Here is a 55,740-nt window from a genome sequence, read left to right on the forward strand (position 1 = left end):
GCTACCGGACGAAGTTGACGGGCCTCACCGAGCAGGAGGCGGCAGCCCTCTTCATGGTCGGCATGCCCGGACCGGCCGCCGCGCTCGGACTGACCGAGCAGACCAGCGGAGCAGAGCTAAAACTTCTAGCTGCGCTAGCACCCGACCAACGTGACCGCGCGGGCCGGCTGAAGAACCGCTTCTACCTCGACGTCCCCGCCTGGTACCGAGATGCGGAGGACTCGCCGCATCTCGCCGCGATCGCCGAGGCGGTCCTGCACGACCGGAAGATCAAGGTGCTCTACCGTCGCTGGGAAGCACCCCGTGAAGTCGAGCGCACCCTGTCGCCGTACGGGCTCGTGCTCAAGAACGGCAGCTGGTACGTCGCGGCTTCGGCGACCGGGAACTCGATCAGGACCTACCGGGTCTCCAACATCCTCGAACTCACCAGCACCGGCGAGACCTTCACCCGGGCCGCGGCCTTCGACCTCGCGAAGTACTGGCAGGACCATCTCGACCAGTTCGAGCAACGCCGGTTCACCGGCCACGCACACGTCCGGATCGCCCCCGCGCTGGTGCGGCGACTGGTCGATCTCTCCGCAACCCTGTTGCTCAAGGCAATCACTGACACAGGCGCGGAGCCGGCCGAGGACGGCAGCGTCACGGTCTCCGTCCCGATCGAGTCGATCCCGAACGCCGCCACCCAGCTGATCCGCTTCGCCGCCGACCTCGAAGTACTGGAGCCGGCTGAACTACGCGCTGAGCTGACCCGGCTCGCGCACGACATCATCCAGCTCTACGAGTCCTGACCCAGTTTCTCCACGGAGGCGCGGCCGGCGTCGGCGCTGCGCTGAAGGAAGCCGGTGATCAGCTCGAGTTCCGCCGGTGTGTAGTCGGCGCACACCTCGTTCAGGGCGCTGTTCATGCCGCTGTAGAGGCTGTAGACCTCACGGTTGCGGTCGGGCAGCACCCGGATGCTGACGCTGCGCCGATCGGTGGAAGCGCGGTCCCGCGCGATCCAGCCACCACGCTCGAGCCGATCGAGGATCCCGGTCAGCGTGGCCGGGTGCAGTCCGACCTGCCGCGCGAGGGCGCTCGGGGTGAGCGGACCGTTCTGGGCGAGCACGTCCAGGCAGTCGAGGTCGATGTCCTTGAGCGCCAGCCGCCCGCCGACCTGGTGGTTCAGCAGCGCCAGCTCGACGCGCAGGTCGCGCAGGGCGGCCTTGATTGCCGCCCCGGCCCGGCGCCGGAGACGTAGCTCACTATTTTCTCTCGGTTCCATATATTATGATTCCCGTATTATATGAGTTGCAGCCGACATGAAGGACGGTACCCGATGAAGATCACGGTTTTCGGCGCGACCGGCGGGATCGGTGGCCACGTGGTGGAGCAGGCGCTGACCGCCGGCCACAAGGTCGTCGCGGTGGTGCGCGAGTCGTCGACGTACGACGTCAGGCATCCCTCGCTGGAGGTGTTGCGCGTGCCCGGCCTCGAAGAGGCGGAGTTGCTCCGGCCCGCTCTCGACGGCAGCGCGGCGGTCGTCTCCGGCGTCGGTGCGCGCAGTCGCAAGGCCGGCCCGGTCGCGAGCACCAGCACCCGCTCGATCCTCGCGGCGATGGCCGCGGCCGGCGTGGACCGGTTCGTCGCGGTGAGCGCGATCCCGCTCGGCCCCGTGCCGCCGGACGAGAGCTTCCTCAACCGTCGCGTGGTGCTGCCGATGATCAACGCGTTCGCGGCGGACGTGTACGCCGACCTCCGGGTGATGGAGGCCGACATCATGAGCAGTTCGACCGAGTGGACCATCGTCCGGCCACCCAAACTCACCAACAAGCCCCTGACCGGCAAGTACCGCGTGTCGGTCGGCGACACCGTTCCGCGGACCTACAGCATCTCCAGAGCCGACGTCGCCCACCTGATGCTCGCCGCTATCGACGACCCCGCGATGATCAACCAGCCCGTCAGTGCCGGCTACTGAAATGACCCTGACAACCGTCGACCAACCCCGTACGACGTCTCGTCCGGCAGCCGTCGTCCTTGGTGGCGTGGGCCTGCTCTTCACCGGGCTCTTCTCCGGCTTCCTTCTCTGCGTGCTCGTCCTCGAGAACTCCCTGCGCGCGGGCAATGCTTCCGTCTACACGCAAGTCCGGCTGATCGAGCTGGATTCCCTCGACAAGCTGGCCTCGGCCACCTTGATCCCGGCGTTGGTCAGCACCGCCGTGGTCGCCATCCTTGCTCGCGGCAACAATCGGTGGCTGCTGGTGGCGTTGGCCTTGCTGGTCGTCGTTTTCGCGGTGACACTCGCCGTCAACCTTCCGATCAACGGCGATCAGGCAGATTGGTCGGTGCAGAGCCCACCGTCGGACTGGGCAACAGTTCGTGATCACTGGCAGATCGCACATGTGGTCCGGACAGTGGCAGCGATCGCCGCGTTCGGTTCCTTGATCGTGGCCGGCCTCACCCGGAAGCGAGCTTGACGAGGTCGAGCGGTACGGCGTACCGGGTGTTTCCGCGGAAGCCGGTGACGGTGTGGGCCATCGTGAGCGAGTTCAGCAGGGCCTCTTCGGTCGCCTCCATCGTTGCCTGGAAGACCTCGCGGAGTCCGGTCTCCGCGAAGGACCCTGAGCGCTGAGCCGCCGTACTGAAGGCGATCGCGTAGTCGCCGCTGCCTGGCGCGTAGTCGGAACCGACCCGGCCCATCGCGAAGACGGCCCGCCGGGCGACCCTGCCGAGTTGGCGGGCATCCAGCGCGAGATCCGTGGCGACCACGATCATGCAGGAGTTGCCTCCCGGCGTACCGACTGCTTTCGCCGCGGGCACCGGCGTACCGAGGACGGTGAGCGTGCCGGAGAAGTTGCTCTGGACCAGCACGCCGACGGTCCCGTCCCCGACTGATCGGGACGAGGTGCCGATGCCGGCTTTGAAACCGAGTGCGGCCGTACCGGTGCCGGCGCCGACGCAGCCCTCGGCGGGCAGGTCGGCCGAAGCGTTGTCGAGGGCGGCGAAGACGTGCGAGGCGGTGATCGGGCGGCGGCGGATGTCGGAGAGGAAGCCGTCGTTCGTCTCTCCGACGACCGGATTCAAGCTGGTCGCCTCAGGATCGCGCTCGAGCAACCAGCTCACCAGTGCATCCGCAACGCGGAACACGGACAGCGTCCCGGTCAACAGAATCGGCGTCTCCAGAACCCCGAGCTCATCCACCTGGGTCGACCCGACCAGCTTCCCGTACCCGTTCCCCACCGCGATCGCCGCGGGCAGCGCGCCGAGGGCGGCCGAGCCGCCGCGGGACCCGGCCGTTCCGCCGCCGAACCCGGGCGGGACGATCGCGGTGACGCCTGTGTGCAGGTCAGCACCGTCGTCGATCGTCGTGTGACCGACCAGCACCCCCGCAACATCGGTGATGGCGTTCAACGGACCGGTCTCCAAGCTGCCGGGCACAATCCCCAGCGAGCGAACTCTTGTCGGCATGGCAGCTATCGTCTGCCAAATGGTCGAGAAGTTGCAGCAGGTCAACGGCCGGGTGTGGCTCTACCCCCACGATCCCGACCCCGCCGCCGTCCGCGCGTCGGTCGCCCTGATCACCGGGGGCGACGGCAGCATCCTGGTCGACGCGGGCAACAGCCCGGCGCACGCCCGCGAGATCCAGCAGGCGATCACCGAAGCCGGCCTGCCGTACCCGACGACCCTCGTCCACACCCATCACCACTGGGACCACACCTGGGGCGCCTGCGCCTGGGAGGACGTCGAGATCATCGCCCACGCGTCGGCCACTGACCTGCTCAGCGCCGAGGCGAAACGACCCTGGAGCCACCAATACCTCCGCGACCAGGTCGCCAAGAACCCCAGACTCGGCCCGAGCTTCCGCGCCCGCGCGCTGGCGATGCCCGAGTGGGACGGATTCAGAATCGTCCTGCCGCACCGCACGTTCGAGGACACGCTCGAGCTCGCGTACGGCGTACAGGTGCGGCACGTCGGCGGGAATCACGCGCCGGATTCGACCGTCGTCACCGTTCCGGATGCCGGGGTGATGCTGCTCGGCGACTGCTATTTCCCGCCGCCGTTCCACCTGCGCACCGAGGAGGACGGGCTGGATCACGCCATGGCGCGCAGGCTGCTGCGGGAGCGCCATACGTGGTACGTCGACGCCCACTCGCCGCCTCGATCCCTGGCCGCCGCGAGTGCGGCCGGTCCGGTAGACGAGACCTGACCGCAGCCCCGGGGCGGGTGACCTCTAGGCTGGTCCAGCGATGAAGACCTTTGACGAACTCTTCGCCGAGCTGGGCGAGAAAGCGCTGACCCGTCCGGAGGGCTCCGGCACGGTGGCAGCGCTGGATGCCGGTGTGCACACGATCGGCAAGAAGCTGGTCGAGGAGGCCGCCGAGTCCTGGATGGCCGCCGAGCACGAGGGCAAGGAGCGGGCCGCGGAGGAGCTGAGCCAGCTGCTCTACCACGCGCAGGTGATGATGCACGCGCTCGGCCTGAGCCTCGACGACGTGTACCGACATCTGTAGGAGCGGCTACAGATCACCGGTTCACCTCTCACAGATTGGCTAGTGCCATGCTGCGCGTCGCAGTACCGAACAAGGGCTCGCTGAGCGAAGCCGCCATCGACATCCTGACCGAGGCGGGCTACCGCCAGCGCCGGAGCACCAAGGACCTGTCCCTGACCGACCCGGACAACGGCGTCGAGTTCTACTACCTGCGCCCCCGCGACATCGCCGTGTACGTCGGCGAAGGCACCCTCGACGTCGGCATCTCCGGGCGGGACCTGGTGCTCGACTCGCACGCCGACGCCGACATCATCATGGAACTCGGCTTCGGCGGCTCGACCTTCCGGTTCGCCGGCCGGGCCGGGGTCGCGGAGTCGGTCAAGGACCTCGAGGGCAAGCGGATCGCCACCTCGTTCGCCGGCATCCTCGCCGACCACCTGGCCGAGAACGGCGTCCAGGCGTCCGTCGTACGGCTGGACGGCGCGGTCGAGTCCGCGGTCCAGCTCGGTGTCGCGGACGTGATCGCCGACGTGGTCGAAACCGGTACGACGCTGCGCCAGGCCGGCCTGGAGGTTTTCGGCGAGCCGATCCTCAAGTCCCAGGCGGTCCTGATCCGGCGGCACGGGGTACAGCAGCCGGCCGCGATGGAGCAGTTGGTCCGCCGGCTCGAAGGTGTCCTGGTCGCGCGCAACTACGTGATGATGGACTACGACATCCGTGCCGAGGCCGTGGAGGCCGCGAACGCGGTCGCGCCGGGGCTCGAGTCGCCGACGGTGTCACCCCTTCATCGGGAAGGCTGGGTCGCCGTCCGCGTGATGGTGCCCCGGGCCGAAGCACAGCGGATCATGGACCAGCTCTGGGAGCTCGGCGCCCGCGCGATCCTCACCACCGACATCCACGCCTGCCGGATCTGAGGCCATGACCCCGAAGCCGTCGCTGTGGACCTTCCACCCGTGGATCATCGCGATGATGGCGGCGGTGATGGGGGTCTGCATGGTCGCCGTCTTCGGGGTGATCTGGTTCCGGCTGGACGACGAGTCCCGGGCCACCTTCAGCTGGTTCCAGCGGCTCACGCTGCTGGTGTTCTTCGGCGTGATCTTGTGGCTGCTCTACCGGATGGGCACCGTCCGCGTCACGGCGTACGAGGACCGGGTCGAGGTGCGGAACGTGTTCAAGTCGTACCGGTTCGCCTGGACCGACGTGAAGGCGCTGCGGTTCAACCCGGGCGACCCGTGGCTCCAGCTGTTCGATGCCGACGGCAACCGACTCGGCGTACTGGCCGTGCAGGCGTCCGAAGGCGGCCGGGCGAGCGCGGCCGCGAAGCAACTGGCCTCGGTCGCCCGCGCGCACGGGGCGGGCGCTAGCAGCTGACCGTGAAGGTCGTGCTGTGCTCGTCGCCCGGCACCAGCACGATCAGGTCGTCCCCGCTGACGAAGGCATCCGGGGGACAGGTCATCGGCTCGACCGCCAGCGCGGCCCGGCCGATCGCACTCCCGGTGTAGAGCTGCATCCACTTCGTGTCGCTGGTCAGGACCGCCCGGTTCCCGCTGTCGGGATCGGTCAGCGTCACCGACCAGACCGGCGGCAACCCGGTGAACGCGTTGTCGATCTCCAGATCCTGCAGCAGCCGTGGTTTGCCGAAGTCGTACTGCGACCCGGCGACCGGCGCCGTACCGATCGGGCTCAACCGGTCGGGCGTCACCTCGAGCCACTTCTCGGCGCTGAACTCCAGCTCGCACTCGTCGATCTTCCGCCCGACGCTGAGGTAGGGATGGGTCCCGTACCCGTACGGCGCGTCGCTCGCGCCGATGTTCGCCGCCTTCGCGGTGACCGTCAGCCCTTCGTCGCCGAGGCGGTAGGTGATCGCGAGATCCAGCTGATGCGGGTAGCCGGGGAGGCCGTGCAGCCGGTGCGCCACCTCGACGACGGACTCGTCGATGCCGTCGTCGACGCGCTCCCAGTTCGCCCACCGGGTCAGCCCGTGGATCGCGTTCGAACGAGCCGGCTCGCTCAGGTAGAGCTGCTGGTCCGCGCCGCGGAAGGTGTACTTCCCGTCGGTGATCCGGTTCGGCCAGGGGAACATGTGTTGCCCGATCCCGGCATGCGCGGCCTGGTCCTCGGGATACCCGAGCAGCAACTCGCGTCCCTCGTAGGCGAGCCCGCGAAGACCGCCTCCGACACTCACCACCGTCCCGGTGTATCCACCGGCCCGGATGGTCCACTGCTCGCCCGACGGCAAAACGCTCATGGACCCATCCTTACCCACAGCGACCGCCGCTGTCCGCCCCGGCCACGTGCCGGACACGACGAGTTCAGGAGGCGGCGGAGTCGTGCGGGAGGTTGATCACCTTGGCGATCAGCTCCAGTTCGGGGTCGTGCGGTGTCTCGGGGGACCCGTCGACGACCACGTTGGCCCGGGCGCGGGTGTTCTCGGCCGCGAAGTGGTCGCGCTCCCAGCGCATCCAGTCCAGCCAGCGGTCGCGCAGCGCCTCGCCGTCGCGGGCGATGCCGCGGTCCAGCCGGACCTCGTTGCTGGTCTCGATCCACACCCGCAGTGACTGCCAGGGGTCGGCGTCGCGATCGGCCGCGGTGACGCCCTCGACGATCAGCAGATCGAGGGTCGCCGGGACGATGTGCAGTTCGGCGTACGCGCCGAGGTTCCAGTCGTAGCGCCGGTAGCGTCCTTCGCGGCCGTCCGCGAGCCGCTTGAGCACGTGGTCGCGGAGCAGCCCGAAGCCACGGACGGCACCGTCCCACCCGTCGTACAGGTCGTCCATGTGCACGACCAGGGTGTGCAGGTCGCGGGCCTCGGCCCGGGCGGCGATCCGGCCGGCGAGGGTGCTCTTGCCTGAGCCGGCCGGGCCGTCCACGCTGATCAGCCGGGTCCGGCCGAGCCGGGCGGGAGCGGCCTGGACGTGGTCGAGCAGGCTGTCAAAGGTCAGGGGAGTGTTGGCGACTGGTTCGCTGGTCAGGCGGTCAGTTGATTCCATGGCGCTTCAGGATGTCCTCGATCTCGTCGAACTCCGACGACTCCTGCTTCGAAGCCTTGGCCTTGGGGGCTTTGGCGGGCTTGCCGGCAGGGGCGGAGGCCGAGGCGGGGGCAGGCCCGGTGGAGGTCAGCTCACCGGCGGTGGCTGAGGCGGGCTTGCTCTTGGGCGCCTTCTCCCCGCCGCGTCCGCGGGCGACGCCGGACACGACGTACAGGACCACCGAGACGCCGAACAGCGCGACCCCGGCCCAGACGGTGGGGGAGAAGATCAGGTGCGTCACCCAGGTGACGGCGGACTTCACGATGTCCCACAGCAGCTTCAGCAGGCCGGTCATGTAGAGCGAGACCGGCAGCAGCGACCAGGCCACCCCGCGGGTCCCGGCAGCCAAGCCGCGCCGTCGCCAGGCGATCCACGAGCCGATCAGGCCGAGCAGCGTCAGGCCCGCGCACAGCGGCAGCAGCGTCACATCGTTGAAGTCAGGCACATACCCAGGCTCGCACAGGAAGGGCAGGAACCAAGAGGGGAACAGCCCTGACGCCACCCTGAAACCACGCTCCGGGGACAATGGGCCGGTGCAACCAGAACGCCGCTTGGCCTTTACCGGGTTCGACAACGACGACGGGTCGGCTGACCCCGCGCTCGGTCAGGCGCTGGTGGAGCGCGATCAGGGAGCGATTCTGCTCGCGCTGACCAAGGCGCGGCTGCTGGTGCCGGTGGTGGCGATGCTGGGCGAGGTCGAGTACGACGAGCAGGGGCTCGCGCACGACAAGACCTCCGACATGGCCGTCGCGCTGCTCCAGGGCCAGGACGGGCGGAACGCGTTGCTGGCGTTCAGCGGCACCGAGAGCCTCGCCCGGTGGAGTCCGGAGGCCCGGCCGATGCCGGCTCAGGCGCAGTTGGTGGCGACCGCCGCGATCCAGGAGGGCGCCGCCGCGATCGTGCTCGACGTGGCGGGCCCGGCGCCCGCCGTACTGGAAACCGATGACGTACGCCGACTGGCCGCCGGCCTCCAGGTCGTTCGTCTGGAGGACGGCGGCTACGGCTGGATCACCCCGGCCTGAGCTGGCCGCAGCTGACCTCGCGGCCGGATCACCCGGCTGACCTCGCCTTCGTCGGGGTCGGGATCACCCGGCTGACCTCACCTTCGTCGGGGTCGGGATCACCCGGCTGACCTTGCCTTCGTCGGGGTCGGGATCACCCGGCGGGGGAGTTGACGGCGTCCATCGGCTTCGGGCGCATGGCCAGGCGGCCGGCGATCGCCGTCACGGGGAGCACGAGGAGCAGGACCAGGGCGACCCAGGCGAGGAGCAGCCAGACCGGGCCGGACGGGATCGGCCAGCCCCGGGTGGCGATGGCGATCGGGAAGATGCTGAAGCAGGCGGCGACCACGCCGAGGACGAGACCCATCGCCGCGACGACCAGATTCTCCAGGTACAGCATCTTCGAGATCTGCCTGCGGGTGGACCCGCTCAGCCGCTGCAGCCCGAACTCCCGCCGCCGGTCCAGGACCGCGACCGCGATCGTGTTGATCGATGCGATCGCGGTGTACGCGATGGCGATGGCCGCGAGCAGATAGCTGATCCAGGCGTCCACACCCAGCCCGGCGTCGAAGTCGGTCGACAGCAGTTCGCGGTCACCGATCGTTGCTCCCGGCCACTTCTGCAGGTCGGTCTGCCGCACCTTCTCCTCGTCCTTCGTCCGAACCAGGAGCTGGCTGGGCAGTCCGGTCGTCGTGTGCTGCGCGAGCAGTTCGCTCGGCAGCACGAGCGACTCGTACCCCGAACTGCCGTCGACCAGCGCCACGATCCGCACCTTCACCAGCGCGTCGTCGCCGAGCCGTACGCCGAGCTGATCGCCTATGCCCACCTTCAGCTTCTTCGCCGCGGCAGGCGGGATCGCGATGGTGGATCCCTTCAGCTCATCCAGGGACCCGGCCCGCACCTTCCCCTTGTAGACAGGCCCGTCGAGCCCGAGCAGCGGCCACGGATCGCTCGTGTGGCCGGTGTCGTACGGCTCCTCGATCCACCCCTTGCTCCGAACCAATGTCGAGGCAGCCGAGACACCTTCCGTACTGCGAACCTGCTCGGCCAGGTCGGCCGGGATGCCGCCGGACGAACTGGTCACCACGACATCGGCGTACAGGTTGTCCGTGTACGCCTCGACGGCCGCCTTCTGCTGGGTGGTCTGCGAGTAGATATTGCCCAGAGCAATCGCGGAGGCCAGCATGATCGGCACCAGGATCGCGGCGAACTGGACGGATCGGACCCGGAGGTTGATCACGGCAAGGATCCCGCTGACACCCCTGCCCTCGAGGAACTTGGTGATCCTGGTCCCGAGCAGCGCACGGATCACGACCGGGCCGAGCACGGCCACGGCGATGGAGCCGGTCAGTACAGCGGGTCCACCGATGGCGGCAGCGTTGGTGGGGCTCATGAAGATCGTGGAGACGCCGATTCCGACCGTGGCGGCCGCGAAGACGGCGCCGATGATCAACCGGATCCGGCTGACCGTGACGGGCGGTACGGCGGCCTCGCTGAGTGCCTGGATCGGCCGAATCGCGGCGGCCCGGCCGGCGGCGAACCCGACCGTCAGACGGAGGAGCACCAGGGTGAGGATCGCTGCCCCGGCGAAGGGGAGGATGCTCTGGTCGAAGCGGAGAGCGCTCGGGACGATCCCGTTGCCGGTGAGCATTCCGAAGATCCACCGGCCCATGGTCCGGCCGAGCAGCAGTCCGGCGCCCAGCGCGATCACGACGACCAGCATCGTCTCGGCGACGACCAGTTTGCGCACCTGGCCCGGGGTGGCACCGCTTGCCCGGAGCAGCGCCAGTTCGCGTCGCCGCTGGCGCACCGACAGGCCGATCGTCGCCGAAACCACGAGTGCCATCACCACGGCGACCATGCCACCGAACACGCCCGACAAGATGATCAACGGCAAACTGGTCGCGATCCCCGCGAACTCCGCCGCGCCGCGGTCGTCACCGGTCAGCGCGGACACGCCCGCCGGCAACTCCAGTCGCTTCGCCAGGTCCTTCGCGGAGGTTCCCTTGCCCGGAAAGATGCCGAGGGCATCTACCCTCGCTTCGGCGAACTGACGGGTGTCGCCGGCCGAGAAGAAGATCGACGGTACGTCGACCCGCCGGGCCGGCGTCGCGATCCCAGCGAGGGTGAACTCCCGCGGCTGCCCCGAGACGATGACCCGCACCTTGTCGCCCACCCGCGCTGTCCGGCGGTTGCCCGAGACCGGTTGAGCTGTGTCCAGCAGGCGAGCGTCCAGCACGACCTGCCCCACTTCGGGCGCTTGCCCACTGGTCAGCCGGTACGGCGTGAGCGCAGCGGAGGTCCACGGGTGGCCCGCCAGGACATCCTTGCCTGGAGCAACCATCGCTGCGAACGACAGGTCGACGACCACCTCGGCGACGCCCGCAGTACGGGACAGTTTGCCGGCGAGTGCGGGGTCGACGCCGTGGCGCTCGGGGTAGGCGACCGAGCCCGAGCCGTTCGGCGGGTGGTACGCCGGGCGGCCGGTCACCACGATCGGCGCGGCGGCCAGTCGCTGCGGCTCGGCGTTGAGGCGGAGGCCGGTCTCCAGCAACCCGCCGGCGGCTGCCAGCAGTGAGCTGCCGAGCAGGACGGCGACGAAGATCGCCAGGAAGGCGGCCGTCCGGAACCGCAGACTGGAAAGAGCGAGGCTGATCATGTCGGCACCTTCGTTCGGGACAACTTGGCGAGCACGGCGGCCACGCCTTCGCCGGTGGGGGCAGGCGTCTCGTGGACGATCCGGCCGTCGACCAGGAAGACCACCTGGTCGGCGTACGACGCGGCGACCGGATCGTGCGTCACCATCACGATCGTCTGGCCGGCGGCTCGCGACTGGTCGCGCAGCAACGCCAGCACCTCGGTCGCCGTCTGGGTGTCGAGCGCGCCGGTCGGCTCGTCCGCGAAGGTGATGGCGGCCCGGCCGGCCAGGGCCCGGGCGATGGCCACCCGCTGCTGCTGGCCGCCGGACAGTTCGCTCGGGCGGTGCTTGGTGCGCTCGCCGAGCCCGACCCGCCCGATGACGTCGGTCACCCAGGCGGCATCGGGTTCGCGGCCGGCGAGCGTGAGCGGCAGGACCACGTTCTGCCGAACGGTCAGCGCGGGCATCAGGTTGAACGCCTGGAACACGAAGGCGACGTGCTCGCGCCGCAACTCGGTCAGCGCGGTCTCGTCGAGTCCGCGCAACGGCGTACCGGCCAGGGACACCTCGCCGGAGGTGGGTTCGTCGAGCCCGGCAGCACAGTGCAACAACGTGCTCTTGCCCGACCCGGACGGGCCCATCACCGCGGTGAACGTGCCCTCGGCGAAGCCGTAGCTGACCCCGTCGAGAGCGGTCACGGCGCTGGGGCCGCCGCCGTAGATCTTCCGTACGCCGGTCAGCTGCACCGGATGCTGCTGGCGGGGGCTCATCGGGTCGCCACCAGCTGGGACTTGCGGTGGTACGACTCGTGGGTCCACCACAGGATCGCGACGGGTACGGCGAGGCCGAGGTCGGACCACAGCCACCACGGCCAGTGGAAGTGCCCGAACCCAAGCAGGACCAGCCAGATCACGAACTGGACCACGCAGACGGTGAGCCAGGCGGCGGACACGATCTGCAGCGCTCGGGTCAGGCCCTTGGAGGGCAGGGCGTCGGGAAGGCCGTCGAACACCTGGCGCAGGTCGCCCCGGGTGCGGGCGGCATCGAGCAGGTCGTGCCGGTCGATCGACTGGGCGACGTGCAGTGTGCCCTGCCGGGCGGCGGCGTCGAGCTTGCCCACGGCGGTGCGCTTGTCGTCGCCGGTCAGGCGTACGTCGTCGGGAGAGAGCAGCGGGCCGAGGGTGTCGAGGAGCGTGTTCATCGCAGTCTTCCTTCAGTGGAGGAGGGGTGGTGCCGATGAAAAAAGCGTAGGGGTTACACAGTTTGCCGGTGGAGGAGTTCAGCACCCGTTTCGGAGGTGGTGCTAGCTCCCCTCTTTGCCCTCGGATTCCGCCTCGGGCGCTGAAATGGGTCAGGATGAATGACATGAGCAAGGCACCGAAGGGACCAGGCCGCGAACCCCGGCCCGCTCAGCTGCCGCCGGGGCTGGCGTTGTCCTGGGGCGTGCACCCGGTCCAGCGGCGGGGGCCGAAGCCGGCGCTGACCGTCGAGCAGATCGTTGCTACCGGCATCGAGTTCGGCGACGGCCAGGGCTTCGACGCGATCTCGTTGCAGAAGATCGCCGCCCACCTCGGCGTCAGCACCAACGCGATGTACCGCTACGTGAGCTCCAAGGACGAACTCATCGTCCTCGTCGCGGACAAGGCCTGGGGCCGCGCGCCCGCACACATCCTGCAGACCAGCGGCTGGCGGGAGGGCTCACGCGCCTGGGTCAAGGCGCAGATAGACCGGTACGCCGAACGCCCGTGGTTGCTGGAGGTGCCCATCCGCGGCGCCCCCGTCACCCCGAACCTCCTGCACTGGCTGGAGACGCTGCTGCGCGTCCTGGACGACACCGGCCTGAGCCAGCACGACATGCTCGGCTGTGCCGTCCTCTTCGACGGCCACGTCCGCAGCTACGCCAACCTCTTCCGTCAGTTGGCCGCGAGCGACTCCACCCCGGTCGAATCCCAGGCAGTAGGGGCGTTCCTCGTCCCCCGCCTGAGCTCAGCCGGCTACGACAAGATCCTGTCTCTCTACACCAACCACGAATACGAGGACACCGTCGACGACGACCTCGACTTCGGCCTGGCCACGATCCTCGACGGCATCCAAGCCCTCATCGATCGCTCGGCGTAGAACTGACGGTCAGTTCGTGGTGGGGAGGGTGATTCGGACGGGCCCTTGGATGCGGGCTTCGGTCCAGGTGAGGTGGAAGGAGCTGCCGGGGGACAGCTCGGCGCGGCGGTGGGGTTCGGTGCGGGGGTTCATGGGGGCGGTGATGGTGGTGGCCGGCTGGGGGTGGACGCCGTTGGCGCGGATCTCGGCGATGACGGCGGCGAGCGCTTCGGCGGCGGGCTTGGGGTGGTGGTCGACGGTGAACAGGCCCAGGTCGTACTCGCGGTCCGGGAAGTCGAGCAGCCGCCGGTCGATGTCGTGGGAGGACCACCACGTGATGCCCCAGAGGGCGGGGTTGTGGACGACCGATTCGACCGTGCGCCGGGTGAATTCCGCCTGCAGGTCGACAGGGATGTCCGGGCCCGGTACGCCGACCTCCTGCAACCACACCGGCCGGGCAGGATCCAGCGAGGTCGCGGCGGCCAGTTCGACCAGGTAGTCCGCGTGCGAAACAGTCGCCGGGCCGAGCGGGCCGTCCACTCGGGAGACCCCGTTGAAAACCCACGAGTGGACGGTGCTCAGCTCACCCAGGTCGACGACGTCGACCGGGTGGAACGGGTGGTCCGGCTTGTACCAGGCGTCGTCGAAGACCGAGTGCAGAGCCAGTACTTCGGGGGCCGCCTTCTTCACCGCGACCAGCAGCTCCTGCGCCCAGCTCGTCGAGCTCGGAGCCGTCGTCGTACTGTCCGGCCAGAGGTTGTTCACCTCGTTCCCGAGCGTGATCGCGAAGACGTTGGGACGCGTGGCGACCGCGCCCGCCACTGCCTCGCAGTACGCCGTCAGGCCGTCTCGGACGGTGCTGTCCTCGAACAGGCTGCGCCGGTGCCAGGTCAGCACCCACGACGGGAGGAAGTCGAAGCTGGAGAGGTGCCCCTGGATCAGGTCGACCGCAACCTGCAGCCCGTACTCCGCGGCCGCGTCGATCAGGTCGAGCAGGTCGTCGATCGGCTGCTGCCGGATGATCGCGCGGTTGGGCTGGATCCACGGCCAGATCGGGAACACCCGGACGTGGTCGAGCCCGAGCCCGGCCAGGTCGGCGAAGTCCCGGCGTACCGCGGCGCCGTCGTAGTCGAGCCAGCTGTAGAACCAGCCGGACGACGGGACGTAGTTCGCGCCGAACCGCGGCGGGACGGGATCCGAGTGCATGAGAAGGATGCTAAATCGGTTTAGCGTCCCTGCCAAGTCAGGACGCGATCAGTGCGCCGGGGGAGCGGTGGATTCGCGGACGGTCAGGACCGGATCGGCGGTCCGGCGGTTGACGACCGCGGTCGGGGTGGCGATCACCTCGAGGAGCACCTCGGCGGCCTGGCGGCCGAAGTCGAAGGTGTCCCGGGACATCGCGGTCAGTGCCGGGTGCATCAGCTGGGTGAGGATCGAGTCGTCGAACGCCACGATCGACAGCTCGCCCGGGACCGCGACGCCCATCTCCATCGCGACGCCCAGGCCGGCCACCGCCATCACGTCGGAGTCGTAGACGATCGCGGTCGGCCGGTCCGCCTGGGAGAGCAGTTTGCGGGTGGTCGCGGCGCCTTCCGCGTCGCTGAAGTCCGTCGTCAGCGAGGGGGCGTCGATCAGGCCGAGGCGGGGAGCCGCGTCGCGGACGGCCCGGATCCGGCGCTGGGTGTGCTGGAAGTCCGGCGTACCGGCCACGTGGGCGATCCGGCGGTGGCCGAGCGCGGCGAGGTACTCCACGATCGACAGCATCGCGTCCCGGTCGTCGGCCCAGACCGAGGCCAGCGCGCCCTTGCCGCCGCGCCCGCCGATCACCACCGCGGGGAGTTCGAGCTCCTTCAAGGCATCGATGCGCGGGTCGCGCACGGTCAGGTCGACCAGGATGACGCCGTCGACGCGGTGCTCGGAGGCCCACCGCCGGTACACCTCGATCTCGGCCTCGGTGTTCTCCACGATCAGCAACTGCAGCGAGATCGAGTGCGCGGACAGACCGGACTGCAGGCCGGACAGCAGGTGCGCGAAGAAGGGTTCCACGCCCAGCGTGCGGGCCGGCCGGGCGATCACCAGGCCGACGGAGTCCACCCGGGAGGCGCCGAGCGCGCGGGCGGCGCTGTGCGGCCGCCAGCTCATCTGCTCGGCGATCTGCAGGATCCTCGCCCTGGTCGCGTCGCTGACGCCAGGCCGCCCGTTCAGCGCGAACGAGACCGCGCCTTTCGAGACGCCTGCCTTGTCGGCGATATCGGCGATCGTCGGTCGCGCCATCAGCCCTCCCTCACCCTGGTTGTCCCCTTGACAGCGGATTCTACGATGTGGATAGTGCAGGAGCTATACCGGTTTATCACTTCAGGAGAACCTCATGCGTAGTCGTCGTCTCACCCCGGTGGCAGCTCTTGCCGTCGCGGCCCTCAGCCTGGCAGGTTGCGGGCTCGGCTCCTCGGACGATACGTCGTCCGGCAGTAAGCCCACGGTCGATGCGAACACCCAGGTGACCGGCGAGGTGAGCCTGCAGACGTGGGCCCTGAAGCCGAAGTTCACGTCGTACGTCGAAGGGGTGATCAAGGCCTTCGAGGCGAAGTACCCCGGGACCAAGGTGACCTGGCTGGACCAGCCCGGCGACGGGTACGACAAGAAGGTGCTGAGCCAGGCGTCGGCCGGACAGTTGCCCGACGTCGTCAACCTGCCGCCGGACTTCGCGTTGCCGCTGGCCAAGCAGAACCTGCTGCTCGACGTCGCGGCCGCCGACCCGAAGCTGTCGGAGGAGTACGTCGAGGGCGGCGTACAGGCCTACCAGTACCAGGGGCAGACCGGCACCTTCGGCTACCCGTGGTACCTGAACACCGACATCGACTACTGGAACGCGACCAAGTTCGCCGCGGTCGGGCTGGACGCGAAGAACCCGCCGAAGACCTTCGACGAACTGCTCGCGGCCGCCAAGGTCATGCACGACAAGTCCGGCGGCAAGGAATACCTGATGAGCCGCCTGCCGGGCATCGGTGACTTCACCAACGCCGGCGTGAAGGTCCTGTCCGACGACGGCAAGACCTTCACCTTCAACACTCCTGAGGCCGTCGCGCTGCTGGACAAGTACCGCGCCGCGTACGCCGCCGGCTACCTGCCGCGCGACATCCTGACCCAGGAGTACCTGGGGAACTCCAAGCTCTTCACCCAGGGCAAGGTCGCCTGGACCACCGGTGGCGGCAACGCGATCCAGGACTTCGTCAAGGACAACCCGTCGCTGAAGGGCAAGGTCGTCCCGTCGCCCGCGCTGGACACCCCGCCGCTGTACGTGCAGGGCCTGTCGGTGTCGGCGAAGACCAAGAACCAGGCGGCCGCGATCGCGCTGGCCCGGTTCGTCACCAACGCGGAGAACCAGGCCGCGTTCGCGAAGATCGTCAACATCTTCCCGTCCACCAAGGCCTCCGCGAACGACCCGTACTTCTCCAAGTCCGACGGTACGCCGGAGTCCGACGCCAAGGTGCTCGCGTTCGCTTCGCTGGCCAAGGCCAAGTCGCTGCAGCCGGCCGTGATCAGCGGCGCCACCAACGACTTCATCAACCAGCAGATCTCGCTGGCGATCGCCGGCAAGGTGACGTCGAAGGCCGCTCTGGACGCCGCGGTGGCGAAGGCCAACCAGCTGCTCGCCCAGTGAGATGAAGTATCACCGCTGGTTCACTCCCTGGGTGCTGATCGTCCCGGCACTGGCCTGGCTGCTGGTCTTCAACCTGTGGCCGTCGGTCAACACCGTGATCCTGTCGTTCACCAACGCGCGCCCGATCGGTGGTGGCACCTTCGTCGGGCTGAAGAACTTCGAGACCCTGCTGCACGACGAGCAGTTGCGGTACGCGCTGCTGAACAGCGTGATCTACATGGTCGTCTGCCTGCCGTTCCTGACGATCTTCCCGCTCCTGCTCGCCGTGCTGGTGGAGAAGAAGCTGCCCGGGATCACCTTCTTCCGGACCGCGTTCTACACCCCGGTGGTGGCCTCGGCGGTCGTCGTGGCGCTGATCTGGCAGTGGATCCTGGACGATCGCGGCCTGGTCAACGGCCTGGCCGAGAAGCTCGGCGTGATCTCCGGGCCGCTGCCGTTCCTCAGCGACCAGTGGCTGTTGTTGCTCAGCGCAATCAGTCTGACGATCTGGAAGGGGCTCGGGTACTACATGATCATCTACCTGGCCGCGCTCGGAAACGTCGGTCGTGAACTGCACGAGGCGGCGGCCGTGGACGGAGCGTCGGCGTTCCGGCGCTTCGTCAACGTGACCATCCCGGGAGTCCGCGGCACGATGGTGCTGATCTCGATCCTGATCTCGGTGTCCGCCCTGCGGGTGTTCTCGGAGCTGTTCATCCTGTCCGGCGGCAAGGGCGGTCCCGGCGGCCGGGACAACTCGGTCGTGATGCTGATCCAGCAGTACAGCCAGGGTTTCGAAGGCAACCTGGGTTACGCGTCCGCGCTGTCGATCGTGCTGTTCTTCGTGACCGTCGTGCCGATGCTGGTGCTGGCCCGGCTCAACCGGAAGGGTGCCGAGGCATGAGCATCGTGACCGACCCCGCGCGACCGATCGCAGTACCGGAGGAATCCGGTACTGCGAAGCCGCGGCGGCGCGGGTCGTTCGGGTTCAACTCGATCTCGCCGACCGAGAAGGTGGTCCGCTACCTGCTGCTGGTGTTCGTGCTGCTGATCACGATCGGGCCGTTCCTGTGGCAGTTGTCGACCTCGCTGAAGGGATCCGGGGAGGACATCTACACCCGGATCCCGCGGCTGCTGCCGGCCCAGCCGACCTTGTCGCACTACGGCGAGGTCGCGGACACCATCCCGGTCTGGGACTACATGAAGAACTCGCTGCTGGTCGCCGTACTGGTTGTCGGCGGCAACATCGTGGGGTCGTCGCTGGCCGGGTTCGCGCTGTCGCGGCTGGAGTTCCGGTTCCGGCGGATCGTGCTCGGGCTGTTTCTGGCGACGCTGGTGCTGCCGGGCGAGGTGACCATCATTTCGCAGTACGTGACAGTGCGGGAGCTTGGTCTGGCGAACACGCTCTTCGGGGTGGCGTTGCCGGGGATGATCGGGGCGCTGAACGTGCTGCTGATGTTCAACGCGTTCCGGTCGCTGCCGATCGAGGTCGACCAGGCCGCGGTGGTGGACGGGGCGAACGTGTGGCAGCGATTCGTCTACATCGGGCTGCCGTCGGTGCGCGGAACGATCAGCGTGGTGGCGATCTTCGCCTTCATCGGCGCCTGGGACGACTTCCTCTGGCCGCTGATCGTGCTGACCGACCCCGACAAGTACACGCTGACCGTCGGCCTGCAGTACCTGTCCGGCACCTTCAGCAACAACCCCCGCCTGATCGCCGCCGGCACGATGATCGCGTTCATCCCGATCGTGATCGTCTTCGCCGTCTGCCAACGCTTCTTCTTCAAGGGCGTCGAGGAGGGCGCTGTGAAGGGGTAGACCCGCCCGCTGTGCGTCCTCCTTCGTCGGACGCTCGCGGCGGGTCGCCGCTCCTTCGTCGCGGCTCGGACGCTGGCGCTGCGAGGTCGCCCGTCTCGGGTAGGCCACGCGCATCTAACTGAAGGTCTTCGTCTAACTCCCCGATCGGCCCGGCACGTGTTCTGTACCGGGCCGTTCTCGTGGCGCACGGCGAACATGTTCGCTACGAACTTGTTCGGAACGAACATGTTCGGTATGGTCCAGGTATGGATGAGAAGGTGCGGAGCCGGCGGGAGCGGCCGGCCAAGGCGGCGTTGACGCGCGCCGGGATTGTGGCGACCGCGGTCGAACTGGTGCGCGCCGAAGGGCTGGCCCGGGTGACCATGCGGCGACTGGCGCAGGAACTCGACACCGGAGCGGCCTCGCTGTATGTGTACGTGCGGAACACTGCCGAGCTGCACGCGGCCGTGCTCGACGAACTGCTCGGCGCGGTCGACCTGAGCCCGGTGACAGCGCCGGGCGACTGGCGAGAGCGACTCGAGCGCGTGCTGGCGTCGTACGCCGATGTGCTGTTCGAGTACCCAGGGCTGGCTCAGTCCGCCTTGGTGGCGAGGCCGTCGGGGGAGCACTACCTGAATCTGGTCGAGGCTCTGCTCGCCCTCCTCGACCAAGGCGGTGTGCCGAAGGGGCAGGCGGCATGGGGGATCGACATCCTGCTGCTGTTCGCCACGGCGCAGGCAGCCGAGCATGCAGACGCGGATCCCCGGGCGAGTGGAACCGAGGAACGGTCGTCGCAGGACTGGGCGGCGCTGGCGGACGCAGTACGGAATGCCTCGTCCGAAACCCATCCCCACCTCGCGGCGCAGGGCACCGACCTGCTGTCCGGGCCTGGGGAAGCGCGGCTGGCGTGGGGATTCCGCGTTGTCATCAACGGTGTGCTCGGCACGCCCAGGCCTGAAGGAGCAGCGAAATGAGCACCCATCACCCGATCGCGATCATCGGTGCCGGACTCGGCGGGCTGATGCTCGCTCGCGTCCTGCACGTCAACGGCATCGAGTCCGCCGTCTTCGACCTGGACGCTTCGCCGACCGCGCGCACCCAGGGCGGCATGCTGGACCTGCACGTCGAGTCCGGCCAGGCGGCGCTGCGAGCAGCCGGCCTGTACGACGAATTCCGCGACCTCGTGTTTCGGGGCGGCGAGGCGACTCGCATTCTCGACAAGCACGGGGTGGTCCGGTTCGCGGAGGAGGACCACGGTGACGGCAGCGGCGAGAGCGACCGGCCGGAAGTCAATCGCCGCTCCCTGCGTGATCTGCTGCTCGGGTCGCTGCCTGCGGGGACGGTGCGATGGGCCGCCAAGGTCGTGGCGGCCCGGTCGCTCGGCGATGGCCGTCATGAGGTGGTGCTTGCCGATGGCAACAGGTTTAGCACCGATCTGCTGGTCGGCGCGGACGGCGCGTGGTCGAGGGTGCGCTCGCTGGTGTCCGATGCTAAGCCCTTGTACTGCGGGCTTTCGTTCGTCGAACTCAGTCTTGAAGACGCCGACAAGCGGCATCCCGCGGCTTCTGCCCTGGTTGGTCAGGGCATGATGTTCGCTCTGGGTGACAGCAAGGGGTTCTTGGGGCATCGCGATCCGGACGGCTCACTGCACGTCTACGCGGCGCTGCTGGCGGACGAGGGCTGGTCGACGTCGGGAGAGATCGACTTCGCCGACACCGACAAGGCCAAGGTGGCGTTGGCGGAGTACTTCTCGGACTGGCACGAAGACCTCCTCAGACTCATCACTGATGCAGACGGGGCTCTGGTTCCCCGGCCGATCCACGCGCTGCCGGTCGATCACCAGTGGGATCGCGTGCCCGGCGTGACGCTCGTGGGCGACGCGGCACATCTGATGTCCCCGTTCGCCGGCGAAGGCGCCAACCTCGCCATGCAAGACGGTGCCGAACTGGCCACCGCTCTCGCTGCGAACCCGGATCGCCCGGAGAATGCACTGTCGCAGTACGAGGCAGCCCTGTTCCCCCGAAGCCAAGCCGCAGCCGCCCAATCCGCCGACGGCCTCCTCCTGTGCTTCAACCCCGATAGCCCGCAAGGCCTGCTCGACTTCTTCAACTCCATTCCCGGCTAGCTCGTAATATGCGCCCGCTTCGCGTCCTCATCGCGGCAACGGTCCGGGGGTCGTTGTATCCAGTCTCGATGCGGCGCAGACTTGCGTCATGGCCGGGAAGCGGTGGAGCGAGCTCGATCCTCGGGTTCGGCAAGCAATTCTGCTCGGTGGTGCCTTCGAAGCAGGACTGAAGGTCGCTGCGCTCGTCGATCTGGCCCAGCGGCCGCGCAGCGACATTCGAGGCTCGAAGGCAGCATGGGCAGTCGCGCTGACGCTGGTGAATTCGGGTGGAGTCGTGCCGATCGTCTACTTGTTGCGCGGACGCCGTCGCAGCTGACCGATACCGGACGGCTGTACCGCGTGTCTGCTCGTCGACGCTCCGCACCCAGCAGAGGGTGGACTTCGGTCGATCTACCGTCGTGGAATGACTCGACCCTTCGACTATGACGCTGAGGTTCCCCGGTATCACGTGCGGCTGGTAGCGGCCGCGGCTGTACGAGTCGATGATCACGTGCTCGACATCGGCTGCGGTACCGGCCTCACCACGCGGGACGCCGCCAAGGCCGCGCGCTCTGGAAGTGCGGTCGGTGTCGACATCAACGCCACCAGTCTCGAGACAGCCCGGCGGCTGAGTGCTGAAGAGGGGCTGCGCAACATCCACTTCGAGCAGGCGGATGCGCAAGGGCATGCCTTTCCGGCAGCGGGGTTCTCGTTGGCGGTCAGCCGGTTCGGGACGATGTTCTTCGCTGATCCGGAGGCCGCGTTCACCAACATCGGGCGGGCGTTGCGGCCGGGGGCGCGGTTTGTGCAGTTGGTCTGGCAGGAACGGAAGTACCAGGAGTGGGACGCCGTGATTCGGCAGGCCTTCGTGGGTGGGGATGCGGCTCCGCTGACCGGCGAGGCGTTCTCGCTCGCCGATCCGGCGACCGTCGAACGTCTGCTGACCGCCGCGGGATTCACCAATCTGGAGATCACCGACATCCGCGAACCTGTGTACTACGGTCCTGACGCCGAAGCCGCCCGTGACGCGGCACTGAGCCTGCAACTGACCCAGAACCTGCTCGCCGAGCTCGACCCGACCGAAGCGGAGCAGGCTCTCGAGCGTCTACGAGCCGGCTACGAGACCCACCGCACCGCCACCGGCATCTGGCTCGACACCCGCGCCTGGCTCATCACCGCAGTCCGCCGCTAGTCAGAGCCGGCATTCCAAAGACTCGCGCTCACATCCGGGCTCTCAGTACGTCGAACTCGCAGCCTGGTGAGTTCGGGTCGAAGCCGTGCTCGAGCAGCCAGCGGGACGCGCCCAGGCTGCGCAGCGACCACCACGCGCGGATCACGTCGTAATCGACATCGCCGCCGTAGCCGGCCGCGAGGTCGGCGAGACGCTCCTCGTGGCCGAGCGTCAAGATCGCCAGGTCGAACATCGCATCGCCCTGGCTCGCCTCGGACCAGTCGATGATGCCGGTGACCTCGTCACCGTCGACGAAGACGTGGGTGATCTGCAGGTCCCCGTGGGTGAACACTGGCTTCCAGGGCCGGAGCGCTGCCTCGGCGATCTCGCGGTTGCGCCTGACCAGGTCGGCGGGAAGCGCGCCGCTCGTGATGAGCCAGTCGCACTCGGCGTCGAGGTGGGCCTCGATCTCGTCGCGGCTCTTCCGTCCGTGCCACGGCGGCAGCGGTGAGTCGTGCAACTTCCGGATCGCGGCGCCTGCCGCTGCCCAGGCCGCGGGCGACGCGGTCGACGGCTCACCGAGACGGCCGAGAGCGAGCCCGCGGACGGCGGCGATCGCAAGCACGGGCGGCTTGCGCCACAGGACCTCTGGAGTCGGAACCGGCGCCAGAGCCATCGCTTCGACCTCGACGTCGAGGTTCGCCTGATCGCTGTCGATCTTCAGGAACACGTCGCCGACCCGCAGCGTCACGCGCTCACTATGGGCAACGACGACCTCGACCTCTTCCACGCCGGCCATTGTCGCGGGGATGTCCGCCGGCGGCACCCGAATTCCCGACCGCCCGCAGCACGGGGAAAGCCAGTACGGGAAGGCAGTACGGGGAAGTCAGCGACGCGGAGCGGAAGGGTGGACCTCGCCGGTGTACTTCTCGCCGGGCCCGGTGCCGGGCTCGTCGGGGATGGTGGAGGCTTCTTTGAAGGCGAGTTGGAGGGAGCGCAGACCGTCGCGGAGCGGGGCGGCGTGGTGGTGGCCGAGGCTCGGGGCGGCGGCGTCGAGCAGGCCGGCCAGAGCGTCGATGAGCGAACGCGCCTCGTCCAGGTCCTGGTGGTCGGGCAGATCCTCGGCGAGGCCGAGGTTGACGGCGGCGGCGCTCATCAGGTGCAGGGCGGCGGTCGAGATGATCTCCACACTGGGTACTTCGGCGATGTCGCGCGACACCGTCGACATCGGGTCCACCCGGGCCTCGGGCGCGGGGGTGGTTTCGGGTGAAGTGGAGATGGGGTCGGTCATGCTGCTACTCTTGCATGGCGACCGACCCGGTCCGTTGGTGACCCCTGAGCGGAATACTCGAGGGACTCCGGTGGTTCGAGTCTAAGCGGAGGGCCACCTCCCACCCAGTCGACGAAGAGTCGGCGGGTCCCGGTCACGCCGGCCAACCGGTCCGAGAGGACAGGCAGGACGGCGATCGTACGGCGTACTTCCCGGGCAACCGGGGTTGCACCGCTGCCGATCTGGGAATTGGGCCTTCGTGTGGACGCACGAGGGCCTTTCGTCATTTCTGTAGAGATACAGGCGGCGACAATGACCTCGGGCGGTCACGAGGTGGTACCAGCAAACGAACAACCCAGGAGGACCCATCACCATTGAACTGCGCGTCAACGAGCGCATCCGCGTTCCCGAGGTGCGACTGGTCGGACCGAACGGTGAGCAGGTAGGCATCGTCCGGATCGAAGACGCACTGCGGTTGGCACAGGAAGCCGATCTCGACCTGGTCGAGGTTGCGGCCACGGCACGTCCGCCGGTCTGCAAGCTGATGGATTTCGGCAAGTACAAGTACGAGACCGCGCAGAAGGCGCGCGAGTCCCGCCGGAACCAGACCAACACCGTCATCAAAGAGATGAAGCTGCGGCCGAAGATCGACCCGCACGACTACGAGACCAAGAAGGGTCACGTCGTTCGGTTCCTGCGTGCCGGTGACAAGGTCAAGATCACCATCATGTTCCGTGGTCGCGAGCAGTCCCGCCCCGAGCTGGGGTTCCGGCTGCTGCAGCGGCTGGCCGAAGACGTCAGCGAGCTCGGCTTCGTCGAGTCCTCGCCGCGCCAGGACGGCCGGAACATGATCATGGTGCTCGGACCGCACAAGAAGAAGTCCGAGGCGCGCGTGGACGTGGAAGCCGAGAAGGCCAAGAAGCTCGCCGAGCACGAGGCCGAGCAAGAGGCCGAGCGGATCGAGCGGGCGGCGCAACTGAAGCAGTACGAGGCCGAGAAGGCAGCCGGGGCCACCAAGAAGCCCAAGGGTCCGGCAGACAACCTCGATCCGGAGTGACGTGTCGCTCCGGCCGCGAGGTTGAAACGCATCGCAGCCGGAGCAACAGCACCGGTCGAGTCAACGAAAGAGACCAGGAGTACATAGCCATGCCGAAGATGAAGACCCACTCGGGTGCCAAGAAGCGCGTCCGGGTCACGGGTTCGGGCAAGCTGCTGCGCGAGCGCACCGGCCGTCGCCACAAGCTCGAGGAGAAGTCGAGCCGCCGGACCCGCCGGCTGGCCGGCACCATCGAGGTCTCGCCGACGCACGCCAAGAAGTTCAAGAAGCTGCTCGGCATCTGAGCTGCTCTTCCCCCACCCCGAACACCCCGCCGGGTGGACGAGCTTCTTCCGGCGCAGAAATACAAGGAGTAACACCTCATGGCACGCGTGAAGCGGGCAGTCAACGCCCACAAGAAGCGCCGGGTCGTACTGGAGCAGGCCAGCGGTTACCGCGGCCAGCGCTCGCGGCTTTACCGCAAGGCGAAGGAGCAGGTCACCCACTCGCTCGTCTACGCCTACCGTGACCGCAAGGCGCGCAAGGGCGACTTCCGCAAGCTGTGGATCCAGCGCATCAACGCTGCGTCCCGCGCGGAGGGCCTGACCTACAACCGCCTCATCCAGGGTCTTCGCCTGGCCGAGGTCGAGGTCGACCGCAAGATCCTCGCCGACCTGGCCGTCAACGACGCGCCGGCGTTCTCGGCGCTGGTCGCGCTGGCGAAGGCGGCCCTGCCGGCCGACCTGAACGCCAAGAGCGACGCCGCGGCCTGAGCCGCAGCGACGACCCGGTAGCAAGCACCGAAGTGGCGAGCCCTGGTCTGTTGACCGCGCAATCCGCGCGGATCAAGCAGGCCCGGAGGCTCGCCACTCGTGCGTTCCGGAAGAAGTCCGGCCGGTTCCTGGTCGAGGGCCCGCAGGCGGTCCGGGAGGCACTCGAGCACCGCGAACTGGTGGTCGAGGTGTACGCCGAACCCGACGTCGCCACCCGCCACCGCGACCTGCGCGACCTGGCCCAGCTCGCCGACGTCCCGTGGTACGACGTGAATCGCGCGGCGATCGAAGTACTGAGCGAGACCGTCACCTCGCAAGGCGTCGTTGCCGTCTGCTCGCTGGTCGACGTCGCACTGGAAGATGCAGTACGCCGTACTGCGCGGCTGGTGGCCGTCGGCGTGCAGGTGCGGGATCCCGGCAATGTCGGCACCTTGATCCGTACTGCGGACGCGGCCGGCGCGGACGCCGTCGTACTGTCCGCCGAGTCCGTGGATCCGCACAATCCCAAGGCGGTCCGGGCCAGCGTCGGAAGTTTGTTCCATCTGCCGATCACGGTCGAGGCGGATGTGGTCACGGCCGCGAAGTCGTGGCGGGAGCAAGGTCTGCAGGTTCTGGCGGCCGACGGCTACGGCAGTACGGACCTCGACGAGTGCATCGACGACGGCACGCTGGCGAAGCCGTCCGTCTGGTTGTTCGGCAACGAGGCGCACGGGTTGCCCGACGGGTTCGACGCGATCGTCGACCGTTCGGTGAAGGTCCCGATCTACGGGCGAGCCGAGTCGTTGAACTTGGCGACTGCGGCCGCTGTCTGCCTCTACGCCTCGGCCCGCGCGCAACGGCGTACGGACTGAATTACTTCTTCACGCGGATTTCGAGGCCGTCGAGGAGGGCTTCGAGGCCGAAGCTGAAGGACTCGCTGAAGGTCGTGTCGATGTCACGGGCGACCCGGCGGTTCAAGGCTTCGCGCATGGTGGGGTCGGCGACGGCTTCGGCCTGCTGGATCACCTCGCCGGCCCACTCGGTCAGTGAGCGCCCCGACCTGCTGGTGATCTCGCGAGTCGCGACCTCGGCGCTGGCGGTGCCGAGCGTGTAGGCCATCACGCTGCCCATCGCGTAGTCGAGATCCTTGCCGGTGAAGCCGGCCGCGCCGAACAGGACCAGGCCGCGGGACCCCATCGTCATCGCGTTCGGTCCGATGCTCGGCCGGGTGTACATCACCTCCGGGAGCCAGTGGTGCCGCAGTACGGCGGCGCGCAGGCTGTGGCCGAACAGGAGCGCGCCGTTGCGCCAGCCGGCCAGCGCGGGATCCGGCACGTCGATCTCGCCCCAGATCTCGTCGATGAGCAGGTCGATCAGATCGTCCTTGGTCGGGACATGCCAGTACAGACTGGTCGCGCCGGCGCCGAGCTTGGCGGCGAGCTTGCGGATGCTCAGCCCGGCCAGTCCCTCGGCGTCGAGCGTCGTCATCGCGGTCTGCACGATCTGCTCCCGGCTGAGGGTCTCCCGTGCCGGGGCCGCGGCTCGCTTCCGGGTCCAGATCGAATCCTTCATGAGCCCATCGTAGCCAATCCACTCGCACACTGTGCGAGTCTTGTCGTACAGTGTGCGAGTGACTAGTACACCGTACGAGTCCACGGCGACCGGTCATCCGCGACGCTGGTGGATCCTGCTGATTCTTTGCCTGAGCCTGATGGTGCTGGTGGTCGACAACACCGTGCTCAACCTGGCGATCCCGTCGCTCATGCGCGACCTGTCCGCGACGCCGGCGGACGTGCAGTGGATCATCGACGCCTACATCCTGGCGTTCGCCGGTCTGCTGCTGACCGCGGGCAGCCTCTCCGACCGGTTCGGCCGGCGGAAGGTGCTGCTGATCGGGTTGGTGCTGTTCGGGCTGGCCTCACTGCTGGCCACGCTCGCGGAGAACCCGTGGCAACTGATCGCGTGCCGCGGTCTGATGGGTGTCGGTGGTTCGCTGCTGATGCCGAGCACGCTGTCGCTGCTGTTCACGGTGTTCCCGCCGGAGGAGCAGCGCAAGGCGATGGCGGGCTGGTCGATGGTCGCGATGGTCGGCGTGATCGCCGGCCCGACGGTCGGTGGCGTGCTGCTCGAACACTTCTGGTGGGGTTCGATCTTCCTGCTGAACGTGCCGATCGCGGTGGTCGCGATCATCGGCGCGGTCGTGATGATTCCGGAGTCGCGCGGCCCGGCGCGGGACGTCGATCCCGGAGGTGCCGTGCTCTCGATCATCGGGATGGCGGCGCTGGTCTGGGCGATCATCTCCATTCCCGCGCACGGGTTCCTCTCGGCCAAGGTGCTCGGCGGGCTGGTGATCGGCGTGGCCGGCCTGATCGGGTTCGCCTTGTGGGAGCGGCGGAGTGAGCACCCGATGGTGCCGCTGGAGTTGTTCAAGAACCGGAACTTCAGCGGGACCAGCTTCTCGATCGTGCTGTTGTCCTTCACCGCGGGTGGGTTGCTGCTGGCACTGACGCAGTACCTGCAGTTCGTCCTCGGGTACAGCCCGCTGAAGGCCGGCCTCGGACTCATTCCGTACGCCGCTTCGGCGATGCTCTTCAACGGTCTCGGGGCGACGCTCGGGAAGAAGGTCGCCGACCGGACGCTGATCGCGGTCGGGCTGGTGATCATCGCGGCGGGCTTCGGGATCCTGACCCAGGTGAGTGCGACGTCGGGGTACGGGCTGTTGATCGTCGGTCTGCTGGTGATGGGCGTCGGCGGCGGGCTCGCCGGCCCAGCGGCGTACACGCTGCTGATGCAGTCGGTGCCGGCTGAGCACCGGGGCGTGGGGTCCGCGATGAACGACACCGTGCAGCAGGCGGGTGCCGCGCTGTCGGTCGCAGTACTGGGAAGTGTTCTTGCCGGTGCTTACTCGTCGTCGCTGCCCGACTCGGTTCCGGAGGCGGCGCGGAAGTCGATCGCCGACACGCTCGCACTCGGTCCGGACTTCGTCGCCGCGGCTCGTGGCGCCTTCACCGACGCGATGTCGATCGCGATGACGGCCGGCGCGGTGGGTGCGGTGGCTGGTGCGCTCGTCGCTGCGATCGCGTTGCCGCGAGGCCGTCGTACGGAGGAACCGTTTGCCGACGTCTCCGCTGCGGCAGGCGGCGTTGACGAGATCGGTGACCGCGTGGCACCTTAGGCGCAGCGCGCGCCAGGGCGCCTCCTCTCCGCGGCAAGCACCGAGTGCACCTGGGAACACCTGAGATGACGTGTGGCCGACGAACCCTTCGGGACGGCCCGGTTCAGCGGAGCGGGTAGTCCCGGAAGGATTCGCCGATGTCCACTTCGTCGCTGCCCGCGAAAGCCAGCCTGAGCCAGCTCCGCGCGCGGGCCAAGGACCTCCGCAAGGCCGTCGCCAAGGGGCGCCCGGACGCGATCGCGCGCGTCCGGGCGCACCACCCGGAGTACCGGGGGAACGCTGTCGACTCAGCCGCCTTCACCTTGCGCGACGCGCAACTGACGATCGCGCGCGAGCACGGCATGAACGGCTGGGCCGAACTGATGGAGAAGGTCGCCACGGAACTCGTCGAAGGGCGGGAACTGCACCGGTACTTCGGGGTCGAGTTGAACAACGAGACCTGGGACCTGATGGACCAGATCGACGAGAACAGCCCGATCGGTGATCAGGAACGCCTGCTGTACGGCGCTTACGCAGCCTGCCTGCACTGGCTCGAAGCCGGCAACGAGGCCAACCACGCGCGCGGTGAATACGTGATCGCGCGGGCGGCTCTCCGCATCGGCCGCCCGGCGCTCGGCCTGGAACATGCGCGCCGCTGCCTCGAACTGGTCCTCGCCCACCCCGACCAGATGGCCGACTGGGACGAACCCTTCGCCCACGAAGCCCTCGCCCGAGCCCTCGCCGCCACCGGCTCCCCAGACCTCGCCCGCGCCGAGCTGGCCCGGGCAACAGAACTCGCAGCCGCCGTCACCGGAGACGGCGACCGTCGAGTCCTGGCCGACGAGTTCGCGAAGGAACCCTGGTTCGGCCTGCGCCCGTAGTACAGATGCCGTTCAGGCCGGACTCGGATCGGCGAGGGCGGTTCGGAGCTCGGTTGTCGCGGTGGTGAGGCAGTCGCGGAAGGGCTTGTTCGCCTTGGCCTCGATCCAGAGCTGGAAGGCATTCGCGAAGGCGATCGTGGCGACTTGGGCGATCGCCTTCGAGGTGCCGGTGGCAGTGCCTCGTTGCTCCAGGGCTTGCTGGATCGCCACGCTGACCGTGGCGGCCTTGGTGCGTTCGCGTTCCTGGAGTTCAGGGCTCGAGGCGATCACGTCGCGGCGTTCCGCGAGTTGTTCGACATCGACGGCCAGAAGGTTGCCGACCTCGGTGAGCGCGTCGAGAACTGCCGTCAGCGGTGGTGTGTGGTCCGCGGCCACGAGGACGGCTTTGGCGATGGCGGGCGGAAGTTGGTCCGAGTTGGCGAACAAGACCTCACGCTTGTCGGGGAAGTAGCGGAAGTACGAGCGGCGGGTGATGCCGGCGCGTTCGGCGATCTGGGTCACCGTCACGGCGTCGTACCCGTGTTGCCGGTACAGCTCCAAGGCGGCCTTGCGCAGCCGCTGTTCGGTGCCGGGATCCCATCTCGCCATGTCTTCACCTTAGCAAGTGATGTCTCAATGTGACATCAGTGCTAGAGTCAGTGATGACACAGTGAGACATCACAACTGAGGAGTTGGTCATGGCGGGCGAAGTCTGGATTCTCGGAGCCACCGGCCGCGTCGGCCGTGCTGCCGCCGCGCGTCTTGCGGATCGTGGCGTGGACCTGGTGCTGGTCGGGCGCGACCGCGACAGCCTGCAGAAGGTCGTTCCCGGGCAGTCGAAAGTCATCGTGGCCAACGGAGTCGAGCAGATGACGGCGGACATCGCGCGCGAGCGGCCCGCCGTCGTCGTCAACCTTCTCGGTCGGTACGGCGAGACGGCGGTCCCGATCGCTCGTGCCTGCATGCCCGGCGGACATTACGTCGACCTGGCCAATGACCTGGCCGCCTTCTCGCAGGTGTTCGCCCTGCATCGAGAGGCCATCGACGCCGGTAGCACCTTGATCACCGGCGCCGGCTTCGGCGTACTGGCGACCGAAGCCCTGGTGATCAAGCTCTGCGAGGATCGACCCACCCCGGAGCGGGTCCGCGTCGACGCGCTGGCGTCGGTCGCCACGGACGCCGGTGTGCTGGGCGCCGCCCTTGGGGCCACCATCGTGGACGTGCTCGTCACCGGTGGGCGCGGCTACCAGGACGGCCGGATGGTCAGGGCGCGCCTCGGCTCCGGCGTGCGGATTCACCCGCTTCCTGATGGGCAGCAGGTGAAGTCTGGGGTCGTGCCCACTGGTGAATTGCTCGCCGCCCAGCGGGCCAGTGGAGCGCCGAACGTCAGCGCCACCTCCGCGCTCGCCCCGACGTCTCCGGTTGTGCGGGCAGTTCTGCCGCTGTTCGCAGTACTGCTGTCCATCCCAGGTCTGCGCCGGCTCGCTGTGCGCCGGCTGGCCGGCGTACGCGTCAAGGCCGCGCCGCGTCCCCGAACGCACTCCTGGGGACATGCCGTCATCACCTGGCCCGACGGAAGCACCCGAAAGGGCTGGCTTCGCACTGACGACGCCATGGACTACACCGCCGACGTCATCACGGAAACCGCAACCCGCCTCGGCCGCGGCGAAGGCCCCGCCGGCGTCTACACCCCAGCAGCCGCCTTCGGCCCCGACCTCGCCATTGCCGCCAACGGAACCTTCCTCCTCGACCAGTAGACCTCTGTCGGCCGCTTTGGTCGGCCACGCTTTCAATAGCCTGCCGCGAACTGGCGTGCGTGGGAGAGCCAGGGAGTGAGTGACGGGGGAGCGAGCGTCGGTGGGTCATGGGATCGATGTGTGGACGACCGATTCACGCTCAGGGCCTGTGGGTTCCTAGACTGCGGGCAGCAGTTTCAGATATCAGCGACCCCGGGAAGAGAGCCATGTCCGGTCCCAACAAGAACTACGACCCGGTCGAGGTGACACCTCTGCACGCCGACGAGGTCGAACGGACGCGCGACGAGGCTCTCGACGCCTTCGCCAAGGCGGCCGACCTGGCCGCGCTGCAGGAGGCGAAGCTGGCCCACCTGGGCGACCGTTCCCCGATCGCGCTGGCGAACCGGGAGATCGGGGCGCTGCCGCCGCAGGGTCGCAAGGAGGCCGGGCAGCGGATCGGGTCCGCCCGGAAGGCGATCAACGAGGCGTACGCCGCCCGGCTCGCGACGCTCGAGGCCGAGCACGAGGAGCGGATGCTCGCCACCGAGCGGGTCGACGTCACCCTCCCGTGGCACTCCCCGCAGCTCGGCGCGCGGCACCCGCTGAGCCTGATCTCGGAGCAGGTCGCCGACGTGTTCACCGCGCTCGGCTGGGATGTCGCGGAGGGTCCCGAGGTCGAGGCGGAGTGGCTCAACTTCGACGCGCTCAACTTCCAGCCCGACCACCCGGCCCGGCAGATGCAGGACACGTTCTTCGTCGAGCCGGCCGGCTCCGGGACGGTACTGCGTACGCACACGTCGCCAGTGCAAGCCCGGTCGATGCTGACCCGCAAGCCGCCCATCTACGTGATCTGCCCCGGCCGGGTCTTCCGCACCGACGAGCTCGATGCGACGCATACGCCCGTCTTCTACCAGGTCGAGGGCCTGGTGGTGGACGAAGGAATCACGCTCGCGCACCTCAAGGGCACGCTGGACCACTTCGTCGTCTCCATGTTCGGCGAGGGCCTGGAAGCACGCCTCCGGCCGAACTTCTTCCCGTTCACCGAGCCGTCGGCCGAGGTGGACCTGAAGTGCTTCGTCTGCCGCGGCGCCTCCGTCGGCAACCCGGACCGCCCCTGCCGCACGTGTGGCAGCGAAGGCTGGATCGAGTGGGGCGGCTGCGGCGTGGTCAACCCGCGCGTCCTGCAGGCCTGCGGCATCGACACCGACCGGTACTCCGGGTTCGCGTTCGGGATGGGCCTGGAGCGGACGCTGATGTTCCGCAACGGGGTCGAGGACATGCGCGACATGGTCGAGGGTGATGTGCGGTTCAGCCGCCAGTTCGGGATGGAGATCTGATGCGGGTCCCACTGTCATGGCTTCGTGAGTACGTCGAGCTGCCGGCCGGGGTGACCGGTCGCCAGGTCGGCGAGAAGCTGGTTCGCGCCGGGCTCGAGGTGGAGACGGTCGACGAGGCCGGTGCCGGGATGACCGGGCCGCTCGTGGTCGGCAAGGTGCTCAGCTACGAGCCGGAGCCGCAGAAGAACGGCAAGACCATCCGCTGGTGCTCGCTCGACATCGGCAAGGACGAGCCGCAGTGGGTCGTCTGCGGCGCGAGCAACTTCGAGGTCGGTGACCTGGTCGTCGTTGTCCTGCCGGGCGCGGTGCTGCCGGGTGGCTTCGCGATCTCCGCGCGCAAGACCTACGGGCACGTGTCGAACGGCATGATCTGTTCGAGCGTGGAGCTCGGTCTGGGCGACGACGGTACGCACGGCATCGTCGTACTGCAGCCGGGTGAGGCGTCCCCTGGTGACGACGCGATCGAGCTGCTCGGGCTGCGCGACGACGTGCTCGACATCGCCGTCACACCGGACCGCGGCTACTGCTTGTCGATCCGTGGCGTCGCCCGCGAGGCAGCCACGGCGTACGGCGTCGACCTCAAGGATCCGGCGGCGATCGAGCTCACCGGGTCGGGAACCAACGGCTACCCCGTGCGGGTCGAGGACGCCCAGGCGTGCAGCGTCTTCGTCACCCGCACTGTCACCGGAATCGACCCGAAGGCGCCGTCGCCGCGCTGGCTGCAGCAGCGGCTGGTGATGGCGGGGATGCGGCCGATCTCGATCGGTGTCGACGTCACCAACTACGTGATGCTCGAGCTCGGTCAGCCGATCCACGGCTACGACAAGGACCGGCTGAGCGGCGAGATCGTCGTACGGCGTGCGTCGGCGGGCGAGAAGCTGATGACGCTGGACGACCAGACCCGCGAGCTCGATGTCGAAGACCTGCTGATCACCGACGACTCCGGGCCGATCGGCGTGGCCGGCGTGATGGGTGGGGCGTCCACCGAGATCTCCGAGTCGACCACCGACGTGGTGATCGAGGCGGCGCACTTCGACCCGATCGTGATCGCGCGCTCGTCGCGCCGGCACAAGCTGTCGTCGGAGGCGTCGCGCCGGTTCGAGCGCGAGGTCGACCCGGAGCTGCCGCGGTACGCCGCGCAGCGGGTCGCCGACCTGCTCGCCGAGCTGGCCGGCGGCACGATCGAGCCCGACGAGACCGTCATCGACACGCACCCGCTGCCGAAGCGCATCACCATCCGCGCGGACCACGCGGCCCGTGTCGCAGGTGCCCCGATCTCCGTCGACGAGACCGTCGCCCACCTCACCTCGGTCGGCTGCGTAGTTGCCAAGGGCAACGAGATCGGCGCGGTCGACGGTGGCGCCGAGTCGCTGACGATCACTCCGCCGTCGTGGCGACCGGATCTTCGGGACCCCAACGACTTCGCCGAAGAGGTCATCCGGCTGTACGGGTACGACAACGTGCCGTCCGTCCTGCCGAAGGCACCCGGCGGGCAGGGCCTGACCGTGTCACAGCGTCGCCGGCGCCGGATCGCCACCGCGCTCGTCGGTGCCGGCCTGACCGAGGTCGTGTCCTACCCGTTCGTGGGTGACGCCGACTTCGACGCGATGGGGCTGCCCGCCGACGACCCACGCCGTACGACGGTCAAGCTGGTCAACCCGATCTCCGACGAAGAGCCGTCGATGCAGACGACCCTGCTGCCGACGCTGCTCCGCACCGCCGAGCGCAACGTCGGCCGTGGCTCGACCGACCTCGCGATCTTCCAGACCGGCCTGGTCTTCCTGCCCCGGCCCGACGCGAAGCCGGCCCCGCTGCCGGCCGTCACGCAACGGCCGAGCGACGAAGAGATCCAGGCCCTGTACGACGCGCTGCCGGACCAGCCGCTCCACCTCGCAGTCGTCCTGACCGGTGCCCGGATTCCCACCGGCTGGTGGGGCAAGGGTCAGCCGTCGACGTGGTCGGACGCCGTACAGGTCGCCAGGACTGTCACTGCCGCAGTGGGTGTCGAGGCTCAGTTGCGCAACGTCGAGCTGGCTCCCTGGCATCCGGGTCGGTGCGCCGAGGTGTCGGTCGACGGCAAGGTGATCGGCCATGCGGGTGAGCTGCATCCCAAGGTCTGCCAGGCGTTCGGATTGCCGGCGAGGTCCGGTGCGGTCGAGCTCGACCTGGATGCATTGATCGCGGCCGGGCCGCAGTCCATCACGGCCAAGCCGTTCTCGTCCTACCCGGTGGCGAAGGAGGACGTGGCGTTGATCGTCGCGGCCGACGTTCCCGCCAAGGAGGTCGAGGCGGCGCTGGCCGAGGGCGCGGGCGATCTGCTGGAGTCGATCCGGTTATTCGACCTGTACACGGGCGAGCAGATCGGTGAGGGCAAGAAGTCGCTCGCGTTCGCGCTGCGGTTCCGTGCCCAGGACCGGACGCTGACCGAGACCGAGGTGGCCGAAGCCCGCCAGGCCGCGGTCCAGGTCGCCGTCGACCGCTTCGAAGCCGTCCAGCGAGTCGGCTGACCCCGGACCGCCACGCCATCAGTACCTCGGTTGTCGGTGGTCCGCCGCGTCGCCCTGGCGCTCAGAGGTGCGGTCAGGGCGGAGCGGCGGGGGCGTACTGATGGCGTGGCGGTTCGCCTGACTGTGGCGCGACCGCTGCGTGGGGGAGGATGAGCGGGTGAAGCTGATCGGTGAGAACCCGAGGGTTGCGGTGGCGGCGCCCAACAAGGCAGCGGCCGAGGCGGGTGTGCGGGTCGCGGCGGAAGGCGGGAACGCCGTCGACGCCGCGATCGCCGCGACGCTCGTGACAATGGTCAACGAGATCGGGGTCGTTTCGCCGGCGTCCGGTGGGTTCGTGACGCTGCAGGTCGCCGGTGGCGACGCGGTCACGATCGACGGCTGGGTGGAGATGCCCGGCCGCGGCGTGCCCACGGACAAGTTCGGCCGCGGCGTCTGGGACGTGACCACGGAGTACGGCGGTGGCACGACGACCACCGTCGGGCACGGGTCCGTCGCGACCCCCGGCGGACTCAAGGCGCTCGACCTCGCCCACCAGCGATCGGGCAAGGCGCCCTGGAGCGAGGTGGTCCGGCCCGCGATCGAGGTGGCTCGCGAGGGGTTCCCGCTCAGCCGCACCTCGGGGTACTACCTCGGCTACACCCACGAGATCATCTTCGGCTGGCATCAGCCGAGTCATCAGGTCGTGCACGACGACGACGGCGTGGTGATCAAGGCCGGCTCGATCGTGGTGATCCCCGAACTGGCCGAGGCGCTGGAGCTGATCGCGAAGGACGGCGCCGAAACGCTCTACACCGGCGAGCTCGCCGAGCTGTTGATCCGCGACATGGCCGACAACGAGGGCATCCTCACGGCGCAGGACCTGGCGGCGTACGAGGCTGTCGTGCGCCCCGCGCTCGTCGTCCGGCAGAACGGCTGGCGCCTGGCGACGAACCCACCGCCCGCGGTCGGGGGAGTCGCGGTCGCCGCGATGCTTTCGTTGCTGGCCGGCGTTCCCAGCCAGGGCAGCTGGAATCCGGCCGAGCTCGAGCGGCTCGTCGAGGTGCAGCACGCCGTCTTCGGTCAGCGGCTCGCCGAGCTGGACCAGGAGGACGTGCGCAAACTGGAAGGCCAGAAGCTGCTCGAGCTCGCGGCCGGGGGAGACCTGCGCGCGCTCAGCTCACCCAGTACGGCGACGGTCTCGGTCGTCGACGACCAAGGCGACGCCTGTGCGATCACGGTTTCGTCCGGCTACGGCTCCGGCGTGATGACGCCGGGCACCGGCATCTGGCTCAACAACGCGCTGGGCGAGCAGGAGCTCGTGCACGGCGGTCCGCACAGCCTGGCGCCCGGCACCCGGCTGACCTCGAACATGGCGCCGAGTGTGGCCCGGCGCGACAGCGACGGCGCGGTCCTGGCGATCAGTTCGCCCGGGTCGGACCGGATCCCGAGCGCGATCGCGCAGGTGTACGCGCTCTACACCCACGGCGGCCTGCCGCTGACCGAAGCCGTCGAGCATCCCAGGTTGCACGTCCGGATCCGCGAGGACGTCGTCGTCGACTACGAGGACGACCTCGACGTGTTCGGTTCGACCAGTCTGCCGAGCCGGCCGATGCCACCGCATTCGATGTACTTCGGCGGCGTGGCCGCGGCGTTCTGGGACCCCACCGACGGCCTCCTCGCCGTCGGCGACCCCCGGCGAACCGGCGCGATCGCGGTCTCGCCGGAAACCGGTGCCTGACCGATTCGGGAGGGAGCTAAACCCGGTGCGGGCGGCAACTTGCTGCCACTTTAGGATCTGAGAGATCTTTTCGGCCGGCTGCGGCGTTCAACTCTTGGCCGTCGCCGAACGAATGCCCTGGAGGCCTACCGACCATGCGGGACACCGAGCTCGAGCTCTCCGTCGTCGTACCCATGTACGACGAGGAAGAGGTGCTCCCGATCTTCTTCGAGCGGATGCGGCCGGTGCTGGACGGCCTCGACGTGCGGTACGAGGTGCTGGCGGTCGACGACGGCAGCCGCGACGCCACCGCGTCGCTGCTGCTCGCGGCCACGGCCCACTGGCCGGAGCTCCGGCTGGTCCGGCTGCTGCGCAACAGCGGCCATCAGGCCGCGCTGTCGGCCGGCTTCCGCCGGGCACGCGGTGCGTACCTGGTCACGATCGACGCCGACCTGCAGGACCCGCCCGAGGTGATCGCCGAACTCCTGGCCGCGGCACGCGAGTACGACGTGGATGTCGTGTACGGCGTACGGTCGGATCGCTCCAGCGACACCTGGGCGAAGCGGACCACCGCGCGGATGTACTACCGGTTGATGGGCCGTCTGGTCGGCAAGGACATCCCGTTCGATGCCGGCGACTTCCGGCTCGTCTCGCGCCGGGTGGTGGACGCGGTGAACCAGCTACCGGAGGACGGCCGCGTCTTCCGGCTGGTGATCCCGTGGCTCGGCTTCCCCAGTACGCAGGTGCGGTACGTGCGCGCCGGGCGGGCGGCAGGAACCACGAAGTACGGGCCGGGCAAGATGCTCCGGCTCGCGTTCGACAGCGTGACCGCGTTCTCGGCCGCGCCGCTGCGGCTGGCGACCTGGCTCGGCCTGCTGGGCGGGCTGTTGTCGGGGATGTTCGTGATCGGCGCCCTGTTCATCAAGCTGTCCGGGCGGAGCATCCCTGGCTGGACGTCGACGGTGCTGGCGGTCAGCGTGATCGGTGCGATCCAGCTGCTGTGCCTCGGCCTGCTGGGGGAGTACGTGGCGCGCTTGTTCCAGTCCAGCCAGAAACGGCCGCAGTTCCTGGTCGGCTACGACAGTCTCGACGACAAGGGCCACCAGGCCCGCACAGAGGAATCCGTCAACTCTTGACCACCATTGTCGGTACGCCGGCCACCACGACCTCGCGACACTCAGCCGGTACGGCGCTGACGCGCGGGCTGCCCTGGTTGCTGCCCTTCGTCGTCGCCGTCATCGGCCTGCTCTCGGTCGACGTGCCGATCGGTGCCATCCTGCGGTACCTCGCCTATGTCGGCCTCACGGTCGTCATCCCCGGAGTCCTCCTCCTGCGCGCGCTCTGGCGGAGCACCGGCAACTGGGCTGAGGACGTCGGACTCGGCGGAGCGGTCGGTGCGACCTTCAAGCTGCTCGGCTGGGCGCTGTTCACCGCGCTCGGCTGGCAGAGCTGGCTCGCTGTCTGGCCCGCTCTGGTGATCGTCGCGTTCGCCGCAGTACCGCGTCTTCGCCGGCACTGGCGGATCGCCGAGCCGAAGCCACTGCCGCTGTTGTGGACCTGGGGCCTGGTGATCGCGACCGTTCTGCTGTTCGGCGGCGCGACGTTCGGCGTGATGGCGTATCACCCGATGCCACCGAACGGCATGGCGTACTACCCCGACCTGCTCTACCACCTGTCGATGGTGAACGAACTGATCCGTGCAGTGCCGCCGGAGCTTCCGCAGGCCGCCGGGCTGCGACTGGACTACCACTGGTTCGCCAACGCGGACATGGCGTCGGCCGTCGACATCACCAGGCTTTCGCCGATCATCGTGCTCTACCGGCTCTGGTTGCTGCCGACCGTCCTGATCGCGCTGCTCACCTTCGCGGTGCTCGCGCGGACGGTCAGCCGCGCGTGGTGGACCGGCGTACTGGCCGCCGCGGTCTTCGCTGGTCCGCAGTTGCCCCTGTGGTGGAACACGAAGGTGGACCTCTGGCCACCGCTCAGCCTGCTCAGCCCGTCCCAGACCTTCGGCATGATCATGGGCGCGACGGCCGCGGTCTTCCTGATCGAGCTGCTGTTCCGGAGCGGACAACCGAAGACGCTCTGGGCGCTCGCGCTCACGGTGGCGATCGTCGGTGGTGGCTCCAAGCCGACCGTGCTGCCGGTTCTGGTCGGCGCGGTCGGGCTGGCGGCGCTGTTCCTGCTGATTCGTGACCGGCGACTCCCGGTCAGGTTCCTCGCCGCGGGATCGTTGCTGGTGGCATCGGCCATCGGCACGATGATCACCGTCGCCGGTAGCACCAGCGGCTCGGGCATCCAGTTGCTCGCCGTCGTCAAGGTGTCCGCCGGCTACGGCGCGGCCACCCACGACCGGAGCCAGCCCGGACAAGGCGGCTGGATCCTGCCCGCGCTGGCGTCCGGCCACATCCTGGCGGTGATCGGCGCTGTGGTCGTCTTCGGTCTGCTGCTCGTCACACAGGCCACCGCCGCCGCGGGGTACGGCTTGCTCGCCCTGCGGGAGACCCGGCGCGATCCGCTCGCCTGGTTCCTGCTCGGCGCCTTGATCGCCGGCTGGGCTGGCTACCTCCTGGTCGACCACCCGTCCGTGAGCGAGTCGTACTTCGTCCGTACGGCGGTCCCGTTCAGCATCGCGGCGATCGGCTGGGTCGCGGTCGTCCAGGCCAAGAAGCACCGCCCGACACCGGTGCTCGTTCCCGCGGCGCTGGTCCTCGGCGCGCTCTATGCGTTCCTGCTGTTGTGGGGAAAGACCAAACCCCACGGCAATCAGTTGAGCCGCATCATCGACGTCGGCCGCCCGCTGATCGCCGTACTGATTCTCACTGCCGTACTACGGATCGCCTGGCCCTCGCTGGTCAAGGTGTGGCCGAGCGCGGTGGGGCTCGGCGGAGTTCTGGCGTTGCTGACGATTCTCGCTGTGCCGACAGCGTTCGTGGTGGCACAGGACCTTCACCTGCGCGGTGGCACCCAGTCGAAGGAGTTCACCTCCCGTTTCTGGCAGGTGCATCCCGACGAGGCCGCCGCCGCGATCTGGCTGGCTCACAACTCGCGGCCGAAGGACGTCGTGGCCGGTAACGCGTACTGCAGGCCGGCCGGGTTGCAGCAGTCCGGCTGCGACGCGCGCGGCTACATCATCAGCGGGATCGCGGGTCGGCGGACGTTGATCGACGGATGGGCCTACACCTCACAGGCGATGGCGAACCAGGGCGCCGGGGGACTGCGCTACACGAAGCAGCCGTCGCCCTGGCCCGACCGGGTCGCGATCACCGAGGAGGCGCTCTACGCCCCGAACCCGCAGGTGCTGTACCGCCTCCGGCACCAGTACGGCGTCCGCTGGCTGTACGCCGATCGCCGCGACGGCCCCGTCTCGGCGCGACTCGATCACCTCGCCTCGCTGCGACACCGCGAGGACCAGGTCGGCATCTACGAACTCAAGCAGTGATTGCCGCGTAACATACGGTCAGCGTCGGACGTTACGTCTACGCCGGCCCGCTCGCCCCGAGCCGATGCATGCAGCAACGGTGTGATCGACAAGGGGCGTGGGAATGACGGCGAGGCGGTCACTCATCGCAGCCGCCCTCGTCGTCGCACTGGGGCTGGCCCCGCTCGCGGCCGGCGCCTATCAGGTGCCCTCGGCCCCCTTCGAGGACAGCGCGACCACGGCCCGTACGACGATGCCCGGCTCCGGCCTGGTCCAGACCATCTCGGTGTCGGGGAAGACCGCGCTGTCCGACCCGAGTACGGCGGGCGAGCGTGGTACCAGCGGACGCACCTACTCACCCCCGATCGCCAGGACCACGCCGGCGCAGGATCTCGTCGTGGACACCGGCGACTGCGCCTCCACGGGGAGTTGCGGCAGCCGAGGCACGGTGACGATCACGTTCTCGCAGCCCGTCCGCGACCCGGTCCTGCACGTCGCCGGCATCGGCGGCGCGGCCACCCAGACGGTCAACGGCCGGCCCACCGGTCAGTCCGAGCTGCACTCCGTCCTCGAGCTCACGACGGCGGGCATCAGCCTGACGAAGGTCGGCGAAGGCAACAACCTCGCAGTCACCAGCGACACGATCACCGCTGCCAACCCCGACGCCGGACCGAACTGCATCAACCCGAAGACCGGTACTGGTCCCGACGCCGCTGCGACCGCCGCCTGCGGATCGGTCCGGGTGCTCGGCGTGGTCAAGTCCATCGCCTTCGACGTCACCGTGTTCTTCACCAAGAACCGTGCGCTGCCCGCCTTCAACACCCCGACTTCCGGCGACGTCTTCTCCATCGTCGCGTCGGTCGGCGAGGACTTCGGCGACGCGCCCGCGTCGTACGGTGCTGCCTGGTCGGTGCTCGGCGACGCGCGACTCGGATCGACGGCAACCGAGGACAACGCGACGGTTCCCAACGGCACCAGTGGCCCGGCCGTTCCAGACCTTGGCGACGACGGCGTCACCTTCAAGCCACTGCGCACCAAGACCAAGAGCTACGCGGCGTCGGTCGCCCTGACCGGTACGACGAAACCCGGTCGCGTCTGCGGGTGGATCGACCTGGACAAGCGCGGCACCTTCGCCGCGACCGAGCGATCCTGCGCCACTTTCACCGCCGGGCAAGGTGCCGTCACCCTGAACTGGTCGAACCTGGCCGGCCTCACCGCCGGTACGACGTACGCGCGGGTGCGGCTCGGATACACAGCTACGCAGGTGGAGAAGCCGGCAGGTGCGGCGGACTCCGGCGAGGTCGAGGACTATCCCGTCGTCATCGCGCCGCCGCCACCACCGATCGCTGTGGACGACGTGGCGACGACGGCGTACGACACCGGGGCGACGGCCGATGTCCTCGGCAACGACAAGGCGGCCGATCCGGAGGCGCCGCTGGTGCCCGATTCGCTCTGTCTGGTCGACGGCGGCAAGTGTGGCGTGATGGTCAACGTGGTCGGCCAGGGCAAGTACGTCGCTTCGAGTGGCAAGGTCGGCTTCGACCCGGTCCCCGGCTTCGCCGGAGTCGGCAAGCCGGTGACCTACCGGATCGCCGACAGCAACGGAACGACGGCGACAGCGAAGCTGACTGTCACCGTCTCCCTCCCGGCCAAGCCGGTGGCCGGTCCCGATCTCGCGACCACCCCACAGAACGTCAGTACCGCGGTGACCGTGCTCGCCAACGACAAGGCCGCCCCCGGTGTGACGCTGAACCCGACGACGCTCGTACTGCGGGACCCCGCCGACGCCGCGCTCAAGAAGTCGGTCGTGATCCCGCGCGAGGGCACCTACACCGCACGGTCCAACGGACCCGTCGATTTCGTCCCGCTGGCACGCTTCACCGGAGTCGCCACCACCCTGGGCTACCGGGTCACCGACAGCACCGGCCAGTACGCCGAGTCGACGCTCACGATCACCGTCACGCCGGTGATCCCGAAGGCGATCGGTGACTCGGTGGCCACGCCGTTCGACACCGAGGTCGACGTCGATGTCCTCGGCAACGACCTGCCGGGGTCGCCGGACGCGCCGCTCGACCCGGCCAGTCTGCACCTGGTCGATCCGGCGGGAGACCTGGTCGACAATCTCGCGGTGCTGAGACAGGGCACCTATCTGGTGGCCGACGGCAAGATCATGTTCCAGCCGGTGAGCGGCTTCCGGGGGACGGCGACTCCGGTCGGCTATCAGGTGCTGGACAAGAACGGCACGGCCGCGCGAGCGCAGTTGGTCGTCTCCGTGGACGCGCCCGGCCCGCCGGTGGCCACTGCCGACACTGTCACCACGAAGCAGGGCAGTTCGGTCTTCGTCGAGGTGCTCGCGAACGACAAGCCCGGCCCCACCGGTTCGGCGCTCGATCCGGCCACGGTGCGGCTGCTGCGGCCGACGACGAGAAGCCGGCCGGTGACCAGTCTGGTCATCGCCGGTCAGGGCAAGTACACGGCCAGGCCGGACGGCCGGATCCTGTTCGAGCCGGTGCCGGCCTTCCACGGCAAGGCGACTCCAGTCACCTATCAAGTTGCTGATGGCAACGGTGCCGTCGGTACGGCGACTCTCACGCTGAGTGTCACCGCCGTCCAGCCGGATGCCAACGACGACGCGGTCGGTACGGCGTACGACACCACGGTGACCGTGTCGGTGCTGGCGAACGACGAGGCCGGCGATCCAGGGGTGCCCCTGGTCCCGGCGAGTGTCCGGCTGATCGATCCGATCACGCAGAAGCCCGCGACGACGGTCAAGCTGGCCGGCCAGGCGGCCCTGGTGGCAAAGCCCGACGGGACCGTGGACTTCGATCCGCTGCCGACCTTCACCGGGACCGCGGCGCCGGTGGGCTACACGGTCTCCGACGTGAACGGCACTGTGGCGAAGGCGATCCTGACGGTGACCGTGGCGAAGCCGCCCGCGCCGACTGCGCGTCCGGACACTGCGACCGGCAAACAGGATCTCAACCTCACGGTGGATCCGCTCGCGAACGACGAAGCCGGCAAGGGCACCGGCCTGGACCCAGCCAGTCTGGTCCTGATCGATCCGGCCGACGGAGCGGTGGTGAAGACGGTCGAGGTCCACGGCGAGGGCAGGTACACAGTCGTTCCCGGCGGCGCGGCGAGTTCACTCGGGAGAGTTGTCTTCGATCCGGTGCCAACCTTCACCGGCCGGGCGAAGGCGATGAGCTACCAGGTCGGCGACCGCTTCGGTCAAACGGCTCGCTCGACCATCACGATCACGATCACCGCGATCACTCCGGTGGCGGTCGACGACATCGGCAGTACGCCGTACGACGTGACCGTGCACGTGAACGTGCTCGGCAACGACAAGGCCGGTGATCCGAGTGCGCCGCTGGTGCCCGGATCGCTCCGGCTGAAGGACCCGGCCGACGGCCTGCTGAAGACGAAGGTCGTGATCGCGCACGAGGGTGACTACACAGTTGCCACCGGCGTCGTCACCTTCGATCCCACTGCGACCTTCGCGGGCGCGGCCACGCCGGTGTTCTATCAAGTTGCCGACGACAACGGAACGGTCGCGTCCGCGGTCATCAAGCTCACCGTCGGGGCACCGCCGGTCGCGCGCCCTGACACCGCGTCGACACTGCAGAACGTCACGGTCACCGTCAATGTCCTCTCCAATGACTCACCGGGCACGGACGCCAGTCTCGATGCGTCGTCGGTGGTCATCGGCGTGCAGAGGGATTTCAGCCGTACTGTGACCGTCCCCGGGCAGGGCACGTACGCCGTCCAGGCCAGCGGGGCGATTCAGTTCGATCCGCTGCCGTCGTTTCACGGCAAAGCGCGGCCGATCAGCTATCGGGTCGCCGACTCGAACAAGACCGTCGCGTCCTCGACGCTCACCATGACAGTGATCCGGGTGCTGCCCTCGACGGTGAACGACTCGGCGATCACCCCGTTCAACCGGCCGATCACAGTGAACGTGCTGGGCAATGACAAGGCCGGTGATCCCAGTGCGCCGCTGGTCCCCGGATCGGTGGTGCTGAAGGACGGTTCGACGTACGGGAAGAGTCTGACCCGGCCGGGGGAGGGCAGGTTCGCCGTCAACGCGGACGGCTCGATCACGTTCACCCCGGTGAAGGACTTCCAGGGCGCGACCGGGCCGGCGCAGTACAGGGTGAGCGATGGGAACGGGACGACGGCGACCGGGCTGCTGTTCGTCACGGTCGGCAAGGGGCCGGAAGCCAGGCCGGACCTCGGTACCACGAAGCAGAATCACGACGTCACGATGGATGTCCTTGGCAACGACTCGCCGGGGACATCGGCCGAGCTGGTGAGGTCGTCGTTGCGGTTGTTCGACGGCAGGTCCTGGGTGACGTCCGTTGCGATTGCAGGCCAGGGGACCTTCAAGGTGCCGGCGGCGGACGCACGATCCGGCGGGGTCACTTTTGATCCGGTCCCGTCCTACAGCGGGCCGAGTTCGATCAGCTACCAGGTCGCGGACACCACCGGGAACACGGCGACCTCGACGGTCACGGTGGCGGTGACTCCGATCGTCCCGAGCCTGGCGGACGACACCGCGAGTACGGCGTACGACACGGCCGTGACCGTGCCGGTGCTGGCGAACGACAAGCCCGGCGATCCCAGTGCTCCGTTGGATGCCGCGACCGTGCGCGTGATCGATCCGGCGACCGGCAACGCGGCCGCCAGTCTGCAGGTGGCTGGGCAAGGGACGTTCACGGTCCAGCCCGACGGCGGGATCAGGTTGCTGCCCGAGGCAGGCGCGAGTGGCGCGACGACACCGGTCACGTATCAGGTCGGCGATGCCAATGGGACGACCGCGACGGCGACGGTCACGGTGACCATCGGAGCGAAGCCGGTGGCGTTGCCGGACCTGGCCAGAACCAAGCAGAACCAGAGGGTGACCTTCGACCCACTCGTGAACGACAAGCCTGGAGCGGGTGCCACGCTCGACCCGGCGACGCTGTTGCTGGTGGACACGAACCGCGAGCTGGTCAGCGACGTGACCGTCCCCGGTCAGGGCACCTATACCGTTGCCGACGGCAAGATCACCTTCGCTCCGACGGCGAGCTTCAGTGGCACGACGCGGCCGACGGCGTACGAGGTGAAGGATTCAGCGCGCAACGCGGCCCGCTCGACGGTCACGGTGACGGTCGTCCCGGTCCGGCCGGAGGCGGTCGATGACGCTGCGAGTACGGCGTACGGGACTGCGGTCAATGTCAGCGTCCTGACGAACGACAAGGCGGGCGATCCGAGTTCGCCCCTGGTTCCCTCGTCGGTCGTGCTGCGCGACCCGGCCGATGGGACGGAGAAGACTTCGGTGACGATCGCGGGCGAGGGCGACTACCTCGCGCGGCCGGACGGCACCGTCGGATACACCCCGGTGAAGGGCTTCACCGGTACCACCAGTTCGCTGACGTATCGGATCAGCGACGCGAACGGGACGTCGGACACGGCCCGTCTGGAGATCACCGTGCGTGGTCCCGGCGGGGCGAAGGCCATCCCGGACAGTGGTACCGGAACGCCCGGCAACCCGGTGGTCGTGAACCCGCTGCTCAACGATGCCGCGACCCGTGGCGCGGTCTGGCGGCCCGGCAGTGTCTGCCTGGTCACCGGCCCGGCCGTCTGTGGGAAGCAGGTGGCCGTACCGTCCGTCGGACAGTGGACGGTCGGCACCGACGGGACGATCAGGCTCGTTCCGGAGCGGGGCTTCACCGGTACGGCGAAACAGGCGTACCGGGTCACCGACAGCAACGAGGTGTCGGTGACCGCACAGGTGAAGGTGACCATCGGGGCCCAGGCGGCCGCGTCGATCCAGCACAGCGAGACCTCGTTGCCCGCCACCGGAGGGCCTTCGGGATTCTTGCTGACGCTGGGTGGACTACTGGCCGCACTGGGCGCCGCGCTGCTACTGGCCACCCGCCGGGGCCGCCAATAGTGGGGAACCGCAGCGCCGGGCCCCGCTGAGGAGCGGGACCCGGCCCTGTGGATCCGCAACTTAACGCCGTGCCTCCGCATCGTGCTGGGTGAAGAGCCCAGGAGGCCCACCATGAATCGTCCGTTCCGACTGGTCACCCTGCTAGCCGTGGCCGCAGCCAGCGTGGTCGTACAGGTCGGCACTGCCGCGGCCGACGACTGGGACTGCCCCTTTCCCGCCATCGACAGTGTCTACGCGTATCCGCAGACTCCCGCGGCGACGCTGCTCAGCGGCAGGGTCGATCCCAGCCCCGGCTGTCCGTCGCATGCCGTCATCGGCAGGATCGACGGCAGCGAGCAGATCGCCGTCGGAGACGGCTTCTTCGAATTGCCGCTCGATACCCGGTCAGGAGACTGGTACCTCTCCGCCTACACGATGGGCGACGAGACCCGCACCTTCGAGCCGGTCGCGCCGTACGTGGTCAAGGTGCTCAACCTGACCCGCATCACCTCGACGGCGCCGCCGATGCCGGAGCCGATCCCTTACGGGAGCATCGTCCACGTGTCAGGCGTCTTCGAGGGCTGGACCGCTGCCACCGGGTGGCAGCCGATGGGCGGGCGTGGGCTGTCCATCGTGACCGGGAACGGCGTCGACGGACACCAGCCCGTGCCGACGATGACGGACTCCTCGGGCGCCTACAGCCTCAGCGTGCGCGTCTACAACAGCTTCGCCGGCGGCGCCTACTTCCCCGGTGACGACACGTGGCTGCACGCAGGCAGCTTCTCCGATGTGCAGGTCCACGGTCTGGTGAGCGTCGACGTCACCGACTGGACGCCGGCCGTCGGTCAGCGGATCCTCGTCACCGGAAAGGTGGCACCGGGAGCCGTGCCGGTCTGGCTCGAGCGGCAGGTGGGCACCGAGTGGGTGAAGGTGAGTGCGACCGTCACAGCCACCGGGCGTGGGCACTACAGCCTGGCCTATCGCCCGACGACTCGCGGGTTGCAGCACTACAGGGTCTGGAACGACGGGACCGAGCCCATCAGCCGGATGGGTGTCCAGCCCTACTCCAAGGAGTTCAAGCTGGCTGTGCACCGCTGAGGTCGGTGACCAGCATGATTTCGTCGCGGTAGTCGTCGGTCGCCACTCGCACAGCGCGCGGGTGGCGGCCGACGATGTAGTAGCCGAGGGGTTCGTAGAACTTCTCCAGGCTGCTGCCGTCGCGGATGGTCAGCATCAGCTGCTCCAGTCCGAGGTCGATCGCCGACTGACGGAGCCCCTGCATCAAGGTCCGCCCGGCGCCGCCGCCCTGGTACTTCGGGTGCACCATGACCCGCAGTACGGTCCGCCAGTGTTTGCTCAGCTCACCGTCGTCGCTGACCAGCAAGCCCATCCCCACGAGACGCTCACCGTTGTGCAGGACGCCGAGCAGGTCCTTGCCGCCACCGACCCGCTCGAGCGCGAGGTCGAGCGTCTCCGCGATCTGATGCACCGGCGCCGGCGGCACGAACCCCACGCTGCCACCCGCATCGGTGGCGGCGATCCAGGTGTCGAGCAGCTCGGCTCTCAGCCCCGGATCGGACACTCGCTCCGGTTCGACCACCAGGTACTCCACCGTGACCTCCTCGGCTATCTGCGACTGAGTTGCAGATAGCCTAAGGCAGCGCCTGCTTCGGCGGGATCGCCAGGAGCTTGTCGGGATTCCGTACGACGTAGATCTGGCTGATCGCGTCGCCCGGGTCCAGCTCCAGGAAGGCGACGCTGTCGACAACGTCGCCGTCGTACGCGACGAACGCCGGCTCGCCGTTCACCTCGGCCATCCGGATGTCGAAGCGGCCCTCCGGTACCTCCTTCTGGAAGAGCCCGACCAGCCAGCGCGCGACCTTGTCGGCACCCTGCAGCGGCCGGAGCGCCGCCTTGCGCTTGCCGCCGCCGTCGCTGACCAGCACGACGTCGGGCGCAAGCAGGGAGACGACCTGGTCGAGATCTCCCGACCACGCCGCCGCGAGGAACTGGGTGGTGACCTCGGAGTGCCGCGCCTTGTCCACCCGCTGCCGTGGCTGCCGCGCGTGCACGTGCTCACGAGCCCGGTGCGCGAGTTGCCGTACGGCGGCCTCGGACCGGCCGAGCGTGTCGCCGATCTCGCTGAACGACAGGTCGAACACCTCCCGCAACACGAAGGCGGCCCGCTCCAACGGGGTGAGCGTCTCGAGTACGACGAGCATCGCCATCGACACCGAGTCGGCGACCTCCGCGATCGCAGCCGGATCGTCCCCGGCCGGGGTGGCCGCGATCGGCTCCGGCAACCACGGGCCGACGTACTGCTCCCGCCGCGACTTCTGCTGCCGCAAGCGGTTCAGCGCCAGCCTGCTGGTGATCCGGATCAGGTACGCCCGCACATCCCGTACTTCGGACCGGTCCGCCGCCGCCCACCGCAGCCAGGTCTCCTGGACGACGTCCTCCGCGTCGACCATGCTGCCGACCACCCGGTACGCCGCCCCGACCAGAACCGCCCGATGCTCCGCGAACTCGGCCGCCAGTTGTTCGTCGCTCATGCTCACTCCGCCCCGGTTCGATCCGCTTCGCCCGCCACCTTTGCACAGGTACGCCGACCGCCCACAGTCCCGCACCTGACCCCGGCCACTTGGCGTGCGATGCTGGGTTTCGGGTCCTCCGCGCCGCCGAATCATTGTTGGATATTCATGCGGCGTCTGGCATACTCATTCACATGAGCCTGAAGGTCGCGGTCGCCGGTGCCAGTGGGTATGCCGGGGGAGAACTGCTCCGGTTGCTGTCCGGGCACCCGGAGGTCGAGATCGGGGCGCTCACGGCCGGCGGTAGTGCCGGTACGGCGCTCGGGCTCCACCACCCGCACCTCGTGCCGTTGGCCGGGCGCACCCTGGTCGAGACCTCGGCGGAAACGCTCGCCGGTCACGACGTCGTGTTCCTGGCCCTTCCGCACGGACAGTCCGCCGAAATCGCCGAGCAACTCGGGGAGGACGTCACCGTGATCGACTGCGGCGCGGACTTCCGGCTGATCGAGGCCGAGGCGTGGGTGGAGTTCTACGGCGGCAAGCACGCCGGCCACTGGCCCTACGGGTTGCCCGAGCTCCCCGGCCAACGGGACAAGCTGCGCGGCGCCAACCGGGTCGCGGTGCCGGGGTGCTACCCCACCGTGTCGACCCTTGCTCTGCTCCCCGCCGTCCAAGGCGGTCTCGTCGATCCCGGCCAACTGGTGGTGGTCGCGGTGAGCGGGACGTCGGGAGCGGGCAAGGGTCCCAAAACGCACCTGATGGGCGCGGAGGTGATGGGTTCGGCCACGGCGTACGGCGTGGGTGGTGTGCATCGCCATACGCCGGAGATCGAGCAGAACCTCGGCGCGGTCACCGATGAAGGCGTCTCGGTGTCGTTCACCCCGGTGCTGGCTCCGATGGCTCGCGGCATCCTCGCGACCTGCAGTGCGCCGGTCACCCCAGGGGTCTCGGCGGAGAGCCTGCGACAGGTCTATGAAGACGCCTACGGCAACGAGCCGTTCGTGCACGTGCTGCCGGAAGGCCAGTGGCCGCAGACCCAGGCGACGCTCGGCGCGAACACCGTGCAATTGCAGGTCACTCTGGACCAGCGCACCGGCCGCGCCGTGATCGTGGCCGCGATGGACAACCTCACCAAGGGCACCGCCGGCGCCGCCGTGCAGTGCATGAACCTGGCCGCCGGTCTCGACGAGACCCTGGCCCTTCCCCTCGTAGGAGTAGCGCCGTGACCGTAGAATCGAGCGCTGTTTTGGGGGAAAGGACTGTCACCCCGGACGCCCAAGTCGATCGGAGCGCCGGAGTCACCGCGCCGGCCGGCTTCCGCGCGGCCGGGGTGATCGCCGGGATCAAACCGGCCGGCAAGCCGGACCTGACCGTCGTGGTCAACGACGGACCGTCGTACGCCGCGGCCGGTGTCTTCACCACCAACAAGGTGAAGGCCGCTCCGGTGTTGTGGTCGCAGCAGGTGCTCACGGCCGGCAAGCTCAAGGCCGTCGTGCTGAACTCGGGCGGTGCAAACGCGTGCACCGGTCCGGAGGGCTTCCAGGACACGCACAAGACGGCGGAGAAACTCGCCGAGGTACTCGGGGTCGGCGCGGCCGAGATCGGCGTCTGCTCCACCGGCCTGATCGGCGAACGCCTGCCGATGGACAAACTGCTGCCGGGCATCGAAGCGGCAGTCGATGCGCTGGGCAACGAACCGGCGCACGGCCTGGCTGCCGCGACCGCGGTGATGACGACCGACAACGTGCCGAAGCAGGCAGTGCTGAAGCATCCGGGCGGCTGGAGCATCGGCGGGTTCGCCAAGGGTGCCGGGATGTGCGCGCCGAACATGGCGACGATGCTCAGTGTGATCACCACCGACGCGATCGTCGACCAGCCACACCTCGACCACGCGCTGCGCAATGCGGTCGGCAAGACCTTCAACCGGCTCGACGTCGACGGGGGAACGTCGACCAACGACACCGTGCTGTTGCTCAGCTCAGGGGCATCCGGTGTCACCGTGCCCGCTGACGAGTTCGAGGCCGCGTTGACCGCGCTCGCTGCCGACCTGGTCAAGCAGTTGCAGGCCGACGCGGAGGGCGTCACCAAGCACGTCAGCATCACCGTGCAGAACGCGGCCACCGAGGCCGAGGCGGTCGCCGCCGCGAAGATCGTGGCCGAGGACAACCTCTGCAAAACCGCGTTCTTCGCCTCCGATCCGAACTGGGGACGGATCGCGATGGCCGTCGGCAACGCCCCGACCGCCTTCGACCCTTCGTTGCTCGACATCACGCTGAACGGCGCCGCGATCTGTGTTGCCGGCGGCAAGGGTGTCGACCGGTCCGAGGCAGATCTCAGCGGACCGGAGATCGACGTCGTGATCGATCTGCACGCCGGCGACGCATCGGCAACGGTGCTGACCACCGACCTGTCGCACGCGTACGTCGAAGAGAACTCGGCGTACTCGTCATGACGACGACGGCACAGGCGACCGCGGTGGAGAAGGCGGCGGTCCTCACCGAGGCGCTGCCGTGGCTGAAGGAGTTCCACGGCAAGACGATCGTGGTCAAGTACGGCGGCAACGCGATGGTGGACGACGAGCTCAAGCAGGCGTTCGCGTCCGACATCGTGTTCCTGCGGCACTGTGGTGTCCGGGTTGTCGTCGTGCACGGAGGTGGGCCGCAGATCAGCGAGATGCTCGGCCGGCTCGGCATCGACTCCGAGTTCCGCGGTGGTTTGCGGGTGACCACACCCGAGGCGATGGACATCGTCGGCATGGTCCTGGTCGGCAAGGTCGGCCGCGAGCTGGTCGGCTTGCTGAACGCGCACGGGCCGTTCGCGGTCGGGATGTCCGGTGAGGACGCCGGCCTGTTCACCGCCGAACGTCGTGGCGCCATGATCGACGGCGAATCCGTCGACATCGGCCTGGTCGGCGACGTGGTCGACGTCCGGCCGGAAGCGGTGATCGACCTGATCGACGCCGGCCGGATCCCGGTCGTGTCGACGATCGCGCCCGACGAGGACGGCCAGGCGCACAATGTGAACGCCGACACCGCCGCATCGGCTCTCGCGGTCGCTCTGGGCGCGTCGAAACTCGTCGTCCTGACCGATGTCGCCGGGCTGTACCGGAACTGGCCGGAGAGCGAGGAGATCATCACCCAGATCGACGCCGCTGAGCTGGCCGAGTTGCTGCCGACGCTGGCGTCCGGGATGGTGCCGAAGATGGAGGCCTGCCTGCGCGCCGTACAGTCCGGGGTCTCGCGGGCGACCGTGATCGACGGCCGGGTGCCGCACTCGTTGTTGCTGGAGATCTTCACCGATGCCGGAAGTGGAACCCAGGTGATCCCGTCATGACCGAACTGGTAGCCGTCGAAGACACCGGGGCCGCGTTGGCCGAGCGGTACTCGAACGCGCTGATGAACACCTTCGGTCCGCCCAAACGCGTGCTGGTCCGCGGTGAGGGCGCGTACCTGTGGGACGCCGACGGCCGCAAGTACCTCGACCTGCTCGGCGGCCTCGCGGTGAACTGCCTCGGCCACGCGCACCCGTTCGTGGTGTCTGCCGTGACGAGTCAGCTCGCGACCCTCGGGCATGTGTCGAACTTCTTCGCCTCCGCGCCGCAGATCGCACTCGCCGAGAAACTGCTGTCGCTCTTCGATGCCCCCGGCAAGGTGTTCTTCACCAACTCCGGCACCGAGGCGAACGAGGCCGCGTTCAAGCTCACCCGCAAGACCGGCCGGACCAAGATCGTGTCGACCGTCGGCGCTTTCCACGGCCGCACGATGGGCGCGCTCGCGATCACCTGGAAGCCGGCGTACCGGGAAGCGTTCGCGCCGCTGCCGGGCGACGTCACCTTCGTCCCGTACGGCGATGCTGCCGCGCTGGCCGCCGCTGTCGACGACGAGACGGCGGCCGTGGTGCTCGAGCCGATCCAGGGCGAGAACGGCGTCGTCGTACCGCCCGATGGCTACCTCGAAGCGGCTCGGCGGATCACCTCCGAGCACGGCGCGCTGTTGTGGATCGACGAGATCCAGACCGGCGTCGGGCGGACCGGTGACTGGTTCGCGTTCCAGGCCGCGGGAATCACGCCCGACATCGTCACGCTGGCCAAGGGCCTCGGCGCGGGGATCCCGATCGGCGCCTGCCTCGGGTTCGGCGCGGCGGCCGACCTGCTGCAACCGGGCAACCACGGTACGACGTTCGGCGGCAACCCGGTCGCGGCGATCGCGGGCCTCGCGGTCCTGACCGTGATCGAGCGGGACGGGCTACTCGCCAATGTCAATGCCATCGGCAACCATCTCGTCTCGGCGATCGAGGCGCTGGATCATCCGTTGATCGCCGGCGTCCGGGGGCGTGGGCTGCTGCTCGCGATCCAGCTCACCGCGCCGGTGTCGGACCAGGTCGCGGCTCAGGCGCTGGAGGCAGGATTCATCGTGAACAATCCGGTTCCGGACGCGATTCGACTGGCACCGCCGTACATCCTGAGCAAGGCTGATGCGGACAGTTTCGTCGCGGCCCTACCCAGGCTGCTGGACGCTTGCGCTGTGGAGGCCCCATGACCAGGCACTTCTTGCGGGACGACGACCTCAGTCCGGCCGAGCAGGACGAGGTCCTGAGCCTCGCCCAGCAGTTGGTCACCGACCGGTACGGGCATCAGCCGCTGGCCGGCCCGCAGACCGTCGCGGTGATCTTCGACAAGACGTCCACCCGGACCCGGATCTCGTTCGCGGTCGGCATCGCGGAGCTCGGCGGCGTACCGCTGATCATCGACGCGCAGACCTCGCAGATGGGCCGCGGCGAGCCGATCGCCGACACCGCCCGGGTGCTGGAACGGCAGGTCGGCGCGATCGTGTGGCGGACGTCCGGCCAAGTCCGGATCGAAGAGATGGCCGGGGCGTCCCGGGTGCCGGTGATCAACGCGCTGACCGACGAGTTCCACCCGTGCCAGATCCTGGCCGACCTGCTCACCGTGCGGCAGCACAAGGGATCGACCGCGGGGTTGAAGCTGGTCTATTTCGGCGACGGCGCGAACAACATGGCGCACTCCTACCTGCTCGGTGGGGTGACCGCCGGGATGCACGTGGTCGTTGCTTCGCCTGCGGAGTATCAACCTGATGCGGCAGTGCTCGCCAAAGCCGTGGAGATCGGTGGGGTGACGGGCGGATCGGCTTCGTGGAGTCCGGACGCCTTCGAGGCGGCTGCCGGGGCCGACGTGCTGGCGACCGACACATGGGTGTCGATGGGGCAGGAGGCCGAAGCCGGAGTGCGCGAGGCACCTTTCGTTCCGTACGCCGTGACGTCCGACCTGCTGGCCAAGGCGAACGACGACGCGATCGTGCTGCACTGCCTCCCGGCGTACCGGGGGAAGGAGATCGAAGCGGCTGTGATCGACGGGCCGCAATCGGTGGTGTGGGACGAGGCAGAGAACCGGTTGCACGCACAGAAGGCACTGCTCTCATGGCTGCTGGCGAAATCATGACGATGGCCGTACCGACCACCAAGACCGCGCGTCAGCAGCGCATCGTCGACCTGCTCGGCAGGCAGCCGGTGCGCTCGCAGACCGAGCTGGCCGATCTGCTGTCGGCCGCTGGGCTCGTCGTCGGTCAGGCGACGCTGTCGCGCGACCTGGTCGAGATCGGCGCGGTGAAGGTGCGCGACTCGACCGGCCAACTGGTGTACGCCGTACCAGGTGAAGGCGGAGACCGTACGCCGCGCGCCGGTGAAGCCGCTGCCTTCGAGGCCCGGCTGGCCCGGGTGGCGTCCGAGTTGCTCGTCTCGGCGGAGGGCAGCGCCAACCTGGTGATCCTGCGAACCCCGCCGGGTGCTGCCCAGTACTTCGCGTCGGCGATCGACCACGTGGGGCTGGACGACGTACTCGGCACCATCGCCGGCGACGACACCGTCATGGTCGTCTCCCGGGACCCCGCCGGCGGCCAGGCCCTCGCCACCCGCTTCCTGAGCCTGGCCGCGCGCCACACCGACTCCAAGTAGAGGAACCTCCATGAATTCCGCCGCACTCTGGGGTGGCCGGTTCGCCGGTGGTCCCGCGGACGCCTTGGCAGCGCTGAGCAAGTCGACCCACTTCGACTGGCGGCTCGCGCCGTACGACATCGCCGGCTCCAAGGCTCACGCCAAGGTGCTGCACAGAGCCGGGCTGCTCACCGACGACGACCTCGCCAAGATGCTGACCGGGCTCGACGAACTGCTGGCGGACGTCCTGTCCGGTGCCTTCGTGGCCGCCGAGAACGACGAAGACGTGCACACCGCGCTCGAACGCGGTCTACTCGATCGTCTGGGCGCCGAGCTCGGCGGCCGGCTCAGGGCCGGGCGGTCCCGCAACGACCAGATCGCCACCCTGTTCAAGGTGTTCCTGCGCGACCACGGCCGGATCATCGCCCGGCTCGTCCTCGATCAGATCACCACCCTCGCCGACCAGGCCGAACAGCACCTCGGCGTCGCGATGCCCGGCCGGACCCACCTTCAGCACGCCCAGCCGGTGCTGCTCTCGCATCACCTGCTCGCCCACGCGTGGCCGCTGGTCCGCGACCTCGACCGGTTGCGGGACTGGGACAACCGGGTCGCCGCCGATTCGCCGTACGGGGCCGGTGCGCTGGCCGGCTCGTCGCTCGGGCTGGACCCGGTCTTCGTAGCCACCGAGCTCGGCTTCACCGGCTCGTCGGCGAACTCGATCGACGGGACCGCGGCCCGCGACTTCGTGGCCGAGTTCGCCTTCGTCACCGCGCAGATCGGCGTCGACCTGTCCCGGCAGGCCGAAGAGGTGATCATCTGGGCGACCAAGGAGTTCGGGTTCGTCCAGCTGGACGACGCGTACTCGACCGGGTCGAGCATCATGCCGCAGAAGAAGAACCCGGACATCGCCGAACTGGCCCGCGGCAAGTCCGGCCGGCTGATCGGCAACGTCACCGGGCTGCTCGCGACACTGAAGGCGCAGCCGCTGGCGTACAACCGGGACCTGCAGGAGGACAAGGAACCGGTCTTCGACTCCGTGGACACGCTCGAGGTGCTGTTGCCCGCGTTCACCGGGATGATCCGGACCTTGCGTTTCAACGTGGAGCGGCTGGAGGAACTGGCGCCGCAGGGGTTCTCGCTGGCGACCGACATCGCCGAGTGGCTGGTGAAGCAGAAGGTGCCGTTCCGGATCGCTCACGAAGTCGCCGGTGCGTGCGTGCAGGAATGCGAGAAGCGCGGGATCGAGCTGTGGGACCTGTCCGACGACGACCTCGCCGCGATCTCCCCGGAGCTGACCCCCGAGGTGCGGACCGTGCTGAGCGTCGAAGGATCGATTGCCTCCCGCAACGGTCGCGGCGGTACGGCGGGGGACCGGGTCGCCGAACAACTCGCCGAACTCCGCGCCCGCGCCGCCGACCACGCCAAGCACCTCGGCTAGAACGCGGCCTCGGCGGTCACCTTGTCGAAGTTCGTCGTGTAGGTGCCCTCGGGGAGGCAGTTCATCGTCTCGATCTGACCGGCGAGTAATTCACCGGTGTTGCACATGACGTTCGCCATCACCTCGTCACCGCGCAGGAACTTGACGGTGACGAACATCGTGGAGGCGTCGTCGCTGATGTTCTTGGCCTTGCCGACGA

At 68.6% G+C, this 55,740-nt stretch carries 54 protein-coding genes (2 of these 54 cut by a window edge); 37 read left to right on the plus strand and 17 right to left on the minus strand.

Features of this window, described 5'->3' with window-relative positions; genetic code table 11:
* Positions 1-788, plus strand: partial view of a helix-turn-helix transcriptional regulator gene (locus EV138_RS27185; protein ID WP_133981570.1) — the 3' portion only. It extends 190 nt beyond the left edge of the window; the window shows 788 of its 978 coding nt (coding positions 191-978); its start codon lies off the left edge, out of view; it ends in the stop codon at positions 786-788.
* Here EV138_RS27185 and EV138_RS27190 read toward each other — a convergent pair.
* On the minus strand, positions 776-1,261 hold the full coding sequence (locus tag EV138_RS27190) for a MarR family transcriptional regulator (RefSeq protein ID WP_133981571.1): 486 nt from the start codon (positions 1,259-1,261) through the stop codon (positions 776-778). The two genes, EV138_RS27185 and EV138_RS27190, sit on opposite strands and share 13 nt — an antisense overlap.
* A gap of 54 nt (positions 1,262-1,315) precedes the next feature.
* Here EV138_RS27190 and EV138_RS27195 point away from each other — a divergent pair, with 54 nt between their 5' ends.
* Together EV138_RS27195 and EV138_RS27200 are read left to right on the plus strand one after the other, a co-directional pair.
* Positions 1,316-1,954: an NAD(P)-dependent oxidoreductase gene (locus EV138_RS27195; protein ID WP_133981572.1), complete on the plus strand. Its 639-nt coding sequence runs from the start codon at positions 1,316-1,318 to the stop codon at positions 1,952-1,954.
* Position 1,955: 1 nt separating this feature from the next.
* A complete protein-coding gene (locus EV138_RS27200; protein ID WP_133981573.1) occupies positions 1,956-2,453 on the plus strand; it encodes an anthrone oxygenase family protein in 498 nt (165 codons plus the stop codon).
* On the opposite strand, the gene EV138_RS27205 is transcribed toward EV138_RS27200, so the two are convergent.
* Positions 2,434-3,444 carry a P1 family peptidase gene (locus EV138_RS27205; protein ID WP_133981574.1) on the minus strand — a complete coding sequence of 337 codons (1,011 nt, stop codon included), beginning with the start codon at positions 3,442-3,444 and terminating at the stop codon, positions 2,434-2,436. The genes EV138_RS27200 and EV138_RS27205 overlap by 20 nt on opposite strands.
* Before the next feature lie 19 nt (positions 3,445-3,463).
* On the opposite strand from EV138_RS27205, the gene EV138_RS27210 reads away from it, so the two are divergent.
* From EV138_RS27210 to EV138_RS27225, 4 genes are read left to right on the plus strand one after another with little or no spacing between them, the layout of a single operon-like run.
* The gene (locus EV138_RS27210) at positions 3,464-4,183 is read left to right on the plus strand and encodes an MBL fold metallo-hydrolase (RefSeq protein ID WP_133981575.1); all 720 of its coding nucleotides are present in this window, start codon (positions 3,464-3,466) and stop codon (positions 4,181-4,183) included.
* A gap of 40 nt (positions 4,184-4,223) precedes the next feature.
* Positions 4,224-4,487 carry a phosphoribosyl-ATP diphosphatase gene (locus EV138_RS27215; protein WP_020390973.1) on the plus strand — a complete coding sequence of 88 codons (264 nt, stop codon included), beginning with the start codon at positions 4,224-4,226 and terminating at the stop codon, positions 4,485-4,487.
* 47 nt (positions 4,488-4,534) lie between these two features.
* Complete coding sequence (gene hisG, locus EV138_RS27220) at positions 4,535-5,380, plus strand: ATP phosphoribosyltransferase (RefSeq protein ID WP_133981576.1); 846 nt, start codon at positions 4,535-4,537, stop codon at positions 5,378-5,380.
* Positions 5,381-5,384: 4 nt separating this feature from the next.
* Positions 5,385-5,837 (plus strand): PH domain-containing protein, encoded by a 453-nt coding sequence (locus EV138_RS27225; RefSeq protein ID WP_133981577.1) that lies wholly within the window; start codon positions 5,385-5,387, stop codon positions 5,835-5,837.
* Here the strand turns inward: EV138_RS27225 and EV138_RS27230 are convergent.
* The 3 genes from EV138_RS27230 to EV138_RS27240 form a co-directional block, all read right to left on the minus strand.
* Positions 5,827-6,714: an aldose 1-epimerase family protein gene (locus EV138_RS27230; protein ID WP_133981578.1), complete on the minus strand. Its 888-nt coding sequence runs from the start codon at positions 6,712-6,714 to the stop codon at positions 5,827-5,829. The two genes, EV138_RS27225 and EV138_RS27230, sit on opposite strands and share 11 nt — an antisense overlap.
* A 64-nt stretch (positions 6,715-6,778) precedes the next feature.
* A complete protein-coding gene (locus EV138_RS27235; RefSeq protein WP_133981579.1) occupies positions 6,779-7,456 on the minus strand; it encodes a uridine kinase family protein in 678 nt (225 codons plus the stop codon).
* Positions 7,443-7,940, minus strand: coding sequence for a hypothetical protein (locus EV138_RS27240; protein ID WP_133981580.1), 498 nt, complete (start codon positions 7,938-7,940; stop codon positions 7,443-7,445). Before EV138_RS27240 ends, EV138_RS27235 begins: the two co-directional genes overlap by 14 nt.
* Before the next feature lie 88 nt (positions 7,941-8,028).
* Between EV138_RS27240 and EV138_RS27245 the strand changes: the two genes are divergently transcribed.
* On the plus strand, positions 8,029-8,517 hold the full coding sequence (locus EV138_RS27245) for an SseB family protein (RefSeq protein WP_112243568.1): 489 nt from the start codon (positions 8,029-8,031) through the stop codon (positions 8,515-8,517).
* Positions 8,518-8,650: 133 nt separating this feature from the next.
* Here EV138_RS27245 and EV138_RS27250 read toward each other — a convergent pair whose 3' ends face one another.
* Genes EV138_RS27250 through EV138_RS27260 form a run of 3 tightly spaced genes read right to left on the minus strand, consistent with a single transcriptional unit; the run spans position 8,651 to position 12,335 of the window.
* Positions 8,651-11,155: an FtsX-like permease family protein gene (locus EV138_RS27250; RefSeq protein WP_133981581.1), complete on the minus strand. Its 2,505-nt coding sequence runs from the start codon at positions 11,153-11,155 to the stop codon at positions 8,651-8,653.
* Positions 11,152-11,904: an ABC transporter ATP-binding protein gene (locus EV138_RS27255; protein WP_133981582.1), complete on the minus strand. Its 753-nt coding sequence runs from the start codon at positions 11,902-11,904 to the stop codon at positions 11,152-11,154. Before EV138_RS27255 ends, EV138_RS27250 begins: the two co-directional genes overlap by 4 nt.
* Positions 11,901-12,335, minus strand: a complete 435-nt coding sequence (locus EV138_RS27260) for a DUF1707 domain-containing protein (RefSeq protein WP_133981583.1) — start codon at positions 12,333-12,335, stop codon at positions 11,901-11,903. The genes EV138_RS27255 and EV138_RS27260 overlap by 4 nt, the downstream gene beginning before the upstream one ends.
* A 164-nt stretch (positions 12,336-12,499) precedes the next feature.
* Here EV138_RS27260 and EV138_RS27265 point away from each other — a divergent pair, with 164 nt between their 5' ends.
* A complete protein-coding gene (locus EV138_RS27265) occupies positions 12,500-13,252 on the plus strand; it encodes a TetR/AcrR family transcriptional regulator (RefSeq protein ID WP_133981584.1) in 753 nt (250 codons plus the stop codon).
* Between the two features lie 9 nt (positions 13,253-13,261).
* On the opposite strand, the gene EV138_RS27270 is transcribed toward EV138_RS27265, so the two are convergent.
* Positions 13,262-14,437 (minus strand): glycoside hydrolase 5 family protein, encoded by a 1,176-nt coding sequence (locus EV138_RS27270; RefSeq protein ID WP_133981585.1) that lies wholly within the window; start codon positions 14,435-14,437, stop codon positions 13,262-13,264.
* 48 nt (positions 14,438-14,485) lie between these two features.
* Positions 14,486-15,505, minus strand: coding sequence for a LacI family DNA-binding transcriptional regulator (locus EV138_RS27275; protein ID WP_133981586.1), 1,020 nt, complete (start codon positions 15,503-15,505; stop codon positions 14,486-14,488).
* Between the two features lie 94 nt (positions 15,506-15,599).
* Here EV138_RS27275 and EV138_RS27280 point away from each other — a divergent pair, with 94 nt between their 5' ends.
* The 7 genes from EV138_RS27280 to EV138_RS27310 all read left to right on the plus strand — a co-directional run bounded on the left by EV138_RS27280 (position 15,600) and on the right by EV138_RS27310 (position 21,961).
* Entirely contained in the window at positions 15,600-16,892 is a 1,293-nt protein-coding gene (locus tag EV138_RS27280; RefSeq protein WP_133981587.1) for an ABC transporter substrate-binding protein, read from the plus strand.
* A 1-nt stretch (position 16,893) separates the two neighbouring features.
* Complete coding sequence (locus EV138_RS27285) at positions 16,894-17,772, plus strand: carbohydrate ABC transporter permease (protein WP_133981588.1); 879 nt, start codon at positions 16,894-16,896, stop codon at positions 17,770-17,772.
* A complete protein-coding gene (locus EV138_RS27290; protein ID WP_133981589.1) occupies positions 17,769-18,686 on the plus strand; it encodes a carbohydrate ABC transporter permease in 918 nt (305 codons plus the stop codon). The genes EV138_RS27285 and EV138_RS27290 overlap by 4 nt, the downstream gene beginning before the upstream one ends.
* A 245-nt stretch (positions 18,687-18,931) precedes the next feature.
* Entirely contained in the window at positions 18,932-19,639 is a 708-nt protein-coding gene (locus tag EV138_RS27295) for a TetR/AcrR family transcriptional regulator (RefSeq protein ID WP_133981590.1), read from the plus strand.
* The gene (locus tag EV138_RS27300; RefSeq protein WP_133981591.1) at positions 19,636-20,790 is read left to right on the plus strand and encodes an FAD-dependent oxidoreductase; all 1,155 of its coding nucleotides are present in this window, start codon (positions 19,636-19,638) and stop codon (positions 20,788-20,790) included. Before EV138_RS27295 ends, EV138_RS27300 begins: the two co-directional genes overlap by 4 nt.
* 88 nt (positions 20,791-20,878) lie before the next feature.
* Positions 20,879-21,106: a DUF5652 family protein gene (locus tag EV138_RS27305; RefSeq protein ID WP_133981592.1), complete on the plus strand. Its 228-nt coding sequence runs from the start codon at positions 20,879-20,881 to the stop codon at positions 21,104-21,106.
* A gap of 87 nt (positions 21,107-21,193) precedes the next feature.
* The gene (locus EV138_RS27310; protein WP_133981593.1) at positions 21,194-21,961 is read left to right on the plus strand and encodes a class I SAM-dependent methyltransferase; all 768 of its coding nucleotides are present in this window, start codon (positions 21,194-21,196) and stop codon (positions 21,959-21,961) included.
* A 28-nt stretch (positions 21,962-21,989) separates the two neighbouring features.
* Here EV138_RS27310 and EV138_RS27315 read toward each other — a convergent pair whose 3' ends face one another.
* Both EV138_RS27315 and EV138_RS27320 read right to left on the minus strand, forming a co-directional pair.
* Complete coding sequence (locus EV138_RS27315; RefSeq protein WP_133981594.1) at positions 21,990-22,730, minus strand: phosphotransferase family protein; 741 nt, start codon at positions 22,728-22,730, stop codon at positions 21,990-21,992.
* Between the two features lie 96 nt (positions 22,731-22,826).
* Positions 22,827-23,231 carry a DUF1844 domain-containing protein gene (locus EV138_RS27320; RefSeq protein ID WP_133981595.1) on the minus strand — a complete coding sequence of 135 codons (405 nt, stop codon included), beginning with the start codon at positions 23,229-23,231 and terminating at the stop codon, positions 22,827-22,829.
* Between the two features lie 346 nt (positions 23,232-23,577).
* Between EV138_RS27320 and infC the strand changes: the two genes are divergently transcribed.
* The 4 genes from infC to EV138_RS27340 all read left to right on the plus strand — a co-directional run bounded on the left by infC (position 23,578) and on the right by EV138_RS27340 (position 25,870).
* Complete coding sequence (gene infC, locus EV138_RS27325) at positions 23,578-24,267, plus strand: translation initiation factor IF-3 (protein ID WP_133981596.1); 690 nt, start codon at positions 23,578-23,580, stop codon at positions 24,265-24,267.
* An 89-nt stretch (positions 24,268-24,356) separates the two neighbouring features.
* A complete protein-coding gene (gene rpmI, locus EV138_RS27330) occupies positions 24,357-24,551 on the plus strand; it encodes a 50S ribosomal protein L35 (protein ID WP_112243535.1) in 195 nt (64 codons plus the stop codon).
* Positions 24,552-24,629: 78 nt separating this feature from the next.
* Positions 24,630-25,019, plus strand: a complete 390-nt coding sequence (gene rplT, locus EV138_RS27335) for a 50S ribosomal protein L20 (protein ID WP_112243533.1) — start codon at positions 24,630-24,632, stop codon at positions 25,017-25,019.
* A 32-nt stretch (positions 25,020-25,051) separates the two neighbouring features.
* On the plus strand, positions 25,052-25,870 hold the full coding sequence (locus EV138_RS27340; protein WP_133981597.1) for a TrmH family RNA methyltransferase: 819 nt from the start codon (positions 25,052-25,054) through the stop codon (positions 25,868-25,870).
* A 1-nt stretch (position 25,871) separates the two neighbouring features.
* Here the strand turns inward: EV138_RS27340 and EV138_RS27345 are convergent, their stop codons facing one another.
* Positions 25,872-26,570 (minus strand): TetR/AcrR family transcriptional regulator C-terminal domain-containing protein, encoded by a 699-nt coding sequence (locus EV138_RS27345; protein WP_133981598.1) that lies wholly within the window; start codon positions 26,568-26,570, stop codon positions 25,872-25,874.
* A gap of 58 nt (positions 26,571-26,628) precedes the next feature.
* Here EV138_RS27345 and EV138_RS27350 point away from each other — a divergent pair, with 58 nt between their 5' ends.
* Together EV138_RS27350 and EV138_RS27355 are read left to right on the plus strand one after the other, a co-directional pair.
* A complete protein-coding gene (locus EV138_RS27350) occupies positions 26,629-28,173 on the plus strand; it encodes an MFS transporter (protein WP_238158377.1) in 1,545 nt (514 codons plus the stop codon).
* 137 nt (positions 28,174-28,310) lie between these two features.
* The gene (locus EV138_RS27355; protein ID WP_133981600.1) at positions 28,311-29,033 is read left to right on the plus strand and encodes a tetratricopeptide repeat protein; all 723 of its coding nucleotides are present in this window, start codon (positions 28,311-28,313) and stop codon (positions 29,031-29,033) included.
* 12 nt (positions 29,034-29,045) lie between these two features.
* Here the strand turns inward: EV138_RS27355 and EV138_RS27360 are convergent, their stop codons facing one another.
* Entirely contained in the window at positions 29,046-29,621 is a 576-nt protein-coding gene (locus EV138_RS27360) for a TetR/AcrR family transcriptional regulator (RefSeq protein WP_133981601.1), read from the minus strand.
* An 89-nt stretch (positions 29,622-29,710) separates the two neighbouring features.
* Here EV138_RS27360 and EV138_RS27365 point away from each other — a divergent pair, with 89 nt between their 5' ends.
* The 8 genes from EV138_RS27365 to EV138_RS27400 all read left to right on the plus strand — a co-directional run bounded on the left by EV138_RS27365 (position 29,711) and on the right by EV138_RS27400 (position 46,721).
* Positions 29,711-30,769 carry a saccharopine dehydrogenase NADP-binding domain-containing protein gene (locus EV138_RS27365; protein WP_133981602.1) on the plus strand — a complete coding sequence of 353 codons (1,059 nt, stop codon included), beginning with the start codon at positions 29,711-29,713 and terminating at the stop codon, positions 30,767-30,769.
* Between the two features lie 206 nt (positions 30,770-30,975).
* Positions 30,976-32,085 (plus strand): phenylalanine--tRNA ligase subunit alpha, encoded by a 1,110-nt coding sequence (pheS, locus tag EV138_RS27370; protein WP_133981603.1) that lies wholly within the window; start codon positions 30,976-30,978, stop codon positions 32,083-32,085.
* The gene (pheT, locus tag EV138_RS27375) at positions 32,085-34,592 is read left to right on the plus strand and encodes a phenylalanine--tRNA ligase subunit beta (protein WP_133981604.1); all 2,508 of its coding nucleotides are present in this window, start codon (positions 32,085-32,087) and stop codon (positions 34,590-34,592) included. The genes pheS and pheT overlap by 1 nt, the downstream gene beginning before the upstream one ends.
* A gap of 157 nt (positions 34,593-34,749) precedes the next feature.
* On the plus strand, positions 34,750-36,309 hold the full coding sequence (locus EV138_RS27380; protein WP_238158378.1) for a gamma-glutamyltransferase: 1,560 nt from the start codon (positions 34,750-34,752) through the stop codon (positions 36,307-36,309).
* A 134-nt stretch (positions 36,310-36,443) separates the two neighbouring features.
* Positions 36,444-37,424, plus strand: a complete 981-nt coding sequence (locus EV138_RS27385) for a glycosyltransferase family 2 protein (protein ID WP_133981605.1) — start codon at positions 36,444-36,446, stop codon at positions 37,422-37,424.
* Positions 37,421-39,730, plus strand: a complete 2,310-nt coding sequence (locus EV138_RS27390; protein ID WP_238158379.1) for a hypothetical protein — start codon at positions 37,421-37,423, stop codon at positions 39,728-39,730. The genes EV138_RS27385 and EV138_RS27390 overlap by 4 nt, the downstream gene beginning before the upstream one ends.
* 103 nt (positions 39,731-39,833) lie before the next feature.
* Positions 39,834-45,644, plus strand: a complete 5,811-nt coding sequence (locus EV138_RS27395) for an Ig-like domain-containing protein (protein WP_238158380.1) — start codon at positions 39,834-39,836, stop codon at positions 45,642-45,644.
* 111 nt (positions 45,645-45,755) lie between these two features.
* Positions 45,756-46,721 (plus strand): hypothetical protein, encoded by a 966-nt coding sequence (locus tag EV138_RS27400; protein WP_133981606.1) that lies wholly within the window; start codon positions 45,756-45,758, stop codon positions 46,719-46,721.
* Here EV138_RS27400 and EV138_RS27405 read toward each other — a convergent pair.
* Together EV138_RS27405 and sigJ are read right to left on the minus strand one after the other, a co-directional pair.
* Positions 46,699-47,235 carry a GNAT family N-acetyltransferase gene (locus tag EV138_RS27405; protein WP_133981607.1) on the minus strand — a complete coding sequence of 179 codons (537 nt, stop codon included), beginning with the start codon at positions 47,233-47,235 and terminating at the stop codon, positions 46,699-46,701. The two genes, EV138_RS27400 and EV138_RS27405, sit on opposite strands and share 23 nt — an antisense overlap.
* Positions 47,236-47,275: 40 nt before the next feature.
* Positions 47,276-48,175 (minus strand): RNA polymerase sigma factor SigJ, encoded by a 900-nt coding sequence (gene sigJ / locus EV138_RS27410; RefSeq protein ID WP_133981608.1) that lies wholly within the window; start codon positions 48,173-48,175, stop codon positions 47,276-47,278.
* A gap of 173 nt (positions 48,176-48,348) precedes the next feature.
* On the opposite strand from sigJ, the gene argC reads away from it, so the two are divergent.
* From argC to argH, 7 genes are read left to right on the plus strand one after another with little or no spacing between them, the layout of a single operon-like run.
* Positions 48,349-49,380, plus strand: a complete 1,032-nt coding sequence (gene argC / locus EV138_RS27415; protein ID WP_133981609.1) for an N-acetyl-gamma-glutamyl-phosphate reductase — start codon at positions 48,349-48,351, stop codon at positions 49,378-49,380.
* Entirely contained in the window at positions 49,377-50,606 is a 1,230-nt protein-coding gene (argJ, locus tag EV138_RS27420) for a bifunctional glutamate N-acetyltransferase/amino-acid acetyltransferase ArgJ (protein WP_238158381.1), read from the plus strand. Before argC ends, argJ begins: the two co-directional genes overlap by 4 nt.
* Positions 50,603-51,487 carry an acetylglutamate kinase gene (argB, locus tag EV138_RS27425; protein ID WP_133981610.1) on the plus strand — a complete coding sequence of 295 codons (885 nt, stop codon included), beginning with the start codon at positions 50,603-50,605 and terminating at the stop codon, positions 51,485-51,487. The genes argJ and argB overlap by 4 nt, the downstream gene beginning before the upstream one ends.
* The gene (locus tag EV138_RS27430) at positions 51,484-52,692 is read left to right on the plus strand and encodes an acetylornithine transaminase (RefSeq protein WP_133981611.1); all 1,209 of its coding nucleotides are present in this window, start codon (positions 51,484-51,486) and stop codon (positions 52,690-52,692) included. Before argB ends, EV138_RS27430 begins: the two co-directional genes overlap by 4 nt.
* Entirely contained in the window at positions 52,689-53,612 is a 924-nt protein-coding gene (gene argF / locus EV138_RS27435) for an ornithine carbamoyltransferase (protein ID WP_133981612.1), read from the plus strand. The genes EV138_RS27430 and argF overlap by 4 nt, the downstream gene beginning before the upstream one ends.
* Positions 53,591-54,124, plus strand: coding sequence for an arginine repressor (locus EV138_RS27440; protein WP_238158382.1), 534 nt, complete (start codon positions 53,591-53,593; stop codon positions 54,122-54,124). The genes argF and EV138_RS27440 overlap by 22 nt, the downstream gene beginning before the upstream one ends.
* A gap of 10 nt (positions 54,125-54,134) precedes the next feature.
* Positions 54,135-55,541, plus strand: coding sequence for an argininosuccinate lyase (gene argH / locus EV138_RS27445; protein WP_133981613.1), 1,407 nt, complete (start codon positions 54,135-54,137; stop codon positions 55,539-55,541).
* Here the strand turns inward: argH and EV138_RS27450 are convergent.
* Positions 55,538-55,740, minus strand: the end of a protein-coding gene (locus tag EV138_RS27450) for a hypothetical protein (RefSeq protein WP_133981614.1). 364 nt of this gene lie beyond the right edge of the window; 203 of the gene's 567 nt are visible here — the last part of the coding sequence; its start codon lies beyond the right edge, outside the window — the gene reads right to left on this strand; its stop codon occupies positions 55,538-55,540. The two genes, argH and EV138_RS27450, sit on opposite strands and share 4 nt — an antisense overlap.

The sequence above is a fragment of the Kribbella voronezhensis genome, from assembly GCF_004365175.1.
Taxonomy (GTDB): Bacteria; Actinomycetota; Actinomycetes; order Propionibacteriales; family Kribbellaceae; genus Kribbella; species Kribbella voronezhensis.

Coding starts and splice junctions, on each gene's coding strand:
- EV138_RS27190 (WP_133981571.1), bottom strand. CDS start 1,261: ATGGAACCGAGAGAAAATAGTGAGCTACGTCTCCGGCGCCGGGCCGGG.
- EV138_RS27195 (WP_133981572.1), top strand. CDS start 1,316: ATGAAGATCACGGTTTTCGGCGCGACCGGCGGGATCGGTGGCCACGTG.
- EV138_RS27200 (WP_133981573.1), top strand. CDS start 1,956: ATGACCCTGACAACCGTCGACCAACCCCGTACGACGTCTCGTCCGGCA.
- EV138_RS27205 (WP_133981574.1), bottom strand. CDS start 3,444: ATGCCGACAAGAGTTCGCTCGCTGGGGATTGTGCCCGGCAGCTTGGAG.
- EV138_RS27210 (WP_133981575.1), top strand. CDS start 3,464: ATGGTCGAGAAGTTGCAGCAGGTCAACGGCCGGGTGTGGCTCTACCCC.
- EV138_RS27215 (WP_020390973.1), top strand. CDS start 4,224: ATGAAGACCTTTGACGAACTCTTCGCCGAGCTGGGCGAGAAAGCGCTG.
- hisG (WP_133981576.1), top strand. CDS start 4,535: ATGCTGCGCGTCGCAGTACCGAACAAGGGCTCGCTGAGCGAAGCCGCC.
- EV138_RS27225 (WP_133981577.1), top strand. CDS start 5,385: ATGACCCCGAAGCCGTCGCTGTGGACCTTCCACCCGTGGATCATCGCG.
- EV138_RS27230 (WP_133981578.1), bottom strand. CDS start 6,714: ATGAGCGTTTTGCCGTCGGGCGAGCAGTGGACCATCCGGGCCGGTGGA.
- EV138_RS27235 (WP_133981579.1), bottom strand. CDS start 7,456: ATGGAATCAACTGACCGCCTGACCAGCGAACCAGTCGCCAACACTCCC.
- EV138_RS27250 (WP_133981581.1), bottom strand. CDS start 11,155: ATGATCAGCCTCGCTCTTTCCAGTCTGCGGTTCCGGACGGCCGCCTTC.
- EV138_RS27255 (WP_133981582.1), bottom strand. CDS start 11,904: ATGAGCCCCCGCCAGCAGCATCCGGTGCAGCTGACCGGCGTACGGAAG.
- EV138_RS27260 (WP_133981583.1), bottom strand. CDS start 12,335: ATGAACACGCTCCTCGACACCCTCGGCCCGCTGCTCTCTCCCGACGAC.
- EV138_RS27265 (WP_133981584.1), top strand. CDS start 12,500: ATGAGCAAGGCACCGAAGGGACCAGGCCGCGAACCCCGGCCCGCTCAG.
- EV138_RS27270 (WP_133981585.1), bottom strand. CDS start 14,437: ATGCACTCGGATCCCGTCCCGCCGCGGTTCGGCGCGAACTACGTCCCG.
- EV138_RS27275 (WP_133981586.1), bottom strand. CDS start 15,505: ATGGCGCGACCGACGATCGCCGATATCGCCGACAAGGCAGGCGTCTCG.
- EV138_RS27280 (WP_133981587.1), top strand. CDS start 15,600: ATGCGTAGTCGTCGTCTCACCCCGGTGGCAGCTCTTGCCGTCGCGGCC.
- EV138_RS27285 (WP_133981588.1), top strand. CDS start 16,894: ATGAAGTATCACCGCTGGTTCACTCCCTGGGTGCTGATCGTCCCGGCA.
- EV138_RS27290 (WP_133981589.1), top strand. CDS start 17,769: ATGAGCATCGTGACCGACCCCGCGCGACCGATCGCAGTACCGGAGGAA.
- EV138_RS27295 (WP_133981590.1), top strand. CDS start 18,932: ATGGATGAGAAGGTGCGGAGCCGGCGGGAGCGGCCGGCCAAGGCGGCG.
- EV138_RS27300 (WP_133981591.1), top strand. CDS start 19,636: ATGAGCACCCATCACCCGATCGCGATCATCGGTGCCGGACTCGGCGGG.
- EV138_RS27305 (WP_133981592.1), top strand. CDS start 20,879: ATGGCCGGGAAGCGGTGGAGCGAGCTCGATCCTCGGGTTCGGCAAGCA.
- EV138_RS27310 (WP_133981593.1), top strand. CDS start 21,194: ATGACTCGACCCTTCGACTATGACGCTGAGGTTCCCCGGTATCACGTG.
- EV138_RS27320 (WP_133981595.1), bottom strand. CDS start 23,231: ATGACCGACCCCATCTCCACTTCACCCGAAACCACCCCCGCGCCCGAG.
- rpmI (WP_112243535.1), top strand. CDS start 24,357: ATGCCGAAGATGAAGACCCACTCGGGTGCCAAGAAGCGCGTCCGGGTC.
- rplT (WP_112243533.1), top strand. CDS start 24,630: ATGGCACGCGTGAAGCGGGCAGTCAACGCCCACAAGAAGCGCCGGGTC.
- EV138_RS27345 (WP_133981598.1), bottom strand. CDS start 26,570: ATGAAGGATTCGATCTGGACCCGGAAGCGAGCCGCGGCCCCGGCACGG.
- EV138_RS27355 (WP_133981600.1), top strand. CDS start 28,311: ATGTCCACTTCGTCGCTGCCCGCGAAAGCCAGCCTGAGCCAGCTCCGC.
- EV138_RS27360 (WP_133981601.1), bottom strand. CDS start 29,621: ATGGCGAGATGGGATCCCGGCACCGAACAGCGGCTGCGCAAGGCCGCC.
- EV138_RS27365 (WP_133981602.1), top strand. CDS start 29,711: ATGGCGGGCGAAGTCTGGATTCTCGGAGCCACCGGCCGCGTCGGCCGT.
- pheS (WP_133981603.1), top strand. CDS start 30,976: ATGTCCGGTCCCAACAAGAACTACGACCCGGTCGAGGTGACACCTCTG.
- pheT (WP_133981604.1), top strand. CDS start 32,085: ATGCGGGTCCCACTGTCATGGCTTCGTGAGTACGTCGAGCTGCCGGCC.
- EV138_RS27385 (WP_133981605.1), top strand. CDS start 36,444: ATGCGGGACACCGAGCTCGAGCTCTCCGTCGTCGTACCCATGTACGAC.
- EV138_RS27395 (WP_238158380.1), top strand. CDS start 39,834: ATGACGGCGAGGCGGTCACTCATCGCAGCCGCCCTCGTCGTCGCACTG.
- EV138_RS27400 (WP_133981606.1), top strand. CDS start 45,756: ATGAATCGTCCGTTCCGACTGGTCACCCTGCTAGCCGTGGCCGCAGCC.
- sigJ (WP_133981608.1), bottom strand. CDS start 48,175: ATGAGCGACGAACAACTGGCGGCCGAGTTCGCGGAGCATCGGGCGGTT.
- argC (WP_133981609.1), top strand. CDS start 48,349: ATGAGCCTGAAGGTCGCGGTCGCCGGTGCCAGTGGGTATGCCGGGGGA.
- argB (WP_133981610.1), top strand. CDS start 50,603: ATGACGACGACGGCACAGGCGACCGCGGTGGAGAAGGCGGCGGTCCTC.
- EV138_RS27430 (WP_133981611.1), top strand. CDS start 51,484: ATGACCGAACTGGTAGCCGTCGAAGACACCGGGGCCGCGTTGGCCGAG.
- argF (WP_133981612.1), top strand. CDS start 52,689: ATGACCAGGCACTTCTTGCGGGACGACGACCTCAGTCCGGCCGAGCAG.
- EV138_RS27440 (WP_238158382.1), top strand. CDS start 53,591: ATGGCTGCTGGCGAAATCATGACGATGGCCGTACCGACCACCAAGACC.
- argH (WP_133981613.1), top strand. CDS start 54,135: ATGAATTCCGCCGCACTCTGGGGTGGCCGGTTCGCCGGTGGTCCCGCG.